Origin of the sequence: Mycobacterium paraffinicum (genome assembly GCF_025822865.1) — a bacterium.
Classification (GTDB): Bacteria; Actinomycetota; Actinomycetes; order Mycobacteriales; family Mycobacteriaceae; genus Mycobacterium; species Mycobacterium paraffinicum.
Window position 1 is genome coordinate 170,093 of record NZ_JACKUR010000016.1, and the last position, 55,765, is coordinate 225,857.

The 55,765-nt window shown below is 67.7% G+C and carries 59 protein-coding genes and 1 pseudogene (1 of these 60 only partly in view); 33 read left to right on the top strand and 27 right to left on the bottom strand.

Annotation, left to right across the window (positions count from 1 at the left end; all coding sequences use genetic code 11):
• The 3 genes from H7J89_RS05995 to H7J89_RS06005 form a co-directional block, all read left to right on the top strand.
• On the top strand, positions 1-981 hold the 3' portion of the coding sequence (locus tag H7J89_RS05995) for a glycosyltransferase family 4 protein (RefSeq protein ID WP_264040120.1). Its footprint begins 264 nt before the window's first position; the window shows 981 of its 1,245 coding nt (coding positions 265-1,245); its start codon lies off the left edge, out of view; the stop codon is at positions 979-981.
• An 8-nt stretch (positions 982-989) separates the two neighbouring features.
• Entirely contained in the window at positions 990-2,345 is a 1,356-nt protein-coding gene (locus H7J89_RS06000) for a TIGR01777 family oxidoreductase (protein WP_264037429.1), read from the top strand.
• A 118-nt stretch (positions 2,346-2,463) separates the two neighbouring features.
• On the top strand, positions 2,464-3,399 hold the full coding sequence (locus H7J89_RS06005; RefSeq protein ID WP_264037432.1) for a hypothetical protein: 936 nt from the start codon (positions 2,464-2,466) through the stop codon (positions 3,397-3,399).
• 105 nt (positions 3,400-3,504) lie between these two features.
• On the opposite strand, the gene H7J89_RS06010 is transcribed toward H7J89_RS06005, so the two are convergent.
• The 3 genes from H7J89_RS06010 to H7J89_RS06020 form a co-directional block, all read right to left on the bottom strand.
• Positions 3,505-4,182: a phosphodiesterase gene (locus H7J89_RS06010; RefSeq protein ID WP_264037436.1), complete on the bottom strand. Its 678-nt coding sequence runs from the start codon at positions 4,180-4,182 to the stop codon at positions 3,505-3,507.
• Positions 4,183-4,273: 91 nt separating this feature from the next.
• Complete coding sequence (locus H7J89_RS06015) at positions 4,274-4,999, bottom strand: Rv1815 family serine proteinase (RefSeq protein ID WP_264037440.1); 726 nt, start codon at positions 4,997-4,999, stop codon at positions 4,274-4,276.
• Positions 5,000-5,116: 117 nt separating this feature from the next.
• Positions 5,117-5,611 (bottom strand): MarR family winged helix-turn-helix transcriptional regulator, encoded by a 495-nt coding sequence (locus H7J89_RS06020; protein WP_264037443.1) that lies wholly within the window; start codon positions 5,609-5,611, stop codon positions 5,117-5,119.
• A gap of 335 nt (positions 5,612-5,946) precedes the next feature.
• Here H7J89_RS06020 and H7J89_RS06025 point away from each other — a divergent pair, with 335 nt between their 5' ends.
• The 15 genes from H7J89_RS06025 to H7J89_RS06095 all read left to right on the top strand — a co-directional run bounded on the left by H7J89_RS06025 (position 5,947) and on the right by H7J89_RS06095 (position 17,656).
• On the top strand, positions 5,947-7,068 hold the full coding sequence (locus H7J89_RS06025) for a polyprenyl synthetase family protein (RefSeq protein ID WP_264040128.1): 1,122 nt from the start codon (positions 5,947-5,949) through the stop codon (positions 7,066-7,068).
• Between the two features lie 27 nt (positions 7,069-7,095).
• Positions 7,096-8,628, top strand: a complete 1,533-nt coding sequence (crtI, locus tag H7J89_RS06030; RefSeq protein WP_264037449.1) for a phytoene desaturase family protein — start codon at positions 7,096-7,098, stop codon at positions 8,626-8,628.
• Positions 8,625-9,581 (top strand): phytoene/squalene synthase family protein, encoded by a 957-nt coding sequence (locus tag H7J89_RS06035; RefSeq protein ID WP_264037456.1) that lies wholly within the window; start codon positions 8,625-8,627, stop codon positions 9,579-9,581. The genes crtI and H7J89_RS06035 overlap by 4 nt, the downstream gene beginning before the upstream one ends.
• Positions 9,578-9,901, top strand: a complete 324-nt coding sequence (locus H7J89_RS06040) for a lycopene cyclase domain-containing protein (protein ID WP_264037465.1) — start codon at positions 9,578-9,580, stop codon at positions 9,899-9,901. Before H7J89_RS06035 ends, H7J89_RS06040 begins: the two co-directional genes overlap by 4 nt.
• A complete protein-coding gene (locus H7J89_RS06045; protein WP_264037474.1) occupies positions 9,898-10,209 on the top strand; it encodes a lycopene cyclase domain-containing protein in 312 nt (103 codons plus the stop codon). The genes H7J89_RS06040 and H7J89_RS06045 overlap by 4 nt, the downstream gene beginning before the upstream one ends.
• The gene (locus H7J89_RS06050) at positions 10,196-10,918 is read left to right on the top strand and encodes a class I SAM-dependent methyltransferase (RefSeq protein WP_264037482.1); all 723 of its coding nucleotides are present in this window, start codon (positions 10,196-10,198) and stop codon (positions 10,916-10,918) included. The genes H7J89_RS06045 and H7J89_RS06050 overlap by 14 nt, the downstream gene beginning before the upstream one ends.
• Entirely contained in the window at positions 10,915-12,450 is a 1,536-nt protein-coding gene (locus H7J89_RS06055) for an FAD-dependent oxidoreductase (RefSeq protein WP_264037491.1), read from the top strand. Before H7J89_RS06050 ends, H7J89_RS06055 begins: the two co-directional genes overlap by 4 nt.
• Entirely contained in the window at positions 12,447-13,457 is a 1,011-nt protein-coding gene (locus H7J89_RS06060; RefSeq protein WP_264037498.1) for a DUF5914 domain-containing protein, read from the top strand. The genes H7J89_RS06055 and H7J89_RS06060 overlap by 4 nt, the downstream gene beginning before the upstream one ends.
• A 10-nt stretch (positions 13,458-13,467) precedes the next feature.
• The gene (locus H7J89_RS06065) at positions 13,468-13,872 is read left to right on the top strand and encodes a DUF2784 domain-containing protein (RefSeq protein WP_264037506.1); all 405 of its coding nucleotides are present in this window, start codon (positions 13,468-13,470) and stop codon (positions 13,870-13,872) included.
• A gap of 308 nt (positions 13,873-14,180) precedes the next feature.
• Complete coding sequence (locus H7J89_RS06070) at positions 14,181-14,474, top strand: LapA family protein (RefSeq protein ID WP_264037513.1); 294 nt, start codon at positions 14,181-14,183, stop codon at positions 14,472-14,474.
• A 180-nt stretch (positions 14,475-14,654) separates the two neighbouring features.
• Positions 14,655-15,083 (top strand): hypothetical protein, encoded by a 429-nt coding sequence (locus tag H7J89_RS06075; protein WP_264037521.1) that lies wholly within the window; start codon positions 14,655-14,657, stop codon positions 15,081-15,083.
• Positions 15,083-16,567: a DUF2867 domain-containing protein gene (locus H7J89_RS06080; RefSeq protein ID WP_264037530.1), complete on the top strand. Its 1,485-nt coding sequence runs from the start codon at positions 15,083-15,085 to the stop codon at positions 16,565-16,567. Before H7J89_RS06075 ends, H7J89_RS06080 begins: the two co-directional genes overlap by 1 nt.
• A gap of 13 nt (positions 16,568-16,580) precedes the next feature.
• Complete coding sequence (locus H7J89_RS06085) at positions 16,581-16,796, top strand: hypervirulence associated TUDOR domain-containing protein (RefSeq protein ID WP_264037537.1); 216 nt, start codon at positions 16,581-16,583, stop codon at positions 16,794-16,796.
• Between the two features lie 8 nt (positions 16,797-16,804).
• Positions 16,805-16,945: a DUF3140 domain-containing protein gene (locus H7J89_RS06090; RefSeq protein WP_264037544.1), complete on the top strand. Its 141-nt coding sequence runs from the start codon at positions 16,805-16,807 to the stop codon at positions 16,943-16,945.
• A gap of 126 nt (positions 16,946-17,071) precedes the next feature.
• Positions 17,072-17,656, top strand: coding sequence for a MarR family winged helix-turn-helix transcriptional regulator (locus tag H7J89_RS06095; protein ID WP_264037565.1), 585 nt, complete (start codon positions 17,072-17,074; stop codon positions 17,654-17,656).
• On the opposite strand, the gene H7J89_RS06100 is transcribed toward H7J89_RS06095, so the two are convergent.
• Positions 17,653-18,903: a glycosyltransferase gene (locus tag H7J89_RS06100; RefSeq protein ID WP_264037571.1), complete on the bottom strand. Its 1,251-nt coding sequence runs from the start codon at positions 18,901-18,903 to the stop codon at positions 17,653-17,655. The two genes, H7J89_RS06095 and H7J89_RS06100, sit on opposite strands and share 4 nt — an antisense overlap.
• An 11-nt stretch (positions 18,904-18,914) precedes the next feature.
• On the bottom strand, positions 18,915-19,961 hold the full coding sequence (fni, locus tag H7J89_RS06105) for a type 2 isopentenyl-diphosphate Delta-isomerase (protein WP_264037578.1): 1,047 nt from the start codon (positions 19,959-19,961) through the stop codon (positions 18,915-18,917).
• A 145-nt stretch (positions 19,962-20,106) separates the two neighbouring features.
• On the opposite strand from fni, the gene H7J89_RS06110 reads away from it, so the two are divergent.
• The 4 genes from H7J89_RS06110 (at position 20,107) to H7J89_RS06125 (ending at position 24,705) form a co-directional block, all read left to right on the top strand.
• Positions 20,107-22,200, top strand: coding sequence for an MMPL family transporter (locus H7J89_RS06110; RefSeq protein WP_264037583.1), 2,094 nt, complete (start codon positions 20,107-20,109; stop codon positions 22,198-22,200).
• Positions 22,197-22,676, top strand: coding sequence for a TspO/MBR family protein (locus H7J89_RS06115; protein WP_264037590.1), 480 nt, complete (start codon positions 22,197-22,199; stop codon positions 22,674-22,676). The genes H7J89_RS06110 and H7J89_RS06115 overlap by 4 nt, the downstream gene beginning before the upstream one ends.
• 15 nt (positions 22,677-22,691) lie before the next feature.
• On the top strand, positions 22,692-24,020 hold the full coding sequence (locus H7J89_RS06120) for a cryptochrome/photolyase family protein (RefSeq protein ID WP_264037599.1): 1,329 nt from the start codon (positions 22,692-22,694) through the stop codon (positions 24,018-24,020).
• Between the two features lie 133 nt (positions 24,021-24,153).
• On the top strand, positions 24,154-24,705 hold the full coding sequence (locus H7J89_RS06125) for an anti-apoptotic protein (protein WP_264037605.1): 552 nt from the start codon (positions 24,154-24,156) through the stop codon (positions 24,703-24,705).
• Between the two features lie 118 nt (positions 24,706-24,823).
• On the opposite strand, the gene H7J89_RS06130 is transcribed toward H7J89_RS06125, so the two are convergent.
• Positions 24,824-25,561 (bottom strand): acyltransferase, encoded by a 738-nt coding sequence (locus tag H7J89_RS06130; RefSeq protein ID WP_264037611.1) that lies wholly within the window; start codon positions 25,559-25,561, stop codon positions 24,824-24,826.
• A 72-nt stretch (positions 25,562-25,633) separates the two neighbouring features.
• Between H7J89_RS06130 and H7J89_RS06135 the strand changes: the two genes are divergently transcribed.
• Both H7J89_RS06135 and H7J89_RS06140 read left to right on the top strand, forming a co-directional pair.
• Positions 25,634-26,992, top strand: a complete 1,359-nt coding sequence (locus H7J89_RS06135; RefSeq protein ID WP_264037620.1) for an outer membrane protein assembly factor BamB family protein — start codon at positions 25,634-25,636, stop codon at positions 26,990-26,992.
• An 18-nt stretch (positions 26,993-27,010) separates the two neighbouring features.
• The gene (locus tag H7J89_RS06140) at positions 27,011-27,400 is read left to right on the top strand and encodes a DUF6264 family protein (RefSeq protein WP_264037627.1); all 390 of its coding nucleotides are present in this window, start codon (positions 27,011-27,013) and stop codon (positions 27,398-27,400) included.
• Between the two features lie 3 nt (positions 27,401-27,403).
• Here the strand turns inward: H7J89_RS06140 and H7J89_RS06145 are convergent, their stop codons facing one another.
• The 8 genes from H7J89_RS06145 to ctaD all read right to left on the bottom strand — a co-directional run bounded on the left by H7J89_RS06145 (position 27,404) and on the right by ctaD (position 35,970).
• A complete protein-coding gene (locus H7J89_RS06145) occupies positions 27,404-28,087 on the bottom strand; it encodes an esterase (RefSeq protein ID WP_264037633.1) in 684 nt (227 codons plus the stop codon).
• A gap of 59 nt (positions 28,088-28,146) precedes the next feature.
• The gene (locus H7J89_RS06150) at positions 28,147-29,349 is read right to left on the bottom strand and encodes a class I SAM-dependent methyltransferase (protein ID WP_264040135.1); all 1,203 of its coding nucleotides are present in this window, start codon (positions 29,347-29,349) and stop codon (positions 28,147-28,149) included.
• Complete coding sequence (locus H7J89_RS06155; protein ID WP_264037640.1) at positions 29,346-30,320, bottom strand: class I SAM-dependent methyltransferase; 975 nt, start codon at positions 30,318-30,320, stop codon at positions 29,346-29,348. Before H7J89_RS06155 ends, H7J89_RS06150 begins: the two co-directional genes overlap by 4 nt.
• Before the next feature lie 10 nt (positions 30,321-30,330).
• Positions 30,331-31,095 (bottom strand): enoyl-CoA hydratase, encoded by a 765-nt coding sequence (locus tag H7J89_RS06160; protein WP_264037648.1) that lies wholly within the window; start codon positions 31,093-31,095, stop codon positions 30,331-30,333.
• Positions 31,092-31,913, bottom strand: coding sequence for an NUDIX hydrolase (locus H7J89_RS06165; protein WP_264037654.1), 822 nt, complete (start codon positions 31,911-31,913; stop codon positions 31,092-31,094). The genes H7J89_RS06160 and H7J89_RS06165 overlap by 4 nt, the downstream gene beginning before the upstream one ends.
• Entirely contained in the window at positions 31,910-32,770 is an 861-nt protein-coding gene (locus tag H7J89_RS06170) for an ABC transporter ATP-binding protein (protein WP_264040142.1), read from the bottom strand. The genes H7J89_RS06165 and H7J89_RS06170 overlap by 4 nt, the downstream gene beginning before the upstream one ends.
• A gap of 186 nt (positions 32,771-32,956) precedes the next feature.
• Positions 32,957-34,195 carry a phosphoserine phosphatase SerB gene (gene serB, locus H7J89_RS06175; protein WP_264037661.1) on the bottom strand — a complete coding sequence of 413 codons (1,239 nt, stop codon included), beginning with the start codon at positions 34,193-34,195 and terminating at the stop codon, positions 32,957-32,959.
• A 14-nt stretch (positions 34,196-34,209) separates the two neighbouring features.
• Positions 34,210-35,970, bottom strand: a complete 1,761-nt coding sequence (gene ctaD / locus H7J89_RS06180; RefSeq protein WP_264037663.1) for an aa3-type cytochrome oxidase subunit I — start codon at positions 35,968-35,970, stop codon at positions 34,210-34,212.
• A 207-nt stretch (positions 35,971-36,177) separates the two neighbouring features.
• Here ctaD and H7J89_RS06185 point away from each other — a divergent pair, with 207 nt between their 5' ends.
• Together H7J89_RS06185 and H7J89_RS06190 are read left to right on the top strand one after the other, a co-directional pair.
• On the top strand, positions 36,178-37,254 hold the full coding sequence (locus H7J89_RS06185) for an iron-siderophore ABC transporter substrate-binding protein (RefSeq protein WP_264040152.1): 1,077 nt from the start codon (positions 36,178-36,180) through the stop codon (positions 37,252-37,254).
• 117 nt (positions 37,255-37,371) lie between these two features.
• Positions 37,372-38,412: an NAD(P)-dependent alcohol dehydrogenase gene (locus H7J89_RS06190; RefSeq protein ID WP_264037664.1), complete on the top strand. Its 1,041-nt coding sequence runs from the start codon at positions 37,372-37,374 to the stop codon at positions 38,410-38,412.
• On the opposite strand, the gene H7J89_RS06195 is transcribed toward H7J89_RS06190, so the two are convergent.
• On the bottom strand, positions 38,407-38,844 hold the full coding sequence (locus H7J89_RS06195; protein WP_264037666.1) for a DUF3349 domain-containing protein: 438 nt from the start codon (positions 38,842-38,844) through the stop codon (positions 38,407-38,409). The genes H7J89_RS06190 and H7J89_RS06195 overlap by 6 nt on opposite strands.
• A gap of 118 nt (positions 38,845-38,962) precedes the next feature.
• On the opposite strand from H7J89_RS06195, the gene H7J89_RS06200 reads away from it, so the two are divergent.
• Positions 38,963-39,571, top strand: coding sequence for a restriction endonuclease (locus tag H7J89_RS06200; protein WP_264037673.1), 609 nt, complete (start codon positions 38,963-38,965; stop codon positions 39,569-39,571).
• Positions 39,572-39,642: 71 nt separating this feature from the next.
• On the opposite strand, the gene nrdF is transcribed toward H7J89_RS06200, so the two are convergent.
• Positions 39,643-40,617 (bottom strand): class 1b ribonucleoside-diphosphate reductase subunit beta, encoded by a 975-nt coding sequence (nrdF, locus tag H7J89_RS06205; protein ID WP_264037680.1) that lies wholly within the window; start codon positions 40,615-40,617, stop codon positions 39,643-39,645.
• A 184-nt stretch (positions 40,618-40,801) separates the two neighbouring features.
• Here nrdF and H7J89_RS06210 point away from each other — a divergent pair, with 184 nt between their 5' ends.
• Together H7J89_RS06210 and H7J89_RS06215 are read left to right on the top strand one after the other, a co-directional pair.
• The gene (locus H7J89_RS06210; protein WP_264037689.1) at positions 40,802-41,248 is read left to right on the top strand and encodes an SRPBCC family protein; all 447 of its coding nucleotides are present in this window, start codon (positions 40,802-40,804) and stop codon (positions 41,246-41,248) included.
• Positions 41,232-41,774, top strand: a complete 543-nt coding sequence (locus H7J89_RS06215; protein WP_264037696.1) for a TetR/AcrR family transcriptional regulator — start codon at positions 41,232-41,234, stop codon at positions 41,772-41,774. Before H7J89_RS06210 ends, H7J89_RS06215 begins: the two co-directional genes overlap by 17 nt.
• A gap of 6 nt (positions 41,775-41,780) precedes the next feature.
• On the opposite strand, the gene H7J89_RS06220 is transcribed toward H7J89_RS06215, so the two are convergent.
• Complete coding sequence (locus H7J89_RS06220; protein WP_264037703.1) at positions 41,781-42,356, bottom strand: TetR/AcrR family transcriptional regulator; 576 nt, start codon at positions 42,354-42,356, stop codon at positions 41,781-41,783.
• A 91-nt stretch (positions 42,357-42,447) separates the two neighbouring features.
• Here H7J89_RS06220 and H7J89_RS06225 point away from each other — a divergent pair, with 91 nt between their 5' ends.
• Positions 42,448-43,356, top strand: a complete 909-nt coding sequence (locus H7J89_RS06225; RefSeq protein ID WP_264037712.1) for an SDR family oxidoreductase — start codon at positions 42,448-42,450, stop codon at positions 43,354-43,356.
• 22 nt (positions 43,357-43,378) lie between these two features.
• On the opposite strand, the gene H7J89_RS06230 is transcribed toward H7J89_RS06225, so the two are convergent.
• The 7 genes from H7J89_RS06230 to H7J89_RS06260 form a co-directional block, all read right to left on the bottom strand.
• On the bottom strand, positions 43,379-43,837 hold the full coding sequence (locus H7J89_RS06230; RefSeq protein WP_264037721.1) for a universal stress protein: 459 nt from the start codon (positions 43,835-43,837) through the stop codon (positions 43,379-43,381).
• Between the two features lie 101 nt (positions 43,838-43,938).
• Positions 43,939-45,483, bottom strand: coding sequence for a flavin-containing monooxygenase (locus H7J89_RS06235; RefSeq protein WP_264037728.1), 1,545 nt, complete (start codon positions 45,481-45,483; stop codon positions 43,939-43,941).
• A gap of 104 nt (positions 45,484-45,587) precedes the next feature.
• A complete protein-coding gene (locus H7J89_RS06240; protein ID WP_264037737.1) occupies positions 45,588-46,322 on the bottom strand; it encodes a TetR/AcrR family transcriptional regulator in 735 nt (244 codons plus the stop codon).
• Positions 46,323-46,400: 78 nt separating this feature from the next.
• Positions 46,401-48,566: a class 1b ribonucleoside-diphosphate reductase subunit alpha gene (gene nrdE, locus H7J89_RS06245; RefSeq protein ID WP_264037745.1), complete on the bottom strand. Its 2,166-nt coding sequence runs from the start codon at positions 48,564-48,566 to the stop codon at positions 46,401-46,403.
• The gene (gene nrdI, locus H7J89_RS06250) at positions 48,536-48,982 is read right to left on the bottom strand and encodes a class Ib ribonucleoside-diphosphate reductase assembly flavoprotein NrdI (RefSeq protein ID WP_264037765.1); all 447 of its coding nucleotides are present in this window, start codon (positions 48,980-48,982) and stop codon (positions 48,536-48,538) included. Before nrdI ends, nrdE begins: the two co-directional genes overlap by 31 nt.
• Positions 48,983-49,017: 35 nt before the next feature.
• Complete coding sequence (gene nrdH / locus H7J89_RS06255) at positions 49,018-49,257, bottom strand: glutaredoxin-like protein NrdH (protein WP_067737242.1); 240 nt, start codon at positions 49,255-49,257, stop codon at positions 49,018-49,020.
• 517 nt (positions 49,258-49,774) lie between these two features.
• Positions 49,775-50,329, bottom strand: a complete 555-nt coding sequence (locus H7J89_RS06260) for an NAD(P)H-dependent oxidoreductase (RefSeq protein WP_067210891.1) — start codon at positions 50,327-50,329, stop codon at positions 49,775-49,777.
• Between the two features lie 91 nt (positions 50,330-50,420).
• On the opposite strand from H7J89_RS06260, the gene H7J89_RS06265 reads away from it, so the two are divergent.
• The gene (locus H7J89_RS06265) at positions 50,421-51,029 is read left to right on the top strand and encodes a TetR/AcrR family transcriptional regulator (protein WP_264037788.1); all 609 of its coding nucleotides are present in this window, start codon (positions 50,421-50,423) and stop codon (positions 51,027-51,029) included.
• A pseudogene (locus tag H7J89_RS06270) lies at positions 51,029-52,060 on the top strand (DNA polymerase IV); the annotation flags it as partial. The gene H7J89_RS06265 and the pseudogene H7J89_RS06270, both read left to right, overlap by 1 nt.
• Here H7J89_RS06270 and H7J89_RS06275 read toward each other — a convergent pair.
• Both H7J89_RS06275 and H7J89_RS06280 read right to left on the bottom strand, forming a co-directional pair.
• On the bottom strand, positions 52,007-52,930 hold the full coding sequence (locus H7J89_RS06275) for an SDR family oxidoreductase (protein ID WP_264037796.1): 924 nt from the start codon (positions 52,928-52,930) through the stop codon (positions 52,007-52,009). The pseudogene H7J89_RS06270 and the gene H7J89_RS06275 overlap by 54 nt on opposite strands.
• 27 nt (positions 52,931-52,957) lie before the next feature.
• Positions 52,958-53,593: a TetR/AcrR family transcriptional regulator gene (locus H7J89_RS06280; RefSeq protein ID WP_264037805.1), complete on the bottom strand. Its 636-nt coding sequence runs from the start codon at positions 53,591-53,593 to the stop codon at positions 52,958-52,960.
• 114 nt (positions 53,594-53,707) lie between these two features.
• Here H7J89_RS06280 and H7J89_RS06285 point away from each other — a divergent pair, with 114 nt between their 5' ends.
• Positions 53,708-55,186 (top strand): cytochrome P450, encoded by a 1,479-nt coding sequence (locus H7J89_RS06285; RefSeq protein ID WP_264037823.1) that lies wholly within the window; start codon positions 53,708-53,710, stop codon positions 55,184-55,186.
• 15 nt (positions 55,187-55,201) lie between these two features.
• Here H7J89_RS06285 and H7J89_RS06290 read toward each other — a convergent pair whose 3' ends face one another.
• On the bottom strand, positions 55,202-55,717 hold the full coding sequence (locus tag H7J89_RS06290) for a 2-isopropylmalate synthase (RefSeq protein ID WP_264037832.1): 516 nt from the start codon (positions 55,715-55,717) through the stop codon (positions 55,202-55,204).
• Between the last annotated feature and the right edge of the window lie 48 nt (positions 55,718-55,765).

Consider the following 55,765-nt stretch of genomic DNA (forward strand, 5'->3'; position numbering starts at 1 on the left):
TCCATGATCCGCGCCGGGCTGTCGCTGAAGAAGCGGGGCACCACCCGGTCGTGGCGTCCGGACGTCGTGCACGCGCACGATTGGCTGGTGGCCCATCCCGCGATCACACTCGCCCAGTTCTACGACGTGCCAATGGTTTCCACCATTCACGCCACCGAGGCCGGACGGCATTCCGGCTGGATATCCGGCGCCATCAGTCGTCAGGTGCACGCCCTGGAGTCGTGGCTGGTGCGCGAATCCGATTCGCTGATCACGTGTTCGGCGTCAATGGGCGACGAGATCACCGAACTGTTCGGTCCCGGCCTGGCCGGAATCACGGTCATCCGCAACGGTATCGACGCCGCGCGCTGGCCGTTCGCCGAGCGGCGAGCGCGCACCGGACCCGCCGAACTGCTCTACCTCGGGCGGCTGGAGTACGAGAAGGGCGTGCACGACGTCATCGCCGCCCTGCCGCGGATCAGGCGCACCCATCCCGGGACCACATTGACCATCGCCGGGGAGGGCACCCAGCAGGATTGGCTGGTCGAGCAGGCCCGAAAGCACCGCGTGCTCAAGGCAACTCGGTTCGCGGGGCACCTCGACCACGCCGAGCTGCTCGCGGTGCTGCATCGGGCCGACGTCGCGGTGCTGCCCAGCCACTACGAGCCGTTCGGGATCGTCGCGCTGGAGGCCGCCGCCGCGGGCACTCCGCTCGTGACGTCGAACATCGGCGGCCTGGGCGAGGCGGTGATCAACGGCCGGACCGGGGTGTCTTGTGCGCCCCGCGACATCACCGGGCTGGCCTCGGCCGTGCGGATCGTGCTCGACGATCCGGCTGCCGCTCAGCGCCGCGCCCGCGCCGCCCGGGAGCGACTCACCTCCGACTTCGACTGGAAGACGGTGGCCGGCGAGACCGCGCAGGTGTATCTGGCGGCCAAGCGCGCCGAACGGCAGCCGCTGGCGCGCATGCCCATCATCGAGAACCCCCTGCCGAACCGCTAACCTGCAGTATGGGGTTGGAATATTCGAGCGTGGTCGACGCGCCGATCGCCGACGTCTTCGCCTGGCACGCGCGCCCTGGCGCGTTCGCCCGGCTCTCGCCGCCGTGGCAGCCGATGCGACTGGTCACCGAGGCCTCGTCACTGAAGGACGGTCGGGCGACGCTGGCGCTACCGGGTGGCCTGCGCTGGGTGGCCGTCCACCAGGCGGGGGGCTACGACCCGCCGCGGCGCTTCGTCGACGCGATCGGTGGCGACGGCCTGGCCGCGCTGCCGGCACGAATGGCGGTGCGCTGGCAGCACACCCACGACTTCGAAGACGTCGGCGACGGCCGCACCAGGGTCATCGACCGGGTCGACACGCCGGTGCCCGGGTCGTTGCTGCGCCCCATGTTCGTCTACCGGCACCGTCAGCTGGCCGACGATCTGGCCGCGCACCGGCTGGCCGCCGAGAACGGGCTGGCACCTGCGACGGTCGCGATCACCGGTGCGTCGGGGTTGGTGGGGTCGGCGTTGACGGCGTTTCTGAGCACCGGCGGCCATCGTGTCGTCCGGTTGGTTCGCCACGCCCCGCGGACCGACGGCGAGCGGCAGTGGAATCCCGACCACCCCGACCCGGGACTGTTCGATCAGGTTGACGCGGTCATCCATCTGGCGGGCGCCTCGATCGCCGGCCGGTTCACCGAGAAGCATCGACAGGCCATCCGCGACAGCAGGATTGGCCCGACGCGCCGGCTGGCTGAAGCTGTGGGCCGCGGCCCAAGGCGGCCGGCCGTGTTCATCTCGGCGTCGGCGATCGGGTACTACGGATACGACCGCGGTGATGACATCCTGACCGAGGACAGCGACCGCGGCGAGGGCTTCCTGGCCGATGTCGTGGCGGATTGGGAGGCGGCGACCGCACCCGCGGCACAGGCCGGGATGCGGGTGGTGCAGGTGCGCACCGGCATCGTGCAATCCCCACGCGGCGGCACGCTGAAGCTGATGCGTCCATTGTTCAGCGCCGGACTGGGTGGCCGGCTCGGCGACGGCAGCCAATGGCTCTCGTGGATCGGGATCGACGACCTGGTCGACATCTACCACCGCGCCCTATGGGACGAAGCGCTGGCGGGACCCGTGAACGCGGTTGCCCCTCAACCGGTTCGCAACAGCGAATACACCGCCACCCTGGCTCACGTCGTGCACCGGCCCGCGGTGTTGCCGGTGCCGGCGCTAGGGCCTCGGTTGTTGCTCGGCGAGCAGGGCGCCCGCGAGCTCGCGTGCGCAAATCAGCGAGTGGCCCCGCAAAAGCTGACCGCCGCCGGGCACCGGTTTCGCCAGCCAGACCTCGACCAGGCCCTGCGTCACCTGCTCGGGCGCGGCGGCTGAGGACAAGACCTACCGCATCTGGGCCTGATCAAGCCCGATCCGCGCGACTAAATGATTCAATTTCTTAATGATCTCCGGTGCGCTGGTCCGGCGCGCCCTTCGCACCAGCGCGGCCGCAATGTGCATCGTCGCGGTGGCCGCCGTGCTGCTTGCCCCGCGCCAGGCCCGAGCCGAATCCACGGAAGCGGACAGCACGACCGACGTCGCATGCGCAACCGAGACCCGGCCGGTTCCGACCACATGGTATTTCCCGAGCACGCCGCCGCTGGGATTGGTCTGGCTGCAGCACGGCTTCGTCGAGGGCGCGAAGGTCTGGTCCGCCTTCGCCGCCGAGGTTGCCACCAGCGGCTACCTCGTGATGGCCACCAAGCTGTCCACCGTCAACCCCTTCGGCTGCACGGTGGAGCACCTCATTGACAACACCGGCTTCCTGAACAACATCGCCGATGTCCTTGCCCACAAAGACGATCCGAATGGCGCGTTGGCGTCGTCCTTCGCGATGGCGGCCGCCAAGGCCGGCCGATCTGTCACGCCGCTACCCGAGAAGTTGGTATTCGTGGGGCATTCGGCAGGGGCCGAGGCCGTCGAATACGTCGCCGAGCGCCTGCACACGGCCTACCCGGACACCTTCGCCCAGATGCGCGGCATCGTCAGCGAAGACGGCGTGAAGTCGTTCCTCGGTTCCAATACCGACCAAGCGCTGGCTGGTCTGGCAGGCACCACGCTGCCTATCTACGCCACGGCGTCGCCCCATCTGCTGTGCAACTTTTTCCAGCTCGGTACGAAGGCGATCGAACGGTTTCTGTCGGACCGGACATTTCATGGGGTGAAGATCGTCACCGGCGCGCACGGCGACGCGCTCGGCCCGTCGTCGCCGGCTTACGAAAACCTGGTGTGTGGCCGTCAGAAGCCGGGCAATGTCGCGGCGGTATGGGGCCTGACGCGGGGCTGGATCGCCGATATGTTCGCGGGCACACTGACACCCGATTTCTACCCGGGCGGAAGCTATTACACCGAACTCTTGACGGACGGCACCATCAGCACGCTGCAGTGACGGGTCCGGGCACGGGCCGGGCCGTAAGCCGCCCAGCGGATGCGTCACGCACGACCGCGTCGACGAACGGCCTCGAATCCGGGACCGCGCTCTGCGCGCCGGCCCCTAGTTCGCGTCTCGGCCGTGACGGCTCCGCCGATAAGCCCGGGCCCGCAGATCGGCGAGCCACCGCGGGTGCAGGCTCACGCCGGGTGGAGTGTTGATGACGGGGTCGAACGATACGTCCCCCGCCCGTTCGGGGTCGATGACGCCCGTCAGCGTGAGCCGGCCCAGCGGGGTGAAATCGCCTGTACCACAAGCCTGATCGAGTGACACCTCGATCTTGTCATGGCCGAGCCGCTTGCGGACGCTGTCCAGCGACAAGCCGGGGCCGTCGATCTCGCTCACGATCCGGGCCCTGAGCCACCAGTTGTCTCCCTGATAGTGCAGCGGCATCAGGGTGGTCAGAGTCTGACCGCTCCAGGAGAAGGCCGGCCGCAGTGTCAGCGCCCGGGAAAGCACCCCCGAGCCCGAGGAGACGACCAGTATGTCCCACAGCCCGGGAGCCTGCGACGGCGTTGACCGGAAGGCCAGGCCGATGAAGTCCGGCAGGGCGCCCGGGGTGCCGCTGGCTTTGGACAGCCGCGCGACGATCTCGGACGACGAAATGGGCAGCCCCTGGCCCGAGGGCGCGAGACGTTCGAGGAAACCTTCCGCCAGCACCCCGATGGGATGGAACAACCGTTTTCCCCGGATAGCGGAGCCCCACTGGAAGGGCGCCGCGACAAGATCGGAAACGTTCACCGGCGGCGGGTTCCCGTTTCCCGGCGAAGGAAACGCGGCGAGGTTCCGCTCGCGGCGTTGCCTCTGGCCCAGCCTCAATGGGCCAAGGCGGTCACGCGGCGAGCCGACGTCCGATCATGCGCGCTTCACCGGGCGGTTGTTGCTGCTGATTCTGTGAGCGGCCGTCGATGTAGACCTGCTGCATGACCGCCTGCCACGACTCCATCTCGGGCACCGATCCCCACACTCCCTCGAACAGGCCCACGATCACCGCCGAGTTGTCGTCCGTCAGCGCATAAACGGGACCGCCGAAGTCGCGGCTGTCCACGGTTACGTCGGCAATGATGAAGCGGCCGCCGCTGACGGAGCTGATCGATCCGCACCACTGGCCGCCCGCTCGGCGGTACTGGCACACCGGCAGCCCGGGTTGCGCGCGCAGGCCGGGCGATGACTTCAGTTGCCGGCCGGTCGGCAGCACGTCCGAGGGCGTCACGTACGCGCCAAGCGCAATGACTTCGTATTCGACGGGGAGCATCGCGCCGTTCGCCGCCGTGTCGTCGGCGGTCTGGCGGCGCGCGAGCGCCACCGTTCCCACCGGGTTTCCGTCCCGGTCGGTAACCTCCGACACTCCGCGCTCGCATTGGCCGCTGGTCACCGCGACCCGCAACCGGGGCTCCACCAGACCGACCATGCACACCGTGTCACCTTGCCGAATCTCCATACCGGGAAACACCGTGACGGCCGGATCGGCGCTCGCCGGGCTGGGGGATCCGGCGACCATCACCGCAAATACGAACGCGAACGCCAGGCGACCGCACCGGCAGCTGACCGCTTCCATTGGGCCGCACCACCCCTCACGCAAGTCCGAGCGATTTTGCCGGACACGCTAGTGAGCCCTGGGTACCCGCCGGCAAAGCCGTCAAACCGGCAAAAAGCCAGCTCGGACGTCCCCCGATCAAGGCCGAGGCCCGCTTGCGTCGGCCTGGAATCGCTGCATCGCGTGGATCATCGCGCCGAGCACCCGATGGGCGGCCATCAAGTCGGCATCGGGCAGCTCCGCCAGGGCGACACGGGTGAGGGCGCCCAGCGGACCGAAGAAGGACCTGGCGGTGGCCAGGCCGGTTTCGCCATGACGCAGGACGACCTTTCGACGATCGTCTGGGTGTGAATCGCGACGGATGTGACCCGAATCGATCAACCGATCGACGAGGTAGGTGATGGCCGAACCGGACAGTCCCATCCGCTGGCTGAGATCACCCGAGGTCATCGGGCGCCCGGCGCCTTCTGCCACCATGACATACATCAACGCACGGAAGTCATTGGGCCGCAGACGATGTGACATCGCGAACTGCCGACCGATCTGGTCGGATTCGGCTGATATCTGTCGCAGATCGGCAGAGATCAGCGACTCCAGCGCATCGCGGCTCCCGCGCTGCCCGTCAGCTTCCATAACAATGTGAGCATATCCCTGAACCGCCATACAGTTCAGTTCGTTAATGGTTAATTGACTGAAATGATCCTCGGTGACGACCTCGCCAGGGAGCGAGAACGGTTCACGACAACGCCGCTCCCGACTGGCGGTCGTACACGAGTTTCAGTAAGTTAATGTTTCAGTAATTGAACGTGATGGGTAGGATCGTCCGAGGTTGAGAAGGGGCCCATCGGAGCGTCCGCAGGGTTGACGTGAGGCCGGATTAACGCTCCGAGCAGCGGTGATGACCGTCTGTGTTTGGGCCTATCTAACCTGGGAATGCCAAGCCGTCCAGGAGGGAGCGTGTGGCCGAGATGGGTGCTTTGTCGCTATCACCCGCCACCGAGTCACCGGCAATCGAGTCGGAATGGCCGGGCACTGAGCACGTCAACGAATGGCGCTCGCACGTGCGGCACGGCGTTCTCGCCTGCCTCGCCGACTTCATCGCGCCCCGACGCTCTCAGTTGAACGACACGCGCATCGATGCCGCCGACGACATCCTGATGGCATTCGCCTCGGGCGGGAAGTGCGTGCGGTCGACCTTCGTGTACCTGGGATGGCTCTGCGGTGCCGCGCCGTGCGAGGCGGCGTTGCGGGCGGCCGCCAGTTTCGAGCTGCTCCACGTGTTTGCCCTGCTGCAGGACGATGTCATGGACGGTTCGACCGAACGGCGCGGGCGGCCCTCGGCACACGTTCAATTCGCCCAATGGCACCGCGAGCGTGGATTATCCGGCTCGGCGCGGCGCTTCGGTGAATCGGCCGCCATCCTGCTGGGTGACCTCTGCCTGATCTGGTCCGAGCAGATGCTGCGTGAAAGCGGTGTCGAACCCGGGCGTTTGCAGCGGGCGTGGCCCCGCTACGACACGATGCGCACCGAGCTGGCGGTTGGTCAGTTCGGTGACCTGGCGAGCGATGTCCGGCACATGCCTTCGCTGGAGGCCGTACTCGACGTGGCGCGGCGCAAGTCGGGCAACTACACCGTGCGACGGCCACTGGAGATCGGCGCGGCGATGTCCGGGTGCGACGATCGAACCATGACACGACTGGGCCGGTACGGCGCCGCCATCGGGGAAGCGTTCCAGCTTCGTGACGACGTCCTCGGCGTCTTCGGCTCGCCGGCGACCACGGGGAAGCCGTGTTCCGGAGATCTGCTGGAACGCAAGGCAACTAGCGTCGTGGTGACCGCACACCAGCTGGCCGATCCGGCGACCCGCGCCGAAATGAACGAATTGATGAACGGCCAGGCCCTCGACGACGACGCGCTCGACCGGTGGAAGGCGTTGATCGTCAAGACCGGGGCCGTCGCGATGATCGAGGAGATGATCAGCGACCGGGTCGCGTCGGCGCGCGAACACCTTGGCGACACGCCGATCGAGGAGCCCGTCCGTGCCGCGCTGGACGAAATGGCGGCCGCCTGTACGGATCGCGCCGAATGAGTTCCACAAGTTTGGGAGCATGCTGATATGCGGACCATCGAAGGACGCAGCGAGCACGTGGTGGTGATCGGCGCCGGCCTGGCGGGCCTGTCCGCCGCGTTGCACCTGGCCGGGCGGGGGCGGGCGGTCACGGTGGTCGAGCGCGAGCCGTGGCCGGGCGGCCGTGCCGGCCGGCTCGACATCGACGGCTACCGCATCGACACCGGGCCGACGGTGCTCACGATGCCGGACATCATCGATGAGACGTTGGCGGCCGTGGGCCGCAGCCGGTCGGGCCGGCTGGAGCTGCTGCCGCTTGATCCGGCCTACCGGGCGGTGTTCGCCGACGGCAGCGCGCTTGACGTGCACACCGATCCCGACCGGATGGCAACCGCCATCGAAGAGTTCGCTGGCTTCGGGCAGGCAGCGGGCTACCGGAGGCTGCGCGAGTGGCTGAAGCGGTTGTACCGGATCGAATTCGACGGGTTCATCGCCGCCAATTTCGATTCCCCGCTGTCGTTGCTCACGCCGCAGTTGGCGCGGCTGGCCGCGATCGGCGGGTTCCGCAAATGGGATCGCGTGGTCAGGCGCCACCTCAGCGACCCCCGGCTGCAGCGGGTCTTCACGTTTCAATCGCTGTACGCCGGCGTGGCGCCGCGCAACGCTCTGGCCGTCTACGCGGTCATCGCCTACATGGACACCGTCGCGGGCGTGTTCTTTCCGCGTGGCGGCGTTCGCGCGCTCCCCGACGCCCTGGCCGCGGCGGCCGCCGAGGCCGGGGTCGAGTTCCGTTACAACGCGACGGTGACCGGGCTCGACCGCGTCGGAGGACGGGTCAGCGCCGTGCGTACGGATCGCCTGGACCCCATCGCCTGCGACGCGGTGGTGCTGACCACCGAACTGCCGAAGACCTACGAATTGTTGGGCCGCACACCGCGTCGGCCCGTGCGGCTGCGGCACGCGCCCTCGGCGGTCGTGGCTCACCTGGGCTGCCGCCGCGTCGCGTCGGACACGGCGCATCACACCATCCTGTTCGGTGACTCCTGGGATCAGACGTTCACCGACATCATCCGCGACGGACGGCTGATGCAAGATCCGTCGCTCCTGGTCACCCGCCCCACCGCGACCGATCCGACGCTGGCCCCCGACGGGCGCGACCTGCTGTACGTGCTCGCCCCGGCACCGAACCTGGATCGCGGGAACATCGACTGGGGCAGCGTCGGCGATCTCTACGTCCACGACCTCATCGACGATGTGGCGGCGCGATTGTTGCCCGGGTTACCCGACGATGCAACGGTATTGGACGTCGTCACACCCGCCGACTGGGCACGGCAGGGCATGGCCGCGGGCAGCCCCTTCGCGCTGGCCCACACCTTCGGGCAGACCGGTCCGTTCCGGCCGGCCAACATGGTGCGCGGCGTCGAGAACGCGGTGCTCGCCGGGTCATCGACCGTGCCCGGTGTCGGTGTTCCCACCACACTGATCTCGGGCCGGCTCGCCGCCGACCGCATCACCGGCCCGAATGCCGGCCGGGCCGACCGGACGGCGACACACCACGACATGGGAGCCGGGCTGACATGATCCGCAGCGAATTGGACGCGGCCGGAATCGATGATCCGGGCCTGCGCGCAGGGTATCGGCGCTGCCGCGAGCTCAACGCCGCGCACGGGCGCACCTTCTTCTTGGCCACCCGGCTGCTGGCGCCCGACCAACGGCCGGCGGTGCACGCCCTTTACGGTTTCGCGCGCTACGCCGACGACATCCTCGACGACCTGGATCCCCAGCTGCGCACCGACATCCGCGCCCAACGACTCCAGCAACTGGCCGATCAGTTCTTTGCGGGCGGAGACCACTTGGACAATCCCGTACTCGCCGCGGTGACCCACACGGCGCGCCGGTACCGGATCGGCACCGAGTTGTTCGGCGACTTCCTGGCGTCGATGCGGATGGATCTCACGGTCACCGACTATCCGGACCGTGAGGCGCTCAACCTCTACATGCGCGGTTCCGCCGAAGCCATTGGGCTGCAAGTACTTCCCGTGCTGGGGACGGTGGTGCCGGTCGAAGAGGCCGCGCCCTATGCCGCCGCGCTGGGCCGGGCATTCCAGCTCACCAACTTCCTTCGCGACATCGACGAAGACCTGCTGCGGCAACGGGTCTACCTGCCGGCCGACGAACTCGCCGCCCATGGCGTCGACCGCGAGCTGTTGACCTGGTGTCACGAACACCGCCGCACCGATCCGCGGGTCAAGGAGGCGCTGGCGGCACAACACGAGATCACCCGGGAGACTTACCGTTTCGCCGCTCCCGGCATCGCCATGCTCAGCCCCCGCTCGCAACCGTGCGTCGCGGCCGCGGCAGCGCTGTACTCGGAAATCCTGGACCGTATCGAAGAAAGCGACTTTGCGGTGTTCAATCACCGGGCGACGGTCGGCAGGGCTCGACGCCTGCAGGTCGCCGGCATCGGGCTGATACGGTCGTGGCGGGCGCGCAATGGTTCGCCCGGTTTTTCGGATCGCCCGGGGGCCGCATGACCGATCGTTGGCAATATCTGTTGGTCCTGGCCGCATGCCTGGCGATCACCGCGCCCCTGGAGATGTTCGGTCCCGGCGTCTACCGGCAGTGGCGGCGGCTTGTGAGAGCGGTGTGGCCCGTGGCCGCGGTATTCCTGCTCTGGGACGAGATCGCCATCGCCGCGCACGTGTGGACCTACGACGGCGCCTACATCACCGGCCTGAACATCCCGTTCCATGTGCCGATCGAAGAGGTGCTGTTCTTCATCGTCATCCCGATTTGCGCGCTGCTCACGTACAACGCCGTCAGCACCATTCTGGAAAGGGTCAACCGCCGATGACGGCAGTGGGCTACACCGTTCCGGCCGTGGCGGCCGTATTGGCCGTGATCGCACTGGAATTGGCGGTGCTGCGCACGGGGCTCTTCCGGCGCCCGGCCTACTGGCTGTCGATGCTGATCATTCTCGGGTTCCAGGTCCCGGTCGACGGCTGGCTGACCAAGCTCAGCTCCCCCATCGTCAGCTACGACGCTCGACACATCACCGGCCTGCGTTTCCCGTTCGACATCCCGGTCGAGGATTTCTTGTTCGGCTTCGCGCTGGCCACCGCCGTGCTGCTGGGATGGGAACGCCAACGTGCGCGTCGATGAGGCGGGTCCCACCCCCGACCAGTTGTCGGCCGCCTTCGATGCGGGAGCCACTGCCTATGACCGACTGGTCGGCGCCAGCCCCGGTTACCACGACCAACTGCTGCTCTCTGCCCGCCGCATGCGAATCCGCGACCGCGGCAAGGGCTTACGGCTGCTCGACGTCGGGTGCGGCACCGGCGCCTCGACGGCCGCGCTGCTCGCCGTGGCACCTGAGGCAGATATCATCGCCGTCGATGCTTCGCGGGGCATGCTCCACGCGGCGGAAGCCAAGGACTGGCCCCCGTCGGTGCGGTTCGTGCACACCCCCGTCGAGCAGCTGGCAGAGCACGGCATCACCGGACCGTTCGACGGCATCCTGGCCGCCTACCTGATTCGCAACCTCGCCGACCGGGACGGCCAATTGCGCAAACTCCGGACGCTGCTGCGACCCGGCGCCACCCTGGCGGTGCACGAATACTCGGTGCGCGACTCCGCGGCGGCCACCCGAATCTGGCACGCCGTGTGCTGGGGCATCATCATTCCCGCCGGGTGGTGGCGCACCCGGGACACGGCGCTGTACCGCTACCTGTGGCGCAGCGTGCTGGAGTTCGACGGCGCAGCACGATTCCGTGCCCGCCTCGCCGATGCGGGCTTCACCGCGGTGCACAGCGAAACGATGCCCGGCTGGGAGGCCAACATCGTGCACACCTTCCTCGCGGATGCGCCATGACGGCCATCGGAACCGATCGACGACGCGAAACACTGCCCGCGACAACCGGATTGCCGGATGCGAGTGCGCTGGACTCACAACCCCGGGTGGTCGTCGTGGGCGGCGGCATCGCGGGCCTGACCGCCGCCACCGGGCTGGCCGAACGCGGCGTCGCCGTCGAGGTGATCGAGCGCGAACACTACCTCGGCGGCCGGGTGGGCGGCTGGACGGAGCAGCACGACGGCACCGGCCTCGCGATGAATCGCGGCTTCCATGCGTTCTTCCGGCAGTATTACAACCTGCGGTCCCTGCTTGGGCGCATCGATCCGCAGTTGCGGATGCTCACACCCGTCGCCGACTATCCGCTGATCGACGGGGCGGGCCGGCGCGACACCTTCCGGGGGCTGCCGCGGACCCCGCCGTGGAACGCGGTGGCCTTCGCGGCGCGCAGCCCGACCTTTCGCCTCCGCGACTTCCTGCAGATCGACGCTCGCGCGGCCGCGCCCCTGGCGGCGGTCTCGGTGCCGGGAATCTATGAGCGCCTCGACCACTTCGACGCCGCGACGTTCCTGAAAAGCATCCGATTCCCGGAGGCGGCAAGGCATCTGGCTTTCGAGGTGTTTTCCCGCAGCTTCTTCGCCGACCCCTCGAAGCTTTCCGCGGCCGAGTTGGCGACCATGTTCCACATCTACTTCCTCGGGTCGTCCGAGGGCCTGATCTTCGACGTCCCCACGTCGAACTACGACCGCGCGCTCTGGGAGCCGCTGCGACGCTACCTCGAGGCGCGGGGCGTGCGCTTCCGGTTCGGCAGTGGCGCCTCGCACATCGACACGGGGCCGTCGAAAACGTTCCGGGTGCACACCGATTCGGGCGACCACGTGGAGGCGGATGGCGTGGTGCTCGCCACCGACGTGGCCGGTCTGCAGCACATCGTCGCGGCATCGACCGGCCTGGCCACCGACGACTGGCGCGCACAGATCGCACAGCTGCGCACCGCACCGCCGTTCGCCGTGTATCGGTTGTGGCTCGATCGGCCCGTCACCGCCCGACGTCCGGCCTTCCTGGGCACGGCCGGCCACGAACCACTGGACAACATCAGCGTGTTGGAGCGCTACGAACTTCAGGCAGCCGAATGGTCACGCGCTCGCCATGGATCCGTCGTCGAATTGCACTCCTACGCCCTGGACGCCGAGCCGTCGCGCGCCGCCATGCTGCGCCAACTGCACAAGATCTATCCGGAAACCGCGGCGGCGCAAATCGTTTGCGAGCGGATGCTGCAGCGCGACGATTGCCCGCTGTTTTCGCCCGGATCCTATGCGCACCGTCCCCCTGTGGTCACGCCGCAGCCCGGTCTGCTGTTGGCCGGCGACGCCGTCCGGATCGACTTGCCCGTCGCACTCATGGAGCGCGCCGCGACCACGGGGTGGTGCGCTGCGAACCATTTGCTGGGAAGATGGGGGCTGGCCGGTCACCCGTTGGTCACGGTGCCTACCCGTGGCCGGTCACCCCTGTTGCGATGGCTCGCCAGCCGCGAAGGACCTGCCCAACGATGAATATTCGTGAACAGCTGCAACATCTTTTGCCGGCCACTCGAGCCAAAGACTGGCCGTTGCAGGTGATTCCGCGTACGCCGTGGGCCGAGCAACGCCCGACCTATCGGGACGCACAACCGGCCATCATCGACGGCGCACTGGAGCGCGCTATGAAAAGGCCCACCGGGAACTGGTTCGCGTTCGCGGGCAGCGCCGACGTGCGTCCGGGGCGGCCGTTCGGCGCCCGGGTCGCCGGAGTCGACGTCGTCGCCTGGCGCGACGAGGCACGTCGGCTTTGTGTCGGGCCGCGCAGTTGCCCGCATCTGGGGGCCGATCTGGCCACCGGGACCGTGCACGGCGGCACACTGATCTGCCGATGGCACGGCCTGGCCCTGGACGGCCGCGCGGGTGAATTCGGCTGGAGCCCCTTGCCCAGCCACGACGACGGCACCCTGGTTTGGGTGCGGCTCGACGGCGTGGGTGGGGAGACCCCGTTGGAGGAGCCGGTGATCCCGGCCCGGCCGGACGGTGACACCCTGGCCGCCGTCGCCCACATGGTGGGCGTGTGCGAGCCCGCCGACATCATCGCCAATCGGCTTGACCCCTGGCACGGCGCATGGTTCCACCCGTACTCGTTCGCCCGCCTCGAAGTGCTCACCACGCCAACCGAACACATCGATCGCTTCTTGGTGGCGGTGACATTCCGGATGGGACGGCTGGGCGTTCCCGTTGTCGCGGAGTTCAGCTGCCCCGAGGCGCGCACCATCGTGATGCGCATCGTCGACGGCGAGGGGACCGGCAGCACCGTGGAAACCCACGCCACACCGGTCGGTTCAGGCCCCGACGGGCGGCCACGAACCGCCGTGCTGGAAGCCACCATCGCGCATTCGGACCGCCCCGGGTTCAAGCGGGCGTCTCGGGGCGCGCCGCTGATCACACCGCTCATGCGCTTCGCGGCCGGCAGACTCTGGCGCGACGATCTGGCCTACGCCGAGCGCCGCTACCAGGTGCGTGCCGGCCTCGGCTGACGGCTCGGCCATGCGAAGAGGGTATGCCGCCGCGGTCGTGGTGACGGTCGGCGCGCACCTCGCCTACCTGGCTTATGTACCGGCAGGGGGATTCCTCGCGCTGCGCTGGCCGCGAACCATTGTGCTGCACCGGGCGGCCGTCGCCTGGGGCGCCGCCGTCGTTGCGCTCAGGCTGCCATGCCCGCTGACAGCCCTGGAGTCATGGGCCCGTCGCCGCGCCGACATGGATCCGTTGCCCAGCACGGGGTTCGTCGACCGTTATGTCGCAGGGCTTTTCGTTCCGTCCGGCCGCATCGGTGTCGCACAGGCATTCGCGTTCCTGTCGGCGGCCGTGTCCTGGAGGCTCTTCGCGAGACGCGTCAGCCGCCGACGCCGGCCCGCGGCGGCGGCGCGCCGGCCCATGAGGGATCCGTGACGGGCGGCACCGCGTCGGGTTGACTCCCACGAGAATTGCGTTGCCACTTTCGTTGCCACAACGCCCAAGTGAGCGCCGAAAGCAGAACGGCCGACACGATCAACGTCGGCCACAGGGCCAACTGCGCAAGCCACAGGTCTCTTTGCAACCGCATCACCTTGCGCCGGCCGCGCCAGACACGCTGCGGTACCTCTTTCACAGTCATTGCAGGCCAGATACCCCGGAACCGACGGATTAAACGGCGGGCCGCGAGACGATCGCGAGGCTCCAGCGTGTTTGGCCCACTGCGTGAGGGGCTAGTCACCAGCATGAGCACTGAGCCGCACGTTCCCGCCGAGCCGTCATCCCGATCGTTCACCCGGCTGGCGGCCGCCTGGTGGGCGCTCGTCGTCGGCCTGGTGATCTTGATCATTCTGCTTATCTTCGTCGCGCAGAACACCGAATCCATAACCGTCCATTTCCTTGGCTTCCACTGGAACCTGCCGGTCGGGGTGGGCTACCTATTGGCGGCGGTCGCCGGCGCGACCACGACGGTGCTCGTCGGCGCCGCGCGGATCATCCAGCTGCGCAGGGCGACCAAGAAGCATCTCAAGGCGCTTTGATCCCTGCCGGGCCGACGCCTAAACCCTTGCTCGGCAAGCCATCACGAGTGAACCACCATGGCGACCCCGGATTTATTCCAGTAACTTAAATATTAAGTGAATTAAGCTATGGATGCCGGGTTCGGGGATTCGGCCCCTTTCCCAGGGGGAATGCCTTAGCGACCGGTTGGGAAGGAAGCCATGGATCACGCAGACACGAGCGACGCCGTCGCCGAGGCGGTCGGCAAAGTCACCGAGGCTCTGGAAACCGTCGAGCGCGCCCGGGGCCACCTGTACTCCTTCCACCAGCTGACCGGGCGGGCCGACCTGCAACTCGACGCCGCGGTCGCCCAGCTGCACGAGCTTGGCCACTCCGATCTGGCGCACCACATCAGCCGCGAACTCATCGGGCGCAACGTGTTACCCGACCCGTGGACCTTTCAGGTCGTCGACGACTACGACGAGGGTTACTACCGATGCTTCCGAGAAGTCGAACGCCTGGTGCGTAGCCGGCTCACCGACGGTCGTCGCCACGCCCACGAATCGCGGCTGAAGGAGCGCCGGCGCACGTCGGGGCATCCTGCCCACACCGCCACCCCCAACGACCACTCGGCTGAAGGAGTGAATTGATGCACTGCGTCGTGTTCGGCGCCACGGGATACCTGGGCACGCGGCTCATCCCCGAGCTGCTCGAGGAGGGTCACACCGTGCGCGTGCTGGCCCGAGACCCCGCCAAGCTTGACGACGTCGCCTGGCGTGACCAGGTGGACGTCGTTCAAGGTGACGTCATCGACGCCACCGCCGTGCGCCGGGCGCTGGAAGGCCAACAAGTCTTGTACTACCTGGTGCATTCGCTGATGCGCCCCGACTTCGTGGACTTCGACGAACGCGCGGCCCGCAATGTGGCCGAGTGCGCGGCCCAGGCGAGGCTGTCGCGGATCGTCTACGTCGGCGGCATCACGCCCGACGGGCAGAAGCTCTCCGATCATCTGGCCTCGCGTGCGCAGGTAGGGCGCCTGCTGAGAATTTCGGGCGTGCCCTCCGTGGAGTTGCGCGCGGCCGCCATCATCGGGGCTGGATCGGCCAGCTTCGAGATGCTGCGGTACCTCACCGAGCGGCTTCCGCTGATCGTCGCACCGCGCTGGTTGCGCACCTGCGTCCAGCCCATCGCGGTGCGCGACGTGCTCTATTACCTGGTCCGCGCGGCGGAGCTGCCGGCGGAGGTGAACCGGCCATTCGACATCGGCGGGCCGGACCGCTTCACCTACACCGAAATGATCCGCAAGTACGCCATGATCGCCGGCCTGCCCCGGCGGCCCGCCGTGCCGGTGCCGTTGTTGAGCCCCCGGCTGTCGGCGCCGTGGGTCGATCTGCTCACCCCCATTCCTCGCCAACTCGCCTTCTCGCTGATGGAGTCGCTGGAAAACGACGTGGTGTGCGCCAACCACGACATCGCCCGCTACATACCCGATCCCGACGGCGGACTGATGCACTACGAGGAGGCCGTCGAACTCGCCCTCGCGCACGTGCGCGAAAAAGATCTGCGCACCCGGTGGTCGCGCGCCGACATGAACGGTGCGCCTTCCCAGCCGCTGCCCACCGATCCGCAGTGGGCCGGCGGATCGCGGTATGAGGATGTGCGTCAACGCCATAGCAGCACCGATCCCGAAACGCTTTGGCGGGCCATCCAAACGGCCGCCACCGAGCGCAACTGGTCGGCGTTTCCGTTCGAATGGCCCCTGCGCGGCTGGATCAACGGCGCGCTGGGCGCCGTCCGGTTTCTGCGCCGGCCGCTGGACGGGCAGCAGTTACACGAAGGCGAGGCCCTGGACTGGTGGCGGGTGGAGCACATCGACACGCCGCGGCTGGTCCGATTGCGCGCCGATATCCCGTTGCCAGGGCGGCTCTGGCTGGAGCTGTCCGCGACCCCCGACGGCAACGGTGGCTCCCGGTACCGCCAGCGGGCGTTGTTTCAGCCGTATGGCCTTGCCGGGCAACTTTTTTGGAACGCGTCGGCACCCTACCGCGACGTGGTGTTCGGCGGCATCGCCCGCGATGTCACCGCTACGGCGCGCGGTGGCCTAAGGCCGGCGGCGGCTCCGTCGCACTGTTGAAAGGAGAAGCGACATGGGTGACCAGAAATTTCACGAGGGCGACAAGGTCGAGTGGCGCAGCCACGGCAACACCGTCCGGGGAACGGTCGAGGGCGAAATCACCTCGGACACCGAGGCCGCCGGACGCACCGTGCGCGCCTCCGAAGACGAGCCACAGTACAAGGTCCGCAGTGACAAGACGGGCGCGGACGCGGTGCACAGGCCCGGCGCGCTGCGCCCCCGGGACTGAGGGAAACGATGGCCGACGATTACGCGCACATGCGCAAGGTCGTCAGTTACGCCAAGCGCCACCTGGCGCAACGCCCCCGGGGCGACATCGACGAGAGCGCTTGGCGCTACTCGCTGATGAACTGGGGTCACGATCCGAGCAAGTGCTGAACCCCCCTCGGTCGGTGTATTCACGGGCAATCGGGTGCAAATGCGAGACACTTGGCGGGGTAAGCGGGCCGCGCGCGGCGGTCGCCGATACGCTGAGCGGCGAATCTTGCAGAAGGACACAGGTAAGTGACCAAGCGCGGCGCCGCTGATCGGCGACTAGACCGAGCCGAACTCGAGAAGTTGATGTCGGCCGACATGCGCGCACTCACAGCGCAATCGGACCGCATCGGACGGCACTTCGCCCGTCAGCACGATGTCGGCGGCACCGACCTGCACGCCTTGCTGCACATCATGGTCGCCGAAACCGCCGGGACGCCGCTGACGCCGGCGCAGTTGCGACAGCGGCTGGACGTGTCCCCCGCCGCAATCACCTACCTGGTCGACCGCATGATCGACTCCGGCCACCTGCGTCGCGAGCCCGATCCCGTCGACCGGCGCAAGACGCTGCTCCGCTATGAAGAGCCGGGCATGGCGTTGGCCCGCTCGTTCTTCACCCCGCTGGGCGCGGAACTGCGCGCGGCCCTCGCCGACCTGTCCGACCGCGATCTGGCCGCCGCACACCGGGTTTTCCTGGCGATGATGGAGGCGATGTCCACCTTCGAATCGCAATTCGACGCGGTGACCCCCAAGCCGTCGGCGAGCGAAGCCAAACGCGCGCCGGTTAAGGGCCGGCGCCGGTCGGTCAGTAAGACCGGCGATCGCCCGACCTAGCGCACCGGCCGCCGGCACGCCGGGCCAAGCACCCGCTGCTCGATCAGGTCCGCCCCGCGCTGCACACCTCCGGTCGCGGCGAACCCGGCAGCCACGCGGCGCGCGCCGTCCGCCATCGTCATCGCCGCACGTACCTTCGCCCGCAGCCGTGCCACGGTGAGGTGTTTGGCCGCCAGGCGGGTACCGCAGCGAGCGACCTCGACGCGCCGGGCGACTTCGGCCTGGTCCCGCGCGAACGGCACGACGCAGACGGGTACGCCTCGGTCGAGGGCTTTCAGCGTCGTTCCCATCCCCCCGTGCGTGATGGCGCAGCTGGCGCGCTCCAGCACCGCCCCGTGGGGGACGAAGCGGCATATGGTCGCGTTCGGTGGCCGCGGAAGGTCGGGTGGTATGCCCGCGGGGAACGTCGCCACCACGTGGACGGGCTCATCGGCCAGCGCCCGCAGCGCGGTCCGCCCAAGGGCGGCGTCGGGCTGCTTGATCGAGGACGTGTTCACCAGCACCACCGGGCGCTCGATGGCGTCGACCCACTCCGGCGTGGCCCGCGGGGCGGGTTCGAATACACACGCGCCGATGTGGTGAACCAAACCGGCCCAGCCGGGGTGCCGATACTCGAAGGGCTCGCCGCCGACGGCCAGCAGCAGCGGCGCGCGCCGCACGAAGTCGTCGACCGAGGCGACCGGCGGCACCCCCAGCCCGGCGCGAATGGCGTTGACTCGCGGCAGCATTGGCCGATCGAACAGGTGCCGGACGATCGGTCGCACCGAGGCGTCCCGGAAGTCGCCGACAATGCCGGGAAGCGGTCGAAAGCCCGGGCCGAAGGGCGGAACGCCACGGGACCGCAGGTACGGCGTGAAGGGCGAGAACACCAGCCATGGGGTGCTTCCGGCATCCGCGGCCGACATCGCCCCCCAGCAGTTCGCGTCCACGATGATCGCATCCGGCCGGACCGCGTCCACCGCGCGCCGCAGGTCCTCGACTTCGAGCACCGCGCGCCGGCAGAGCACGTCGATGGTTGACTTCAATACTTCCAAGGCGTTTCGGGCCCGCCAATCCTCGCCGACGATCGCCTCGATGTTCGGGGCGACGGGCTCGGCGTGCACGCCGACCCCGCGCATCGTCGCGACGCCGGCCTCCATCGTGCGGGCGTGAACCTCATGACCGCGGGCGGCGAGCTCGGCCAGCAGCGCCCCGACCGGCAGCAGGTGCCCGAGGGCCGGCGAACCGTAGGCCAGTATCACCGCCATGTCACACGCCGCTACGAGACTGGCGTGAGCTCGACGGCGCGCAACCCGGAGAGGCTTGCGACACCGCAGCCGTGCAGGCAGACGCGAAGCTCGTCGATGAACGGCTGCAGCCAATCGACAACGGCCGCAGCGGAATCGATCGCGGCCGGCAGCAGCGGCCGAGCCACCGCCACGACGTCGGCGCCCAACGCGATCGCCTTGGCCGCGTCCATACCCGTACGGATACCGCCCGAAGCCACCAATGGGATCTCGGGCAGCACCTCCCGCACCTCCACGATCGCCGTGGCGGTCGGGATGCCCCAATCGGCCAGGTGCGGGTAGCGCAGCTCACCGTAACGGACGAACTGCTCGACCCGCGACCATGACGTGCCGCCGGCGCCCGCGACGTCTACCCCGGAAACCGGCAAGTCCCCCTCGGCCCCAACGAGTTCCGCGGCCGCCGCGCCGCCGATCCCGTGGCCGACCTCCTTGAGCAAAACGGGGCGATCTATCGCGTCGGCCACATCCCACAGCCTGGCCAACGACCCCGAGAAGTCCGTGTCACCGTTGCTCTGCATCGCTTCCTGCAACGGATTGGTGTGCACCGCAAGCGCATCGGCGCCCACTCGGTCGAGAGCCTTCGCGAGCTCGGGCACGGCGGCCTCGGTCAGCTGGGCCAGGCCGATGTTGCCGAACAGCAAGACATCCGGTGCCACATCACGAACGGTGAAGCTGGTCGCCGCCCGCTCACCGAGCGCGCTGTCGAGCATTATCCGCTGCGAGCCGAGCATCATCCCCACGCCAAGCTGTTGAGCGGCGGCGGCCAAATGCCGGTTGATGGCTCCCGACAACTCGGCGCCGCCAGTCATCGCACCGATCAGAATCGGGGACCGCAGGTTCGCACCGAAGAATTTGGTGGACAGGTCGATGTCGCCGAGGCTGGTCTGGGTGAGCGCGTTGTAGGGCAACTGGTAGCGCTCCAGCCCCGTACTGAGCTGCTCGTAGTTGACCTGCTCATCGAGGCACACGTCGATGTGCCGCCGTTTGCGAGTGGTCAGCGGCCCGCGGTCGGCCGTCACAGCGGGCACCCCGGCGCGACGAACCCCCGGCCCCTCACATCCATAATGTTCATAGTGCCCCTTGTTGCGTGCCGTCGGCGCCCTAATGCGTGACGATGCGTAATTTCAGTTGATTAATGTTTAACATACTGAAAGACTTTGACTCGTGGTGTGGGATGGCTTGGCCGCAGCCCTGACGGGACGGCGCTCCTGGCTGTTCGCGGTGGGTGCGCTGCTGCTCGGCATCGGTCTCATGGTGGTCGTCGGCGCAAACGGGGCGGCGGGCCAGGCGCCGTTGTCGGTGCCGACGGCGTCCGATTCGGCCAGGGTCGACGCCATGGCCCGCCAGTTTCCCGGCGGTGACCACGTTCCGTTGATCATGGTCGTCAGCCGCACCGACGGCGCCGCGCTCGCCCCCGCCGACATCACCGCCGCACAGGCGGCCCGCGGCCGCATGCAGGCCGCCATAGGGCCGGACGGAGCCGCCGTGCCGGCGCAGGTGTCGGCCGACGGCAAGGCGGCCATCGGGGTGGTGCCCGTCAGCGCCGATCTGTCGGGCCTCACCCTGAGCGACGCGGTCGCCAACCTGCGCAAAACCGCCTCCACCGGCCTACCGGTGGAACTGCAGGTCCACGTCACGGGCGGCCCGGCGTTCGGCGCCGACATCGCCGGCGCGTTCACCAATGCCAACGTCACCCTGCTCGCGGTGACAGCCTCGGTGGTGGCACTGCTGTTGATCGTCACCTACCGCTCCCCGGTGCTATGGCTGCTGCCCCTGGTGGTGGTCGGGTTCGCCGACCGGGTCGCCGCGGCGCTGGGTACCGCCGTGGCGTCGCTGACCGGGCTGAGCTTCGACGGCGCCACCTCCGGGATCACCAGTGTCCTGGTGTTCGGCGCGGGCACCAACTACGCACTGCTGTTGATATCGCGCTATCGGCAGGAGCTCCGGCACGCAAGCGAACATCGAGACGCCTTGCGCCGCGCGGTGCGGATGGCCGGCCCCGCGATCATCGCCAGCAATGCCACCGTGGTGCTGGCGTTGCTCACCCTGCTGTTCGCCTCGACGCCGAGCACACGCAGTCTGGGCGCGCTGGGGGCGTGCGGACTCGTGGTCGCCGCCGTGTCGGCCCTGGTGATACTGCCACCGCTGTTGGGACTGTGCGGCCGTCGATTGTTCTGGCCCTTCATTCCCCGCCCCGAGGACAACCCGACCACTGATTCCGGTGCCTGGCATCGCGTCGGGGAGTGGGTGAACCGGCGTCCGGCGCTGGTCGCGGCCGTCGCGGTCGCCGGTTTGGCGGCCCTTGCCACCGGCCTACTGGGCACGCGCATCGGTTTGTCGCAGACCGAGCAGTTCCGGGTCCACGCGGATTCGGTGGCCGGTTACGACATTGTGGCCGCGCATTTTCCGGCCGGTCTGGCCAACCCCACGCTCGTCGTCGCCCCCACCGACCCGCGGGTGCCGCAGGCCATCAAGGCGACCCCCGGCGTGATCTCGGCGAACGATTCCGGCCACTCGGCGGCCGGGCTGACGAAGTGGTCGGTGGTGATCGACGCGCCGCCATCATCCGACCAGGCGTTCAATACCATTGCCGCGCTGCGTGATACGGCCAAGTCCGCCAACCCGGCGGCGCTGGTGGGCGGAGCGGATGCGCAGGCACTCGACGTTCGCAACGCGGCCACGCATGACCGGCATCTGCTGATCCCGGCGATTCTTGCGGTCATCCTCGTCGTGCTCTATGTCCTGCTGCGCTCCGCGCTTGCGCCGCCCACGCTGCTCGCGGCGACGATCCTCGGGGCGCTGGCCGCGCTCGGCCTGGGCGGATGGGCCAGCAGTCACGTTTTCGACTTTCCGGCGCTGGACAACAGCACGCCGCTGTTCGCCTTCCTGTTCCTGGCCGCCCTCGGGGTGGACTACACCATCTTTCTGGTCACCCGCGCACGCGAGGAGTCCGCACAGCGCGGCGCACGCGCCGGGATGGTCGCGGCGGTGTCGGCCACCGGCGGCGTCATCACCAGCGCGGGAATCGTGTTGGCCGCCGTCTTCTGCGTGCTCGGCGTGCTGCCGCTGATAGTGCTGACGCAGCTGGGAATCATCGTCGGCCTGGGCATCCTGCTGGACACCTTCGTGGTCCGCACACTGGTCATCCCCGCGCTGTTCGCCGTCATCGGTGACCGTATCTGGTGGCCCGCCGCACCGAAACCCGCCAAAGCCGTTGCAGCACAAGTCGAATATCAACACGAACGGAGCACGCCGTGAACAAGTCAACTCTGGCCGCGACAAGCCTCGCCGTCGCCGTCGCCGGTGGATCCGGAAGCATCGCGAGCGCCAAGGCCGTTTCCACCTGGTACGCGCGGCTGCGTAAGCCGCCGTACCAGCCCCCCGCCGCCGCCTTCCCGGTGGCGTGGACCACCCTTTACGGCGACATCGCGGTTACGTCCGCCGTGGCCATCGACCGGTTTCGCGCGGCGGGACAACACGACAGGGCACGCCGCTACGCCGCGGCGCTCGGGCTCAACCTTGTTCTCAACGCCGCATGGAGCTGGCTCTTCTTCCGTTTCCACAGACTCGGCGCGTCCGCGGTCGGTGCCGCCGCCCTGACGGCCAGCAGCGTCGACCTCGCGCGTCGGACCGCGCAAGCCGACCCGCGGGCCGGGCTGGCCCTCTCGGCGTACCCGCTGTGGTGTTCCTTCGCGACCGTCCTGGCCACCCATGTTTGGCGGCTGAACCGCTGAGGAAACCATCGGATCATGCCGACCCTCTTATGGTTTCGCCGCGACCTGCGGCTGGCTGACCATCCGGCGCTGAATGCCGCGGCCGACGACGGCGAAGTGCTCGGCTGTTTCGTGCTCGATCCGAAGCTCGAGGCTTCCTCCGGCCGGCGCCGCCTCCAGTTCCTGGGTGACTCGCTGCGACAGCTGCGCGACGACCTGGATGGCCGGCTACTGGTGACCCGTGGCCGGCCCGACAAGGTGATCCCGCGCATCGCCGGGGAGATCGGTGCGTCGGCCGTGCACATCTCCGAGGATTTCGCGCCGTACGGCAAGCGCCGTGACGAAAAGGTGCGCGCCGCATTGGATTCCGTTCCCCTGGTGGCCACCGGGTCGCCGTACCTGGTCTCGCCGGGCCGGGTCACCAAGAAGGACGGTACCCCCTATCAGGTTTTCACCCCGTTTCTGCGCCAGTGGCGCGAGTCCGGCTGGCGGGCGCCGGCGAAATCGAGCGCCGGCTCCGCGCGCTGGCTCGATCCGGCGCAGCTGCCGTTCGAGCAAGCCGAAATCCCGGATCCCGGTGCCGGACTCGACATCGCCGCCGGCGAGGCAGCGGCCCGCAAACAGTGGAAGTCGTTCGTGGACAACGGATTGCAACGCTACGCCGAGGAACGTAATCGGCCCGATATGCACGGCACCAGCCGGATGTCGGCGTACCTGAAGTTTGGCAGCATCCATCCCCGCACCATGGTCACCGATCTCGACCTCTGTCACGACGGGGCCCAGGCTTATGTGCGCGAGTTGGCGTTCCGCGACTTCTACGCCGATGTGCTGCATCACTGGCCGGCCAGCGCCTGGCGCAATTGGAACAGCCAGTTCGACGGCATCCGTACCGACACGGGTTCCGACGCGAAACGCCGCTTCGAGTCCTGGAAGGCCGGCGAAACCGGCTTCCCGATGGTCGACGCCGGGATGCGTCAACTGCGCGAGACCGGCTTCATGCACAACCGGGTGCGGATGATCGTCGCATCGTTTCTGGTCAAAGACCTGCACCTGCCCTGGCAGTGGGGCGCCGAGTGGTTCCTGGATCAGCTGGTCGACGGGGATATGGCAAACAACCAGCATGGGTGGCAGTGGTGCGCGGGCTGCGGTACCGATGCCGCGCCGTACTTTCGGGTGTTCAATCCGACCACCCAGGGCGAGAAGTTCGACCCGTCCGGGGATTACATCCGGCGGTGGGTGACCGAGCTGCGCTCGGTCGAGGACGCACACCTGCGCAAGGGCGACCGGCCGGGCGACTATCCGGCGCCGATGGTCGACCACGGCGCCGAGCGCGCCGAAGCGCTGCGGCGCTACCAGAGCATCTGAGCCACGGGCCGGCGCCGGCCCGCTCGGCAACGAATTGCCGCGTGCGTGAATGTTTGCTCAATCGCCTACCCGAAGCTAGTTGGCATGCAATTATCAGCCGATTCACAGTTGTCAAGCCGCCCAGGAGGCATTAATGACACACTTCATCGTTCGGACGTTGCTGATGTCCGGTGCCGCCGCGGGGTTGCTGGCCGGCGTCGGCGCCTGTTCGTGTTCCGTGGGCTCGTCGCACACGGTCAGCAAGAGCGATGTAGCCGGCCAGATCACCTCGAAGCTCACCGATGCCGCGGGCAACAAGCCCGATTCGGTGACCTGCCCGAACGATCTACCGGCAAAGGTTGGGGCGCAACTCAATTGCGAGATGAAGGTCAAGAACCAGACGTTCAATGTCAACGTGACCGTGACGAGCGTGAACGGCAATGACGTCAAGTTCGACATGGCCGAGACGGTCGATAAGAACCAGGTCGCCAGCATCATCAGCGACAAGCTGACCCAGCAGGTGGGCAGGCGACCGGACGCGGTGACCTGCCCGGACAACTTGAAGGGCGCCCAGGGCGCGACGCTGCGGTGCCAGCTCGTGGACGGCAACGACAAATACGGCGTCGCGGTGACCGTCACCAACGTCGACGCCGGCGACGTCAACTTCGATTTCAAGGTCGACGACCACGCTGAGCCGGCTGCCTAGCGGTGATCGCGAGCGCGGCGAAGCCGGGCGCTGCGGGTCACCGCGATCGGCCTAGCGGTGATCGCGAGCGCGGCGAAGCCGGGCGCTGCGGGTCACCGCGATCGGCCTAGCCGACTTTCTAGCGCGCAGCCTTCTTGCGCTCGATGTCGGCCAGCGCCGCGGCCAGTTCCGCGCGCTGGGCGGCCGAGCTCTCCCAGGCGAGCTGGCGGTTCTTGACCACCTTGGCCGGCGCGCCGACCGCGATCGAGTAGTCGGGGATGACACCGCGGACCACGGCGTGTGACCCCAGCACGCAGCCGCGCCCGATGGCCGTGCCGCGCAGCACCGTCACCTTCACCCCCACCCAGGTGTCGGGCCCGATCCGCACCGGCGACTTCACGATGCCCTGGTCCTTGATCGGCAGGTTGATGTCGTCCATCCGGTGGTCGAAGTCGCAGACGTAGCACCAGTCGGCCATCAGGACCGAATCGCCGAGCTCGATGTCGAGATAGGCGTTGATGACGTTGTCGCGGCCCAGCACCACCTTGTCGCCGAACCGCAGCGAGCCCTCGTGGGCACGGATCGTGTTCTTGTCGCCGATGTGCACCCAGCGGCCGATCTCCAGCTGCGCGAGTTCGGGCGTCGCGTGAATCTCCACGTCCTTGCCCAGGAAAACCATCCCCCGGGTGATGATGTGCGGGTTGGCGAGCTTGAACTTCAGCAGCCGCCAATACCGCACCAGGTACCAGGGTGTGTAGGCGCGGTTGCGCAACACCCATCTCAGCGACGCCAGCGTGAGGAACTTGGCCTGGCGCGGGTCCCGCAGGTTCGATCCACGCCAGCGGCGATGGATCGGCGCGCCCCACATGCTCGTCATGGCCGGACAGCCTAGCGATCAACCGCGGCGAGATCTCGACGGGTTACCCTCACCTGTACTCGATCGCGGCCCATGCCGACGTCCGCGGAAAGGATCTGGGGAATCCAAGTGCGTGCCCGACATCTGCTGCGTGGGCTTCGGCGTTGGTCATCCGCGCTGCTGGCCGCCGCGATCACGATCGGGCTCGGCGGCTGCGCCAACACCGACTCATGGGTGGAGGCATCAGCGTCGGCCGGTTGGCCCGCGCAATACGGCGACGCCGCCAACAGCAGCTACACCGGCACCAACGGCGCCACCAAGCTGGCACTGGGGTGGACGCGCTCCGTCAAGGGCAGTTTGGGCGCGGGCCCGGCGCTCAGCGCGCGCGGCTACCTGGCCCTCAACGCGCAGACGCCGGCCGGATGTTCGCTGATGGAGTGGGAGAACGACCACAACGGCCGGCAGCGCTGGTGCGTGCGCCTGTTCCAGGGCGGCGGCTTTGCGGGCCCGCTCTTCGACGGGTTCGACAACCTCTACGTCGGCCAGCCCGGCGCGTTCCTGTCCTTCCCGGTCACGCAGTGGACGCGGTGGCGGCGGCCGGTGATCGGAATGCCCGCGACGCCGCGGTTTCTGGGACACGGGCAGCTGCTCGTGGCGACGCACCTGGGTCAGGTGCTGGTCTTCGAGGCGCACCGCGGCGCGGTGGCCGGCAGCCCGATGGATCTGGTCGACGGCGTCGATCCAACCGACGCGACGCGCGGGTTGGCAGATTGCGCGCCGGCGCGGCAGGGATGCCCGGTGGCCGCCGCACCCGCTTTTTCGGCGGCCAGCCAGATGGCGGTGCTGGGGGTCTGGCAGCCGGGCGCCCCGGCTGCGGGGCTGGTCGGGCTGAAGTATCACCCCGGGCAGACGCCGCTGCTGTCCCGCGAGTGGACCAGCGACGCCGTCGGGGACGGTGTCATCGCCAGCCCGGTGCTGTCCGCCGACGGGTCGACCGTCTACGTCAATGGCCGCGACCAGCGACTGTGGGCCCTGCACGCCGCCGACGGGAAAGTGAAATGGTCGGCGCCGCTGGGGTTCCTGGCACAGACACCGCCCGCGGTCACGCCCGGCGGCCTCATCGTGTCGGGCGGCGGGCCCGACACCCGGCTGGTGGCATTCAAGGACGCCGGCGATCACGCCGATCAGGCGTGGCGCCGCGACGACGTCGTCCCGCTGTCGTCGTCGAGCCTGGCCGGCGCCGGCGCCGGGTACACGGTCGTCAGCGCCCCGGCCTCAAACGGCGCGCCCGGTATGTCGCTGCTGGCCTTCGATCCGGGTAATGGCCACACGCAGGGCAGTTATCCCCTTCCGGCAGCCACCGGCTATCCGGTGGGGGTCGCGGTCGGCACCGATCGCCGCGTGGTGGCCGCGACCAGCGATGGCCAGGTGTACGGTTTCGCACCGGCTTGACCGGGCCATACTGAGCCCATGGCCACCGATGACGACGAGATGCAGGGCGCTGTCGACGCCTACTCCAGAAAAAGCGAGCGCAACCTGGCGGTGGACCGCACCGCGACCATTGTGCTGCTCGCCGTCCACGCTTTCCTGGTCGCCGTCACAATCGGCGTGCTGAGCCTGTTCGTCATGGGCACCGACCCGTGCGGCTCCCGAAAGTGCGGCGACCCGGCATGGATCGATCGCGCCATGTTCCTGGGTCTCGGCGGCGGCGCCGTCGTCTTCGTCATCGCCCTGGTGGTCGCCATCCGCCGCCTCACCCGGCGCCGCACCGCCTTCTTCGTTCCGCTGCTCGGTTGCCTCGCGCAGGTGGCGCTGGCCGTGGGCGCCGCGGCGATGGAGACACTGGCCGGGCCGGTCTAGTCGTCAGAGCGCCAGCGGCGGGATGGCGTTGCGGGGCACCTCGGCTTGGACCGGCCCGGCAAACGCCGGCAGCATCTCACCGGGCGCGAAGTAGAAGATCAGCTGGTCGTCGGTGATGGCAAAGTTCTGGTAGTGCGTCGGATCGTGACCGGTCGAAGGGAATATGGTTGCGCCCAAGGGGGTTTGGCGTGCCAGGTCGCGCTGCACGACCGGGAAGATGCTGTCCAGCGGCGTGGTGCCCGGCGCAAACAGGTTGTCGAAGATGATGGGCTGCTTCGTACCCAGGTTGTAGTTGAACGCCTTGTACCAGATGGAGGGGTGCGACCCGCCGAGGTCCTGGAAGAGCTTGAGCACCACGCTGCGGGTGTGGTGCGGCGGCTGACCGGAGCTGCGTTGCTCGGTGGTCGCCTCCAATTGGTAGGGCTGATCGCGCGACCCGGAGCTCTGCGCGACGTTGACGAAACCGTCCCGGTTTTGCGTGATGTAGTCGGTCAGCGCCTGCTCGTCGGGATAGTCGGCAGGAAACACCATGTTGAGCATGTAGGTGGGGCCGATGGCGCGCACGCGGCACATCTGGCCGTCCTCCACGGTGCCGCCGAGGCTGGCGCACGACGGTGGGGCGGCGGCGGCCGGCCAGCCCAACAGGGCCGCCGATGCGAGCACCACGGCCGCTATCAGATAACGCATCCTTCTATTGTCCTTGCAGATTAGGCGGGGCTGGCGCCTCCAAGAGCGATCCCACCAGCCTACCGCGAGGGCCTGCATACGAACGCCGCCGCGCGACCGGCGGCCCCCGACCCGATGCGCGTGATGACCACGGACAGGGGCCGGCTGCCGCGCAGCCGCATCCGTCGCCGCAGTGAGTCTGGGTCGACCCGTACGCCGCGAACCAGGACCTCCAGCGTCCCGCAGTCCAGCGCCGACAACGCCTGGCGGAGCCGTCGCTCGTCGAACGCCAGCCGCTCGAGCACCTCGAAGCCGCGGACCGCCGGCGGCAGCGCGTCCCCCGACAGGTAGGCGATGTCGGGGTCGAGTTGCCACAGCCCGTGCCGCGCCGCGTAATGGCGAACCAGCCCCGCCCGGACCACGGCGCCGTCGGGATCGACTATCCATCGCCCGGCCGGCCGCACCGGGCAGTCGTCCGGGTCGGTGTCGGTGATCTGTTCGCCGCGGTCGAGGACGCTGGCCCGACGGCGAACACCGCCCTGCGCCAGTGCGCGCGACCACAGGCACGCCTCCCGTACCGCGCCGCGATAGGACGTCACCTCGATCTCGCCATCGAAACCGAGCCGCCTCACCTCGTCGAAATCTATTCCGGGAGAGCATTCTACGACGAGATCACGGTTCTGATAGGTGTCGATCAAGGCACCGAGGCCCGGCCGGTAGTCATCGATGCGGAAGCGGCGGCGCCCGCCGCCACGTCGCGCCGGGTCCACGAGCACCGCGGCGTCGCGGGTCACCGGGAACAGCGCGTCGGCGCGGCAGAGGTGGGCCACCCCGCCCAGGTTGTGCCGGGCCATCGCCAGCCGCACCGCATCGATGTCGCTGCCCACCGCCGGGACGCCGAACCGGCGCAGCGCGGCCAACTCGGTGCCGATCGAACAGGTCGCGTCGTGCACGACGACTCCCGCCTCGGCGAGCCGCCTGGCGCGGTGCATAGCCACCGGGGCCGCGGTGGCCTGCTGCAGCGCCTCATCGGTGAAAAGCCATTCCGAAACCGGGATTTCGGAGCCCACCCCGCTCAACTTCTCGGCGGCGCGCCGGCGCAGCAACGTCGTTTCCACCAACACCGCCGCCCGGTCGCCGAACCGGGCGCGCGCCGCGGCGATATCGGCGACCCGGGTGGCGTCGGTCAGCTCGAGCTCGGCGACCTCCGCCAGCGCCGCGGCGCCCGATTCCGACCGCAGATATCGGACGTCGCCGGCGCCGAACGTGAGGCCGTCACTCAGGAGGGCTTGACCCCGGTGATCATCACGTTGTAGAACCAGCCCTTCGGCGCCAGGTGGCGCATGACGTTGGCGTCGAGCCAACTCAGCGTCTTCCAGCTGGTGAACGCGAACCTCGCCCAGCCCCAGCCGAGCCGCCCGGGCGGCACCGCGCATTCGAACGTGCGCAGGGGCCAGCCCAGCATCGCAGCGGTGAATTCGACGGTGGCCGTTTGAACTTCGGCCGCACCGGCGTCGACGGCCAGCCGCTCCAGGTCGCCCGGGGTGAAGGTGTGTAGGTCGACGACGGCCTCCAGCGCCGCGGCGCGGGAGGATTCGTCGAGTTCGGCCTGCGGTCGCCGCCAGCCGTCCAGACCGGGCAACTTGGTGACGTTGGTGGCGACGCGCCAGGTCAGCGTCGACAACGTGCGGGCGTAGGTGTCGCCGACGGTGGTCGGCTCGCCGGCGAACACGAACCGGCCGCCCGGCCGCAGTACCCGGACGACCTCCCGCAGCGCCAGCTCGACGTCGGGGATGTGGTGGAGCACGGCGTGCCCGACTACCAGGTCGAAGGTGTTGTCGTCGTACGGAATGCCCTCGGCGTCGGCGACCCGGCCGTCGATGTCCAGCCCCAGCGACTGCCCGTTTCGGGTGGCGACCTTGACCATCCCGGGAGACAGGTCGGTGACCGATCCGCGCCGGGCGACCCCGGACTGGATCAGGTTGAGCAAGAAAAACCCGGTGCCGCAGCCTAATTCGAGGGCCCGATCGTAGGGGAGCTCGCGCTGCACCTCGTCTGGCACGATGGCGTCGAAGCAGTCCCGCGCGTAGTCCACGCAACGCTGGTCGTAAGAGATCGACCACTTCTCGTCGTAGGACTCGGCTTCCCAGTCGTGGTAGAGGACCTGGGCCAGCTTGCTGTCATGCCGGGCGGCTTCCACCTCTTCGGCCGTGGCATGGGGGTTGGGAACGGCATCGGTCGAACTCGTCGTCATGCAGGGCAGCCTAACGGGCGCCGGATTCGGAGTCGTGTTCACCGCTGCCACCAGCGGCGAACACATCGACGTAGCGGCGCCGCTCGGCGGCGGCCCGGTCGGCCGGACTCAGCTCGAACACGTCGTTGATGCCGGCCTTGGCGGCGGCCAGCGCATGCCGGCGGCCGTCGAGGAAGCGGCGCGCCCACCCCGCGGCGGCGTCGTACACGTCGTCGGGGGCCACCATCTCGTCGATCAGGCCCAGCTCCAGCGCCTCCTCGGCGTCGAAAAACCGGCCGCTGAACACCAGTTCCTTGGCCTTGCTCGCCCCGGCCGCGCGGGTCAGCCGGGCCATGCCGTCACCGCCGGGGATGAGGCCGGCCAGGACCTCCGTCGCGCCGAACTTCACGTTGTCACCGCTGACGCGCCAATCGGCGGCCAGGGCCAGCGTCAGCCCGGCGCCCAGCGCGTACCCGGTGATCGCGGCAACGGTCGGCTTCGGGATCCGCGCGACGGCGTCGATGGCCTGCTGCCGCGCCCGGGCCGCCGTCTCGGCCTCCGGTCCGGTCAGCGTCCGCAGCTCGGGCATGTCGTCGCCGGCCGAGAAGATCTCGTGCCCGCCGAACAAGATGACCGCTGCCACGTCGTCGCGCTCCCCCAGTTCGGCGGCCGCGGAGACGATCTCCCGGTAGAGCTGGCGGGTCATCGCGTTTGTCGGCGGTCGCGACAGCAGCAGCATGGCCAGCCCGGCGTCTTGCGAGCCGTCGCTGACCACGGTGCTGACGAACTCGCTCAATGCCGCCACCCCATCCCGCCGGCTTCGCGTGCTTGGTTGTAGCGGTCCGAGTCGAAGAACTCGAAGACCCAGTTGTCGCCCTGGATCTCCAGGTGCGGCTGCACCGTGACGATCTGCCGTTCGACGGCCAGCACTTCCGCGACGGTCCGCCCCGCCAGCGAATCCAGCTGGGTCCACGTCGGCGGCAGCAGAAAACAGCGGCCGGCCGAGAAGTCGTCGATGGCGGCCTGCGGCGTGGTCCAGCCGGCGCGGTCGGATTCGGTGTTCTCGCCATCGGCCCGCTGCCCGTGCGGCAGGGCGCCCACAAAGAAGTAGGTGTCATAGCGGCGGGTGCGCTCGGCTTCGGGGGTGACCCAGTTGGCCCACGGCCGGAGCAGGTCGGAGCGCAGCTCGAGGTTCTCCCGGCGCAGGAAATCCGCGAACGACAACGTGCCGTCGGCGAGCGCGCGGCGGGCGTCGGCGTACACCGAGGCGTCGCCGACGATACCGTCCGGGTCGCCTGCGGGCCCGGCGAACAGCACCCCGGATTCCTCGAAGGTCTCCCGGGCTGCCGCGCAGACCAGCGCCTCGGCCAGATCGGGCTCGATGCCGAACCGCTGCGCCCACCACTGTGGCGGCGGGCCCGCCCACGCGATGTCGGCGTTGCGGTCGCGGTCATCGACGCCGCCGCCGGGAAACACCATCGTCCCGGCCGCGAATTCCATCTTGGCGTGCCGGCGCATCAGGAAGACGGCGATCCCGCCCGGGTCGTCGCGGACCAGCATCACGGTCGCCGCGGGCCGCGGCACCAGTGGGGCCTCTTCGTTCGGTGACGTCATAGCTGCCTCCGGTGGGCTGCGCGGGTGCGGACGCGGCGGGCGAAATAGCGCCCGTCGACGACGTCGAGGGCGATCGACTGGCCGAACGCGGTGGACAGGTTCTCTGCGGTCAGGACGTCGGTCAGCAGCCCCGCGGCGACCACCTTTCCTTCGGCCAGCAGCATGCAGTGGCTGAAGCCGGGCGGGATCTCCTCGACGTGGTGGGTGACCAACACCAGCGCGGGCGCGTCGGGGTCGGCCGCGAGGTCGGCCAGCCGTGCCACCAGCTCCTCGCGTCCCCCCAGGTCCAAACCGGCGGCCGGTTCGTCGAGCAGCAGCAGCTCCGGATCGGTCATCAACGCGCGAGCGATCAACACCCGCTTGCGCTCGCCTTCCGACAGCGTTCCGTAGCTCCGGTCCGCGAGGTGCTCGGCGCCCAGGCTCTCCAGCATGTCGACGGCCCGGCGGTAGTCGACGTCCTCGTAGCGCTCCCGCCAGCGGCCCAGCACCGCGTAACCGGCCGAGACCACCAGGTCGCGCACCACCTCGTCGGTGGGCACCCGCTGTGCCAGGGCTGACGAACTCAGACCGATCCGGGCGCGCAACTCCGACACGTCGACCCGGCCCAGCCGCTCGCCGAGCACGAAGGCCACCCCCGACGAGGGGTGCTCGGCGGCCGCGGCAATCCGCAGCAGCGACGTCTTGCCGGCCCCGTTGGGGCCGACGATCACCCAGCGCTCGTCGAGTTCGACCGCCCAATCCAACGGCCCGACGAGGGTGTGGCCGCCGCGCCGCAGCGACACTTTCCTGAAGTCGATCAGCAGATCGGGGTCGGCTGCCTCACTTCCGTTTTCGGGCACCCGCTCATCGTGCCGTATCCCCCGCAAGGGGACGCAGAAGCCCCCGTTTCCCGACATCCTGGGCTGCGGGCCCGAACGGGTGTGAAACCGCGGCGTTGAGTGTGACGCCATGGCGGCCCCGCCCGGCGTGTCGCCGCCTGAGCGCACACTCAACGCGCGCATGCGCTCGCGGCGACGGCCCTCGCCTGGCCGCGCTTGCGGCCGCTACTCGTCGGGGGGGATCTCCACCCTGCGGACCTCGCCGTCCACCGCGTCGGCGGCCTCGATCTCGCCGCGCGTCACGCCCAGCAAAAACAGCACCGTGTCCAGGTATGGGTGGCTCAGCGAGGCGTCGGCCACCTCACGCAACGCCGGCTTGGCGTTGAACGCCACCCCCAGCCCGGCCGCGGCCAGCATGTCGATGTCGTTGGCACCGTCGCCGACGGCGACGGTCTGCGCCATCGGGACCCCGACCCGCTCCGCGAAGTCCCGCAGGGCCGCCGCCTTGCCGGCGCGGTCGACGATGGGGCCGACGACCCGTCCGGTGAGTTTGCCGTCGACGATCTCCAGCTCATTGGCCGCGACGTAGTCCAGCATCAGCTCTTCGGCCAACGGCTCGATGATCCCCCGGAAGCCGCCGGACACTACACCGCAGTGAAAACCCAAGCGCCGCAACGTCCGCAGCGTGGTCCGGGCCCCGGGCATCAGCTCCAGCTGATCGGCGACCTCGGCGATCACGGTGGCCGGCAGACCCGCCAGCGTGGCCACCCGCTGTTCGAGCGACTGCGCGAAGTCCAGCTCGCCCCGCATGGCTGCATCGGTGATGGCGGCGACCTTCCCCTCGGCGCCCGCCCGGGCCGCCAGCATCTCGATCACCTCGCCCTGCACCAGCGTCGAATCCACGTCGAACACGATCAGCCGTTTGGCCCGCCGCTCCAGCGTGCAGTCCTCGACGGCCACGTCGACGCGCTTCTCGGCGGACACCTGGTTCAGCGCCGTCCGCAGCGCGGCGTCCGACCCCGGCGGCACCGAGACCCGCAGCTCCAGGCCGGTCACCGGGTAGTCGGAGACACCGCGGATGAGGTCGATGTTGACCCCCAGGCCGGCCACCGCCCGGGCCACCGCCCCGAACGCGCCGGCGGTGATGGGCCGGCCCAGCACGAAGATGGTGTGCGTCGAGGGCTCCCGGATGATCTCCACGTCGTGGCTGTGCTCGATGGTGACGTCGAGGCCCACCCCGCGGATGGCCGATTCGACGTCACGGCGCAACTCGGGGCCGTCGGCGACGTCCGCGGGACAACACACCAGCACGCCCAGGGTGAGGCGGTGCCGAATCACCACCTGTTCGACATTGAGCAGCTCGACGCCGTGCCCGGAGAGCGCCTCGAACAGGGCCGAGGTGACGCCCGGTTGGTCCACTCCGGTGACGGTGATCAGCACCGACACCTTCGGTGGTGTGCTCACCCCCGACTCAGCCGCTACTGCTCAGGGGTCGAGCGATCGGGCTCGGTCCGCGGACCGAATCCCTTCGGCGATTCGAGAGCCGTGGCGTGGCGCCCCACATGCGCCTCGGCGCGCAGCCGCTCCACCATGTGCGGGTAGTGCAGCTCGAAAGCCGGCCGCTCCGAACGGATCCGGGGCAGCTCGGTGAAGTTGTGCCGCGGCGGCGGGCAACTGGTCGCCCACTCCAGCGAGTTGCCGTAACCCCACGGGTCGTCGACGGTCACGACCTCGCCGTAGCGCCAGCTCTTGAAGACGTTCCAAACGAACGGGAACATCGACGCACCCAGGATGAAGGCGCCGACCGTCGAGGCGATGTTGTACGGCTGGAAGCCGTCCGAGGGCAGGTAGTCGGCGTAGCGGCGGGGCATGCCCATGTCGCCGAGCCAGTGCTGCACCAGGAAGGTGGTGTGGAAGCCGATGAAGGTCAGCCAGAAGTGCAGCTTGCCCAGCCGCTCGTCGAGCAGCCGGCCCGTCATCTTGGGGAACCAGAAGTAGACGCCGGCGAACGTCGCGAACACGATCGTGCCGAACAGCACGTAGTGGAAGTGCGCGACAACGAAGTAGGTGTCGGTGACGTGGAAGTCCAGCGGAGGGCTGGCCAGCATCACGCCGGTCAGACCGCCCAGCAGGAAGGTCACCAGGAAGCCCACCGAGAACAGCATCGGGGTCTCGAAGGTGAGTTGCCCCTTCCACATCGTGCCGATCCAGTTGAAGAACTTGATCCCGGTGGGCACCGCAATCAGATACGTCATGAACGAAAAGAACGGCAGCAGAACGGCTCCGGTGGCGAACATGTGGTGCGCCCACACCGCGACGGACAGCGCGGCGATCGACAGCGTCGCGTAAACCAGGGTGGTGTAACCGAATACCGGCTTGCGGGAGAACACCGGGATGATCTCGGTGATGATCCCGAAGAACGGCAAGGCGATGATGTACACCTCGGGATGGCCGAAGAACCAGAACAGGTGTTGCCACAGCAGCACCCCGCCGTTGGCCGCGTCGTAGACGTGGGCCCCCAGATGTCGATCGGCGGCCAGCCCGAACAGCGCGGCGGTCAGGATCGGGAACGCGATCAGGATCAGGATCGACGTCACGAGGATGTTCCAGGTGAAGATCGGCATCCGGAACATCGTCATGCCGGGTGCGCGCATGCACACCACGGTGGTGATCATGTTGACCGCACCCAGGATGGTGCCCAGACCGGCGACGATCAGGCCGGTGATCCACAGGTCTCCCCCGGCGCCGGGCGAGTGGACGGCGTCGGACAGCGGCGTGTAGGCCGTCCAGCCGAAGTCGGCGGCCCCACCCGGGACGATGAAGCCGGCCGACGCGGTCAGACCGCCGAACAGGAACAACCAGAACGAGAAGGCATTCAGCCGCGGGAAAGCCACGTCGGGCGCGCCGATCTGCAGCGGCAGCACCAGGTTGGCGAACCCGAACACGACCGGCGTCGCGTACAACAGAAGCATGATCGTGCCGTGCATGGTGAACAGCTGGTTGTACTGCTCATTGGACAGGAACTGCAGTCCCGGCGCGGCCAGCTCGGTGCGCATCAACAGGGCCATCAGTCCGCCGATGAAGAAGAAGACGAAGCAGGTGACCGTGTACATGATGCCGATCATCTTGTGATCGGTGGTGGTGATCAGTTTGTAGACGAGGTTCCCTTTGGGGCCGGTCCGGTCCGGGTACGGACGAACGGCCTCGAGTTCTCCCAAGGGGGGCGCTTCGGCTGTCAACAGCTTCTCCAAACATCCGGATAGGACAGGGGCCCAAAAACAGAGCTGACACGAATCTTAACCGTCGATCATGCCGACGTCAGGGCTGGTCCTACAAACTGTCGTAAACGGCTCGGCGGCGCGGCGTGTCGGCTCGGAGTGCCGGGCTGCGCGCGGGTGGGTGTTAGCGTCTGACGCGTGCTTTTCGGCGTGACCCGACCCGCGTCCCTGCGCGCGGCCGCCGCGCTGGCGGCGGCAATCGCCGTCGCATGCAGCGGCTGCGGATCCGGCCAGCCCGGGACCAAGGCGCCGACTCCCACGCTGGTCACCCCCACCACCCAGATCGCCGGGGCGGGCGTGCTCGGAAACGACCGCCGCCCCGACGAGTCATGCGCACGGGATGCCGCCGCGGCCGATCCGGGGCCGAAGACGCGGCAGGCCCACAACGCGGCCGGCGTCAACCCGGACGTGGTGCAGGTGCCCGCCGAGCCTCAGCGCATCGTGGTGCTCTCGGGCGACCAGCTCGACGCCCTGTGCGCGCTCGGCCTGCAATCGCGGGTGGTCGCCGCCGCGCTGCCGGACGGGTCCTCGAGCCAGCCCGCCTACCTGGGCAGCGCGGTGCGCGGCGTGCCCGGCGTCGGTACCCGCAGCAAACCGGACCTGGCCGGCATCGCGGCGACCCACCCCGACCTCATCCTGGGCTCGCAGGGGTTGACGCCCAAGCTCTACCCGCAGCTGGCCGCGATCGCCCCGACGGTGTTCACCGCGGCCCCCGGCTCCGCCTGGGAAGAGAACCTGCGCGGCGTGGGCGCCGCGACGGCGCGCGGTGCCGCGATGGACGCGCTGCTCAACGGCTTTTCGCAGCGGGCCGGCGACGTCGGCGCCCGGCATGACGCGTCCCACTTCCAAGCGTCCATCGTGCAGCTGACCACCGATACGATCCGGATCTACGGCACCAACAACTTCCCGGCCAGCGTGCTGGGCGCCGTCGGGGTGGACCGGCCGGCAGCCCAGCGGTTCACCGACAAGCCCTACATCGAGATCCGCGCCACCGACGACGACCTGGCCAAGAACCCGGACCTCTCCGCCGCCGATGCCGACGTCGTCTATGTGTCGTGTGCGTCACCGGCGGCCGCCCAGCGCGCCGCCACCGTGCTGGACAGCAACCCGTGGCGCAAGCTGTCCGCCAACCACGACAACCGCGTCTACGTCGTCAACGACGAGCTGTGGCAGACCGGCGAGGGCCTGGTCGCGGCCCGCGGCATCGTCGACGACCTACGCCTGGTCAACGCCCCCATCAATTAGCGCGCGGGCGTGCGGGTACTTCCGGCCCTAAGGTGATAACGAGCGGCGCCCGGTGGCCCGGGACCATTACCTTAGCTAAACTTTTTGCAGACGCGACCACATCGAAGAGGGATATTTATGAGCACTGTTTCGGCCTACGCCGCGACCTCGGCGACCGAACCGTTGACCAAGACCACCATCGAGCGGCGTGACCCCGGCCCACACGACGTGGCGATCGACATCAAGTTCGCCGGGATCTGCCACTCCGACATCCACACCGTCAAGGCCGAGTGGGGTACGCCGAACTACCCCGTGGTGCCCGGCCATGAGATCGCCGGCGTCGTCTCCGCGGTCGGCTCCGAGGTCAGCAAGTACCAGGTCGGCGACCACGTCGGCGTGGGCTGCATGGTGAACTCCTGCGGCCAGTGCAGCAGCTGCAAGGCCGGGCTCGAGCAGTACTGCAAGCCGGGCGCGACCTTCACCTACAACTCCATCGACAAAGACGGCACGCCGACGCAGGGCGGCTACAGCCAGGGCGTCGTCGTCGACGAGAACTTCGTGGTGCGCATCCCCGACTCGCTGCCGCTGGACAAGGCGGCGCCGCTGCTGTGCGCGGGCGTCACGCTGTTCTCGCCGCTGCGGCACTGGAAGGCCGGCGAGGGGACGCGGCTGGCGATCATCGGCCTCGGTGGCCTGGGACACATGGGCGTCAAGCTCGGCGCGGCGATGGGCGCCGAGGTGACGGTGCTGTCGCAGTCGCTGAAGAAGATGGAGGACGGCCTGCGGCTGGGCGCCAAGCACTACTACGCCACCGCCGACCGCGACACCTTCACGAAGTTGCGGAACAGCTTCGACCTGATCCTGAACACCGTTTCGGCGAACCTGAAACTCAACGACTACCTCAGCCTGCTCGACGTCGACGGCACCCTCGTCGAATTGGGTATTCCCGAGCACCCCATGGAGGTGGGGGCGTTCCCGTTGGCGTTGGCGCGGCGCAGCCTCTCCGGGTCGAACATCGGCGGGATCGCCGAAACCCAGGAAATGCTGGACTTCTGCGCCGAACACGACGTGACGCCCGAAATCGAGCTGATCGAGCCGGGTTACATCAATGAGGCCTACGAGCGCGTCCTGGCGAGCGACGTTCGCTACCGCTTCGTCATCGACATCTCGAAGCTATGAGGCGACCTCGGACGGTTCATCGGGCGCGCAGTCGCGGGCGATGACTTCGGCCGCCTCCGCGTGCTCGTCGTCGGGAACGACCTCGCTGACGTCGATGCCGGCCAGCGGCCATCCGGCCGCGGCCAACGTGGCAGCCACCCGGATGATGTTTTCCTTGCCGGCGTCGAATTGCGTCATGTCGGAGATAAATTCGGCGATTTCGTCGCGATCGATCGGGTGATCGATGGTCTCCGGAGACCCTTCCTGCGCGGTGATGTGGCGCACCACCTCGCGGATCTGGTCTTCGGTCAGCGGTGTGCTGCGCAGCAATGCCATCAGCGGCACGCGGTCCGGGCCGGGGACGCCGTTCGGGTAGCCGACCTGCAGCCACTGGATCACTGAACGGCAGAAATGGTGGCGGTGATCCTTCTCGGAGGATGCGGTTTGCGTCACCAGAACAGTGTCAGGGCAGTGGCATCACCGGCGCTAGCGAGCGGTCACTCCGTGCCCACAATTCACATGCCGTTCATTGCCCGAACATGTCCGGGTCGGGCGCGGCGCCTGAGGTTAAATGGCCCGTCTTGTCGTCGGCCATCCCTACGATCGAGGCGTGCTCAAGGCGCTCGTCATGCTCCCGTTGGCCTGCGGCGCGGTCGTCGGCGTCGTCGACCGCAGCCCCGGGATGGCTTTCGTGGCGTTCTACCTGATGCTGCTGCTCGAGGTGCTGGCCGGGTGGTCAACCAACCGTCAATGGCCGCGCGGGGGACGGGCCGCATTCGCGGCCGTTGACGCGATGGACGGGGTGGAGTTCGAGGGCTACGTGGCCGCCCGCCTGCGCCGCGCGGGCTGGCGGGTCACGTTCACGCCTCCGGTCGGCGACTATGGAGTCGACCTGATCGCGGAAAAGGACGGCCACTCGGTGGCGGTCCAGTGCAAGCGCTACGGCAAATCGGTGGGCGTCGCCGCCGTCCAGCAGGTGGTCTCCGGCGCCCGCCACCATGGGTGCGCCAGGAGCATCGTGGTGAGCAATCAGGAATTCACCAGGGCCGCAAAGCAATTGGCGCATACCCACGGCTGCCAGTTGATCGGCCGCAAAGTATTGCAGGCCTGGGTGCCGGCGCCGGCGTCGAACACCAAGAATCCTGCGGGAAGAAAATCGGCCCAGCCGGTGTCTGAATAAAAGATCGGGCCGGCCCCAGTCCCTCCCCCCCGACGTGTGCGGCCGGCCCGATTCTCAACCAACCTGCAGTTTTAGAAGTCCCAGTCCTCGTCCTCGGTGACGACGGCCTTGCCGATCACGTAGGACGACCCGGAACCCGAGAAGAAGTCGTGGTTCTCGTCGGCGTTGGGTGAGAGCGCCGACAGGATTGCCGGGTTCACGTCGGTCTCGTCCCGCGGGAACAGCGCCTCGTAGCCGAGGTTCATCAGCGCCTTGTTGGCGTTGTAACGCAGGAACTTCTTGACGTCCTCGGTCAGCCCGACCGCGTCGTAGAGGTCCTGGGTGTACTCCACCTCGTTGTCGTAGAGCTCGAAGAGCAGCTCGTAGGTGTAGTCCTTGAGCTCGGCGCGCTTGACCTCGTCGACCAGCGCCAGCCCGCGCTGGTACTTGTAGCCGATGTAGTAGCCGTGCACGGCCTCGTCGCGGATGATCAACCGGATCATGTCGGCGGTGTTGGTCAGCTTGGCCCGGCTCGACCAGTACATCGGCAGGTAGAAGCCGGAGTAGAACAGGAAACTCTCCAGCAGCGTGGAGGCCACCTTGCGCTTGAGCGGCTCGTCGCCCTTGTAGTACTGCATGACGATCTCGGCCTTGCGCTGCAGGTTGGGGTTCTCCTCCGACCAGCGGAAGGCGTCGTCGATCTCGGCGGTCGAGCACAGTGTGGAGAAGATGTTGCTGTAGCTGCGCGCATGCACCGACTCCATGAACGCGATGTTGGTGTAGACGGCTTCCTCGTGCGGCGTCAGCGCGTCCGGGATGAGGCTGACCGCGCCGACGGTGCCCTGGATGGTGTCCAGCAGCGTCAGCCCGGTGAACACCCGCATCGTCAGCTGCTTCTCACCGGCGGTCAGCGTGGCCCAGGACGGGAGGTCGTTGGACACCGGCACCTTCTCGGGCAGCCAGAAGTTTCCGGTCAGCCGGTCCCAGACCTCGGCGTCCTTCTCGTCCTGCAGCCGGTTCCAGTTGATCGCCGAAACGCGGTCAATCAGCTTCATGTTTTCGGTCACCAGAACCCCACTTCACCCGCCGTTTTGCCTGAGGGACGTCAGGCTCCAAACACTACCCCTGGGGTACGACAACGGAGCGGAACACAAGAACTTGTGTTTGCGTGTCGCGGACCCACCCCGCATTCAGTTGCACTCCCCTCCCAGTATCTACCCAAAACCACACGCAGGATGTACCATTTGGTACATGTTTACCGAAGACAGTGTCGAGATCGATGCGTCGCCGCAGCTGGTGTGGGATGTCTTCAGCGACGTGGAGCGCTGGCCCGAGTGGACCGCCTCGGTGACGTCGCTGGTCGGACGGGACGGCCCCACGCTCGGGGCCGGCAAGCGGTTCACCATCAAGCAGCCCGGCATGTCGAAGCTGGTCTGGAAGGTCACCGACATCGATCCGGGAGCGTCATGGACCTGGGTGCAACGCTCCCCCGGCGTGCGGGTGAGCGCCCGGCACGACGTGCTCCCGCAACCCGGCGGCCGGACCCTGGTGCGCCAGCAGTTGGATCAGCGCGGTCTGCTCGGCGCGTTGGTCGGGCGCCTGATGCTCAACAAGACCAAGCGATTCCTGGAACTCGAGGCGCAAGGACTCAAGGCCCGGTCTGAGCAGCTCAGCCGCGCCGATGACGCGCACTCCTGACTCCGAACGGCGGCGGCAGCTGCTCGACGCGCTGGTCGCCGAGTTCGCGGCGGGCGGCGTCGGCGACCGGTCGTTGCGCGACGTGGCCGCCGCGGTGGGCACCAGCCATCGAATGTTGTTGCATCACTTCGGGTCTCGAGAGGATTTGTTGCTGGCCGTCGTCGAGGAGGTGGAGCGCCGCCAGATGGGCGTGCTGGCCGGCCTGCCAACGACGCCGGCCGAGGGTTTCGCCGCCATGTGGGCCGACGTCCGCCGTCCCGAGCTGCGCCAAGCCGAACGCCTCTTCTTCGAGTGCTATGCCCGCGCGGCCCAGGGTGAAAAGCCGTTCACGCGAATGGTTCCCGGGGCGGTCGACGGCTGGCTCGCGGAGATAGGGAGGCTGGACGGCGATTCGGATCCCGCGCTGGCCCGACTCGGACTCGCCGTCATCCGCGGCCTGCTGCTGGATCTCGCCGCCACCGACGACCAGGCCGGTGTCGACGCCGCTGCGCATGCCTTCACCGAACTCCTCAGGCGCGGAGCCTGATCCGCCTCACTTCTCCTTGGGCAACAGGGCGATGATCGTGTCCACGAGTTCCTCGGCGTCGGTGTGCCACTTGTCCAAATCGAGGTGGCCGCTGAGGTCCAAGCCGGTGATGCCGTGGGCGGTGGTGAGAAGCAGCGCGCCGTAAAGCCGTGCCCGCCGGGGACCGGTGATGCGGCCCACGATGCCCAGGAACAGGTCCTGCGTCCGTTCGGCGGCCCGGACCGCCGCCTCAGGGGGATCGCCCGGGGGTGGGGTGAACATCAGGCGATAAAGGTGCGGCCGGTCGCGGCCGAGGGCGATCAGCGAAAGCAAACCGGAGCGCAATGTCATCTCGGGCGGGTCGTCGCTGGCGGCCAATACCTCGAGAGCATCGCCCAATTCGCTCAGCGCGCTCGTGGCGAGGACGGTGAGCAGCGATTGCTTGTCGGCGAAGTGGCGGTATGCGGCCGAGCGCGACACGCCGCTGCGAGCGCCCACCTCTCGCAGCGTTACTGCCTCGACTCCGCCGAGGTCGAGCAGAACCTCCGCGGCCTCGAGTAGCGAACGACGAGTGGCCGCCGCGCTCTCCGCACGTGTCGTCACCCGCCGAGCATATGACGGCACTCCAGTTGACAACGTCAACCAGGCTGTTAGTTTGAGATGACAGCGTCAACTCAAACGTTTGGAGACCGCCGTGACTTCCCCGCATTCCACCGACCGCAACCAGCTGATCGTCGTGACCGGTGCATCCACAGGCATGGGCGCCGCTACCGCACGGCTATTGGTCCGCAATGGTTTTCACGTGCTCGCCGGCGTGCGTCGCGACGTCGACGCCGACGCGCTGCGGGCCGATCGCATCGAACCGCACATCCTGGACATCACGGTCGAATCGGACGTGGCCGCCATCGCCGGGCGCGTCGCGAACGATCCACTGCATCGCCCCCTTCGCGCGCTGGTCAACAACGCCGGGATCGCGATCAATGCGCCAGTGGAAACGTTGCCGATGGAGCAGTGGCGCAAGCAGTTTGAGGTCAACCTGTTCGGACACATCGCGATGACTCAGGCGCTGCTGCCGGCCCTCTTAGAAAGCAAAGGCACCGTCGTGAACATAAGTTCCGTCGGCGGGAAGGTCGTCTTGCCGACCTACGGCGCATACGCCGGTTCGAAGTTCGCGCTCGAGGCGGTCAGCGATGCCCTGCGCCGGGAGATCGGCGATCTCGGGGTCAAGGTCGCCGTGGTGGAACCCGGCGCGGTCAAAACCGAAATGGCTGAACGCGGAATCGCCACTGCGGAGGCGTTGATGGCCAACATGACCGCTGCCCAGCTCGCGCGCTATGACGCGCTCGCGGCGGCCGTCACCGCCCAAGCCCGATCGTTCGGCGAGGATGGCGTCTCGGCTGAACACGCCGCCAAGGTGATCGTCAAGGCGGCGACCGCGCCTCGTCCCCGGACCCGCTACGCCATCGGGCGCGATGCCGCGATCCTCACGCGGGTCAGCCGTGTCGTATCTGACCGGATTCTGGATCGCATTGTGCGCCTGAGCCTTCGCTCGTTCATGAAAGGATCAAAGTCACGCGAATGGCCCAGCGCGCAACACGCCTAGGCGGTCGACCGCTGGCCGCCGATCAGCCGGTGGTGTAGACGATCAGCACGTCGGTTCTGGCCCTGCGGGAGACTTCGGATGGGACCGAACCCAGCAGCCGGCCGGCGACGCTGCTGAGCCCGACGTTGCCGACGACGAGCAGGTCGGCCTCGATCTCCTCGGCGAGCTGCACCAGCGCATTGATGGGAGCACCGACGATCGGCTTTTCCTCCACGTTCTTGGCCCCGGCTTGGTGCGCCCGCTCCCTGGCGTTCTGCAGGATCGCGAAGAAAGGGGCCTCGCCCACCGTGCGGTAGTCCTGACCGTGGTCGCTTCCCGGTGGGATCGCGTAGCGGCCTTTTTCCACGGGAACGGGAAGATGCGCGGTCGCAACGATCAATTTCGCGCCGTGATGCGCAGCGATCGCGGCTGCGCGGTCCACCGCAAGCAGCGACGAATCCGAGCCATCGGTGCCGACCACAACGGTCTGGTAGGCGGTCATTTCCCTCCCAGTGTAGAACCAGACGGCGGCTCAACACCCGCTCATAGACGAATTCATGGATAGCACCGAGAGCCCGACTCGGGCCATACCTACCCGCCGGCTCAGCCCTGCGCGGTCGCCGCCAAGCGCTTGGCGCCTGACCCGTTGCCGAAGAACTCGTACTCGTCCGGCTTGACCGAGCGGGTGTCCCGCCAGTACTCCCAGGTGTAGCCGCCCCACAGCACTGTGTTCTTGCCGTGCTCGTCGAGATACCAGCTGGCGCAACCACCGCTGTTCCACACCGACGGCCCCAGCCTGCGCTGCAACTCGTCGTTGAAGGCGTCCTGCGCGGCGCGCGTCGGTGCCAGCGCCTGCACGCCCAGCTTGTCGCAGGTCTTGATCGCGCTGGCCACATAGCGAATCTGCGACTCGATCATGAACACCACCGAGTTGTGCCCCAGGCCGGTGTTCGGTCCCAGCAGGAAGAACAGGTTGGGCATGTCGGCGACGGTGATGCCGCGGTGGGCGGCGATGCCCTCCCTGTTCCAGCGGTCCACCAGGTCCTCACCGTTGTGGCCCTTGATCTGGACGTAGGTGTAGGAGTCGGTGACGTGAAATCCGGTGCCGTACACGATGACGTCGACCTCGCGCTCTTTACCGTCGGCGGTGACGATCCCGTCCGGCGTGATCCGCGCGATGTGATCGGTGATCAGCTCGGTCTTCGGGTCCGCGACCGCCCGGTAATAGGTGGAGGAGTTCAGAATTCGCTTGCAGCCGATGCGATAGTGCGGCGTCAACTTGCGACGCAGTTCGCGGTCCTTGACCGACCGGCGGATGTTGTATTTCACGTACGCTTCGATGAACTTCAGCGCGTTGGGTCGCTTGGTCATCCCGACGGCCAGCGCCTCTTGACCCCAATAGATCGCCACCCGCAGCAGCGCCCGCAGGCCGGGGACGTTCGCCATGGCCCGCCGCAGCGCGGCGGGGATCTCGGGGTTGGAGCGCGGCACCACCCACGGCGGAGTGCGTTGGTAGAGCTGAAGTTCGGCGACCTGCCCGACGATCTCCGGCACGATCTGGATCGCGCTGGCGCCGGTCCCGATCATCGCCACCCGCTTGCCGGTCAAATCGACGCTGTGGTCCCATTCCGCGGAATGGAAAGCGGGACCGCGGAATTCGTCGCGGCCCTCGATGTCGGGCAGGGACGGGATGTGCAGCGCCCCCGCGCCGGAGATCAGGAACTGTCCGACGAATTCGCGGCCGTCTTCGGTGAAGACGTGCCAGCGCTGCTCGTCGTCATCCCAGTGGGCCCGATCGACGTGCGAGTTGAACTCGATGTAGCGGCGCAGGCCGTATTTCTCGGTGACACCCTTGAGGTAGTCCCAGATCTCGGGCTGATACGAGAACGGGTTCTTCCAGTCAGGCTTGGGCTCGAAGGAGAACGAATACAGGTGCGACGGGATGTCGCAGGCGCAGCCCGGGTAACTGTTGTCGCGCCAGGTGCCGCCGACGTCGTTGAACTTCTCCAGGATCACGAAGTCCACGCCTTGCTGCTGCAGCTTGATCGCCATGCCCAGGCCGGAGAACCCGGTCCCGATGATGATGGCGCGCGCGTGCACAGGCTGGTGTGCGGATGTCGGTTCGGCGTGTGTCACGACGTCGGTCACGGTGGATCGATCTTCCTGTTAGAAATACCCAGTACCCAGGGTATCGAATGGCACGAGTGTTGACGATCGCCGCAACGATGTCAACGTGCCAAAGGTCCTCAGCCTCAGCTCGCCGCGGGGTTGCTGGGCACCACGCTGTGAACCGGCTGGTCGGGGTCCATCGTGATGCCGAGCACCTCGGCGGTGCCGACGATGACCCCCACCATGATGGTCGTCAGGTGGGCGACGAACTGCTCGCGCGGCATGCGGCGAGCGCTTTGCGGGTCCGGGCCCAGCCACCACTCGGTGGCCGATGCGGCCGAGCCGAAGGCCGCGTGCGCGGCCAGCTCGAACGCCGCATGGTCGAGCTCCATCTCGCGCAGCTCGTCGTCGAACAGGTCGGCCATCGCCAACGTGATCCCGCGACCCTCGTTGAGGATCTGGGGGCTGGCCGCCGAGCGGCCCTGGATGAACACCCGCAACACGTTGGGGTGCTGGTCGACGAGGCCGACGTACTCGTCGACGGCCCGCCGGATCACCGCGCGGGCCGAGTCGATCTTGAGGTCGACCGACGGGAAGATCGCCGTCCAGAGCATGTCGCGCAGGCGTTCCCCGATGGCCTGGAACAGATCGGACTTGTCGTGGAAATGCCGGTAGATCTTCGGCTTGGCGGTGCCGGCCTCCTCGGCGATCTCCCGCACGCTCAGCTCGGGTCCGAGGCGGTCGATGGCGCGAAACGCCGCATCCACGATCTCGCCGCGCACCTTCTTACGGTGTTCGCGCCACCGCTCGCTGCGCGCGTCGACCTTGGCCCCCGGCAGCTTGACGCTGGGGTGGGGTGGTCGCGGAATTCTCACCACGTCAAGCACCATACCCCTCTGGGACCGCCCCGAGCCGCTGACCTGGGCAGACTGGACGCCAGGCAACGGACGCGGCGATCAGAGCATGCAGGACACGCAGCCCTCGACCTCGGTGCCCTCCAAAGCCATCTGCCGCAGCCGGATGTAGTAGAGCGTCTTAATGCCCTTGCGCCAGGCGTAGATCTGCGCCTTGTTCACGTCGCGGGTGGTCGCGGTGTCCTTGAAGAACAGCGTCAGCGACAGCCCCTGATCGACGTGCTGGGTGGCCGCGGCGTAGGTGTCGATGACCTTCTCGTACCCGATCTCGTAGGCGTCCTGGAAGTACTCCAGGTTCTCGTTGGTCATGTAGGGCGCCGGGTAGTAGACGCGGCCGATCTTGCCTTCCTTGCGGATCTCCACCTTGCTGGCGATCGGGTGGATCGAGCTGGTGGAGTGGTTGATGTAGGAGATCGATCCGGTCGGCGGGACGGCCTGCAGGTTCTGGTTGTAGATGCCGTACTGCTGCACCGACTCCTTCAGCCGCTTCCAGTCGTCCTGGGTCGGGATCCGGATGTCCGCGTCGGCGAAGAGCTGACGCACCTTCTCGGTCTGCGGCTCCCACACCTGCTCGGTGTACTTGTCGAAGAACTCCCCCGACTTGTACTTCGACCGCTCGAAACCGCCGAACGCCCTGCCCCGCTCGATGGCGATGCGGTTCGACGCCCGCAGCGCGTGGTAGAGCACCGTATAGAAGTAGATGTTGGTGAAGTCGATGCCTTCCTCGGACCCGTAGAAGATGCGCTCCCGGGCGAGATAGCCGTGCAGGTTCATCTGCCCCAGCCCGATCGCGTGGGATTCGTTGTTGCCCTGCTCGATCGAGGGCACCGACGTGATCGACGTCTGGTCACTCACCGCGGTCAGCGCGCGGATCGCCACCTCGATGGTCTGCGCGAAGTCGGGCGAGTCCATCGCCTTGGCGATGTTCAGCGACCCGAGGTTGCACGAAATGTCTTTGCCCACTTTGGAGTACGACAGATCGTCGTTGAACTCCGACGGCGTGGACACCTGCAGGATCTCCGAGCACAGGTTCGAGTGCGTGATCTTGCCCTCGATCGGGTTGGCCCGGTTCACCGTGTCCTCGAACATGATGTAGGGGTAACCCGACTCGAACTGCAGCTCGGCCAGCGTCTGGAAGAACTCCCGCGCCTTGATCTTCGTCTTGCGGATGCGCGCGTCGTCGACCATCTCGTAGTACTTCTCGGTCACCGAGATGTCGGCGAACGGCATCCCGTAGACCCGCTCGACGTCGTACGGCGAGAACAGGTACATGTCCTCGTTCTTCTTGGCCAGCTCGAAGGTGATGTCGGGGATCACCACGCCCAGGCTCAGCGTCTTGATCCGGATCTTCTCGTCGGCGTTCTCACGCTTGGTGTCCAGGAAGCGGTAGATGTCGGGGTGATGCGCGTGCAGGTACACCGCGCCGGCCCCCTGGCGCGCGCCCAGCTGGTTGGCGTAGGAGAACGAGTCCTCGAGCAGCTTCATGATGGGGATGACGCCCGAGGACTGGTTCTCGATGTTCTTGATCGGCGCGCCGTGCTCACGAATGTTGGTCAGCAGCAACGCGACTCCCCCGCCGCGCTTGGACAGCTGCAGGGCGGAGTTGATCGATCGCCCGATCGACTCCATGTTGTCCTCGATGCGCAACAGGAAGCAGCTCACCGGCTCGCCGCGCTGCTTCTTGCCCGAGTTCAAGAACGTCGGGGTGGCCGGCTGGAAACGGCCGTCGATGATCTCGTCGACCAGCTTCTCGGCCAGTCCGGTGTCGCCGGCGGCCAGGGTGAGCGCCACCATGACGACGCGGTCCTCGAAGCGCTCCAGGTAGCGCTTACCGTCGAACGTCTTCAGCGTGTAGGAGGTGTAGTACTTGAACGCGCCGAGGAACGTCGGGAACCGGAACTTCTTGGCGTACGCGCGGTCCAGCAGCTCCTTGACGAAGTTGCGTGAGTACTGGTCGAGAACCTCACGCTCGTAATAGTTTTCACGAATCAGGTAGTCGAGCTTCTCGTCCTGATTGTGGAAGAAGACCGTGTTCTGGTTGACGTGCTGCAGGAAGTACTCGCGGGCCGCCAGCACGTCCTTGTCGAACTGAATCCTGCCGTCGGCGTCGTACAGGTTCAGCATCGCATTCAGGGCGTGGTAGTCCGTCTCCCCGGGCAACGTGTGCGCGCCGGACGTTACAGGCTCTGCAGTGACGGTTGGTGGCACGTCTGTTCCTTCCAGAATTCTTCCAGACCCGCGCGGACGGCTTCCACGTCGTCCGGGGTTCCCATCAGTTCGAAGCGGTAGAGGTAGGGAACGCCGCATTTGCGCGAGATCACGTTGCCCGCATAGGCGAATTCGGCGCCGAAGTTGTTGTTGCCCGCGGCGATGACGCCGCGGATCAACGACCGGTTGTGCTCGTTGTTCAGGAATGCGATGACTTGCTTGGGGACATAGCCACCTGCATTCATGTCCGGGGTGGCCCGGCCGCCGCCGTACGTGGGCAGTATCAGCACGTACGGCTCGTCGACCTCGATGCGGCCATGCAGCGGTATCCGCGTGGCGGGAACACCCAGCTTCTCCACGAAGCGGTGGGTGTTCTCCGACACGGAGGAGAAATAGACCAGGTTGCGCGACTGCACCGCAACCTCCTTACCTAACGTCCGCCGCTAACTGCTCAGGCGCTGAGCGCCGATTCCGCGATTGCCTTGATGCGGTCCGGCCGGAACCCCGACCAGTGGTCGCTTCCCGCCACCACGACGGGGGCCTGCAGGTAACCCAGCGCCATCACGTAGTCGCGCGCCTCGTTGTCCAGCGTGATGTCGACCTTCTCGTAGCCGATGCCCTGCTTGTCCAGGGCCTTGAACGTGGCGCTGCACTGCACGCACGCCGGCTTGGTGTACACGGTGATGGTCATAGAAGCCGCTCCTTTGCGGAAGGTGGGACTTGTACGGACTGGCAACTACTCGGGTACTGCAACGAACTCTGTCCTCGCTGTGTTACAGCGGCCCGTCAAGTCCCCCGATTCCCGTCCTGCGGCCGTCGGGGTCGAATGACCTATCGAGCCGATTTCGGGTGGTCAACCAGGCCCCGGTCGGGCTGGTGAACCTGGGATCTGCCGGTGCTCGAAACACTACACCTAGTGGCTGACAAGATGTCGAGATACAAGATGTTCGGAATAACATTTCTGAAATTCGCTGGTCGTAAGCCCTCACGACGACACACGCCCGGCGTGTCGCAGGTCACATTCCTCGCCTAAGTCATCCATGCGAATGGGTATATCACCGGCCACCGACAACTCCCCGTCGGCGCCGGCCTGATCCCCCGACACGCCCCGCCGCCAGCAAAGCCGCCAGCCGGGGCTGGCGGCTTCTGCTATCCGGTTACAACAACCTCGCTGGTCGTCCGGCGGCCGGCTTGTTGACTTCCGCCAATCAGTCGACTTCGGCGACCAGTTTCCCGACGACATCGCGTACGTTCCCCGAGAGCTCGGCGTGCTCCGCGGGCGCCTTGCCCTCCAGGGTTTTGAACGGCACCGAGAGCTTGATCGACTCGACCACGCGGGCGCCGGCAATCCCGAACGACTTGCGGGTTTCGTCGTGCGCCCAGACCCCGCCGTATTGGCCGAAAGAGCCCCCGATGACCGCCAGCGGCTTGCCCTTCAGCGCGCCGTCACCGAACGGGCGGGACAGCCAGTCGATCGCGTTCTTGATGACGGCCGGAATGCTGCCGTTGTATTCCGGGGTGACCACGAGCGCGGCGTCGGCCTCGGCCGCCGCGGTGCGCAGGGCTGTCACCGGACCCAGCGGCGGGGCGTCGGCAGTCATCGCTTCGTCGATCTCCTCGTTGTAGAACGGCAGCTCGCCGAGCCCTTCGAAGATCGTGATGGTGACGTCGCCCGGCGCGACGTCGGCTGCGAGCTGGGCGATCTGTCGGTTCACCGAGGCCGCCCGAAGGCTCCCCACCAACGCCAAGATTTTGGTTGCCACTGTTGCAGTTCCCTTCGGTTGTCGGTTTCCATCCTCGCACGCCCTAACCGGACTATGGTCCGATTTATTCCGCCGGCGCTAAAGTGCAGTCATGATCGAGCGGCTGGACTCGTTGCCGTTGTCCGCCCCGCAGGTGGTGCACCAGGAGCGGGGCGACGCGGCGCGCAACCGGGCGCTCTTGCTCCAGGCTGCCCGAGACCTGATCGCCGAGCGCGGCGCCGACGCGGTCACCATGGACGACGTTGCCGCCGCCGCCGGCGTCGGCAAAGGCACGGTGTTCCGCCGCTTCGGCAGCCGCGCCGGCTTGATGATGGTGCTGCTCGACGAGGACGAGCGAGCCAGCCAGCAGGCTTTTCTATTCGGGCCGCCCCCGTTGGGGCCCGACGCTCCGCCCATCGACCGGCTGGTGGCGTTCGGTCGGGAGCGGATCTGCTTCGTCCATGCCCATCACGAACTGCTCTCGGAAGCCCACCGCGATCCCCAGACTCGCAACAGCGCGCCGGTCTTGGTGCACCACACCCACATCCGGGTGTTACTCCAGGCGGCGCATACCACCGGCGATCTCGACGTCCAGACCGATGCGCTGCTCGCTCTGCTCAATGTGAACTACGTCGAGCATCAGCTCAACGATCGCGGCCATACCCTCCGGACCCTCGGCGATGCCTGGGAAAGCTTGGCGCGCAAGCTCTGCGGCCGCTGATGAGCCCGGCCTGGGTCCTGCACGTCGACCTCGACCAGTTTCTGGCGTCGGTGGAGTTGCGCCGCCACCCCGAACTGGCCGGGCTGCCGGTCATCGTCGGCGGCAACGGTGACCCGACCGAGCCCCGCAAGGTCGTCACCTGCGCCTCCTACGAGGCCCGCGAGTTCGGCGTGCACGCCGGGATGCCGTTGCGGGCCGCCGCGCGCCGCTGCCCCGATGCGACGTTTCTGCCCTCGGATGCGGCCGCTTACGACGCGGCATCCGAACAGGTGATGGGGCTGTTGCGAGATTTGGGACATCCGGTCGAAGTGTGGGGCTGGGACGAGGCGTATGTCGGGCTGAACGGCGACGCGGCGGCCGATCCGGCCGCCGTGGCCGAGGAGATTCGCACGATCATCTCGTCGGAAACCGGGCTGTCCTGTTCGGTCGGAATCAGCGACAACAAGCAGCGCGCCAAGATCGCGACCGGCTTCGCCAAACCGGCGGGCATCTTCACGCTCACCGATGCGAACTGGATGACCCTGATGGCGCATCGCCCGGTCCACGCACTGTGGGGCGTCGGCCCCAAGACGGCGAAAAAGCTTGCCACACTGGGAATCACGACGGTGTGGCAGCTCGCGCACAGTGATGCCGAGCTGCTCACTTCCGTGTTCGGCTCGCGCACCGGCCTGTGGTTGCTGCTACTGGCCAAGGGCGGCGGTGATACCGGCGTCAGCGCCGAGCCGTGGATTCCGCGCTCCCGCAGCCACGTCGTCACCTTCCCGCGCGACCTCACCGATCGTACCGAAATGGATTCGGCCATAACGCAACTCGCCGAACACGCGTTGTCGGACGTGCTCGCGTCGGGCCGGATCGTGACGCGGGTGGCGGTTACCCTACGAACCGCGACGTTCTACACCCGAACCAAAATCCGCAAGCTGGAGGCGCCCACCACCGACCGTGACACCATCGTCGCCGCGGCGCTGCGCGTGCTGGGCCTATTCGAGCTCGACCGCCCGGTCCGGCTGCTCGGGGTGCGCCTCGAACTGGCCATGCCGGACCAGCGGCGCCGGCGCCGGCCGCAGGGCGCGGGTGAAGATGACGTTGACCTGACGCATCGCCACGCTGTAGGGCCACCAGGCCAGCCGCTTGAAGGCGTACAGCGCCCGGATGTCCGGTGAGGTGTAGATCAGGTAGCGGTTCTTGGCCACCCCGGCCAGGATCTTCTCGGCCGCCTTGTCCGGCGAGACGGCGTGGCCGCTGAACCGGTTCACCCAGCGCGCGACCTTGGGGTCTTCGCGGTCCACCCCGGCTATCTCGACGGTTTGGACCAGTGGGGTGTTCACCGCTCCCGGCACCACAACCGACACCCCGATGCGGTGGCGGGCCAGGTCGAAGCGCAGCACCTCCGACAGGCCGCGCAGACCGTACTTGCTGGCGCTGTAGGCGGCATGCCATGGAAGCGCGACCAACCCGGCCGCCGACGACACGTTGGCCAGGTGCCCGCCGTTGCGGGCGGCCACCATCGGCGGCACGAACGATTCGATGACGTGGATCGGACCCATCAGGTTGATCGCGATCATCTTGCTCCACTGATCGTGCGTCAGCCGGTCGACGGTGCCCCAGGCGGACACGCCGGCGATGTTGAGCACGACGTCCATGCTCGGATGGTCGCGGTGGACGTCGGCGGCGAACGCCGCCACCTGGTCGTAGTCGGCGATATCGAGGGCCCGGTGTGCGGGCACCCGAGCGCCCAGCGCGCGGGCGTCGGCCACGGTGAGCTCGAGGCCGTCGGAGTCGCGGTCGGTCAGATAGAGTTCGGCGCCCTGTGCGGCCAGCCGCAACGCGGTGGCCCGCCCGATGCCGCTGGCCGCGCCGGTGACCAGACACCGCTTGCCTGCGTAATACCCCTGCTGCCCCATTGCCGTGACGATACCGGCGGTAACGCGCTACGGACGCCCGCCCCACAGCGCGTGGAGCCACAACCGCTCGAGCACGCGCACGCGGCGATCGCGATCGCTGTCACGGCCGGCCAGGATGGGATCGCCGGTCAGCATCAACGCGGTGGTACCGGCCAGGGTGCGGATCAGTGTCGGCAGGTCGTCGCTGATCGGGCTGGCGGTCCCGGCCTTCATCTCGGCCTCGACGATCGCGACGATCTGACCCAGCACCACCTCGAATTGTTGATCCATCAGGTTGCGGATCTCGACGTCGGTGTTGCGGGCGTCGTTGCAGGCGGTCATCACCGGGTCGTTGTGCGCATAGACGGCCGCCGCGCTGCCGACCATGCGCTCGGCGAACTGCTCCGGTGACTCGCCCGGCTGGCGGGGGGCGAAATCCTGGGTCAGCTCTTCGAGTTCCTCGGCGGCCTCGGCCATCAGCTGGGCGAGTACGGCGTACTTGGAGTCGAAGTAGAAGTAGAAGCCCGACCGGGCCACCCCGGCCCGGAGGCTGATGGTGCTGACCGACAGCTCCGCGAATGGCTTCTCCTGCAGCAGTTCCCGCACCGCCTGCAGGATCGCCTGGCGCTGCTTGTCGCCGCGCCGTTGCCCGCCCGGCTCCGGACTGGCGGGATGGCTGCTCATTCCCTGACCTTGCACCACGCCGGTCAAAAAGCAAACTTGACAGCCGTCAAGTTTTTTCCGAAGGTTATAAGACAGTGACGGCTGTCACCTCGGAGGGAACGCAAAGGAGCGTCTATGACCGCCACGATCAGCACCCCGCAGTACCTGCTGGACCAGGCGCGGCGCCGGTTCACCCCGACGCTGAACACCATCCCGGGGATGGGTGCGGTCGAAAAGCGTCTGCTCAGCCGCGACTGGGAAACCAAGGTGCTGGCCGAACCGCCCGCCGGCAGCGGCCTCAAACCCGTGCTGGGTGACGCCGGCCTTCCGATCCTCGGGCACATCATCGAGATGTTTCGGGGCGGACCCGACTACGCGTTGCATCTGTATCGCACCCGCGGCCCCCTGCACTTCCTCGACTCGCCGATCATGCCGGCGGTGACCGCGCTGGGCCCGGACGCCACCCAGGCCGTGTTCTCGAACAAGAACAAGGACTTCTCGCAGAAGGGCTGGCACCCGGTGATCGGGCCGTTCTTCAACCGCGGCCTGATGATGCTGGATTTCGACGAGCACATGTATCACCGGCGCATCATGCAGGAGGCCTTCACCCGCACCCGGCTGACCGGCTACGTCGAGCACATCGACCGGGTGGCCAGCGGCATCGTCGCCGACTGGCCGACCAACGACGCGCGGTTCCTGTTCCACCCGGCGATGAAGGAACTCACCCTGGATGTCGCGTCCCTGGTGTTCATGGGGCACGAGCCGGGCACGGACCACGACCTGGTGACCAAGGTCAATCAGGCGTTCACGATCACGACGCGCGCGGGCGGCGCGATCATCCGGCAGCCCGTTCCGCCGTTCAAGTGGTGGCGCGGGCTGCGGGCCCGCAAGCTCCTCGAGGACTACTTCGTCGAGCGGGTGAAGGAGCGCCGCAACGCAACCGGCAATGACATGCTCACGGTGTTGTGCCACACCGAGGACGACGACGGCAACAGCTTCACCGACGAAGACATCGTCAACCACATGATCTTCTTGATGATGGCCGCCCACGACACGTCTACGTCGACGACCACCACCATGGTGTACAACATGGCCGCGAACCCGGAGTGGCAGGAGCGGGCCCGTGAGGAGTCGGCGCGGCTCGGCGACGGCCCGCTGGACATCGAGGCGCTGGAGAAGCTGGAGACGCTCGAACTGATCATGAACGAGTCGCTGCGCATGGTGACGCCGCTGCCGTTCAACATGCGGCAGGCCGTGCGCGACACCGAGCTGCTCGGCCACTACATCCCGGCCGGGACCAACATCACCATCTGGCCCGGCATGAACCACCGGCTGCCCGAATTGTGGACCGACCCAGACAAATTCGATCCCGAACGCTTCGCCGAGCCCCGCTCCGAGCACAAGAAGCACCGCTACGCCTTCGCGCCGTTCGGCGGCGGCGCGCACAAGTGCATCGGCATGGTGTTCGGTCAGCTGGAGGTCAAGACCGTCGTGCACCGGCTGCTGCGCCGCTACCGGCTGGAGCTGGCCCGGCCGGGCTATCAGCCGCACTTGGACTACGGCGGTATGCCGATACCGATGGACGGCATGCCGATCGTGCTGCGCCCGCTGTAGGCGAGGCCGAAGGCGTCAGGCGATCAACCGGTTGGCGCAGGCGATCACCGCGCGCAGTGCCGATTGCGTCGAATCGTCCGACCAGCCCATCGCCCACTCGTCGCGGGCGCCGTTGCTGCCGCAGACGAAGGTGGCGGTGTACCCGCCTGATCGCAGCTGGTGAAATCTGAGGATTTCCACCGGGATTGCGCGCTCGTGCAGCATCGCGCTGAGCGCGGCGATCGGGCCGCCGGCTGCGGCGGTCGAGGTTCTGATGTGGTCGCCGACGGCGATCGTGGCCCGGTAGTGGCGGGGCTGCGGCCCTGGCCGTCGGTGGGTGTCCGTGCACGTCCAGTTGCCGAGGCGGATCGGGCCGGCCGTGTGACCGTAGCTCGCGACGAAACGCCCCCAGGACATCGCGTCGGCCTGTTCCCGCAACCCGCGGGGTAACGGCGCGCCGAACTGCTGGGCGAACCACACCGTCGCGGCGCACTGGCTGGCCTGGTTACTGGACGGGTTGAGCCGCTCGGAAAGAGTCTCGGAAAGAATCATTGTGCCGGTCTTCGGTCGAAGGAGTGACCGACGGCAGTAGCTTCCGAC

What these genes read in the sequence shown, in the direction of transcription:
- H7J89_RS06120 (WP_264037599.1), top strand. Translation starts at nt 22,692, where the DNA reads ATGCCGACCCTCTTATGGTTTCGCCGCGACCTGCGGCTGGCTGACCAT.
- H7J89_RS06130 (WP_264037611.1), bottom strand. Translation starts at nt 25,561, where the DNA reads ATGACGAGCATGTGGGGCGCGCCGATCCATCGCCGCTGGCGTGGATCG.
- H7J89_RS06045 (WP_264037474.1), top strand. Translation starts at nt 9,898, where the DNA reads ATGACGGCAGTGGGCTACACCGTTCCGGCCGTGGCGGCCGTATTGGCC.
- H7J89_RS06135 (WP_264037620.1), top strand. Translation starts at nt 25,634, where the DNA reads ATGCCGACGTCCGCGGAAAGGATCTGGGGAATCCAAGTGCGTGCCCGA.
- H7J89_RS06075 (WP_264037521.1), top strand. Translation starts at nt 14,655, where the DNA reads ATGGATCACGCAGACACGAGCGACGCCGTCGCCGAGGCGGTCGGCAAA.
- H7J89_RS06000 (WP_264037429.1), top strand. Translation starts at nt 990, where the DNA reads ATGGGGTTGGAATATTCGAGCGTGGTCGACGCGCCGATCGCCGACGTC.
- H7J89_RS06065 (WP_264037506.1), top strand. Translation starts at nt 13,468, where the DNA reads ATGCGAAGAGGGTATGCCGCCGCGGTCGTGGTGACGGTCGGCGCGCAC.
- H7J89_RS06015 (WP_264037440.1), bottom strand. Translation starts at nt 4,999, where the DNA reads ATGGAAGCGGTCAGCTGCCGGTGCGGTCGCCTGGCGTTCGCGTTCGTA.
- H7J89_RS06230 (WP_264037721.1), bottom strand. Translation starts at nt 43,837, where the DNA reads ATGACCGCCTACCAGACCGTTGTGGTCGGCACCGATGGCTCGGATTCG.
- H7J89_RS06125 (WP_264037605.1), top strand. Translation starts at nt 24,154, where the DNA reads ATGACACACTTCATCGTTCGGACGTTGCTGATGTCCGGTGCCGCCGCG.
- H7J89_RS06215 (WP_264037696.1), top strand. Translation starts at nt 41,232, where the DNA reads ATGACGCGCACTCCTGACTCCGAACGGCGGCGGCAGCTGCTCGACGCG.
- H7J89_RS06140 (WP_264037627.1), top strand. Translation starts at nt 27,011, where the DNA reads ATGGCCACCGATGACGACGAGATGCAGGGCGCTGTCGACGCCTACTCC.
- H7J89_RS06060 (WP_264037498.1), top strand. Translation starts at nt 12,447, where the DNA reads ATGAATATTCGTGAACAGCTGCAACATCTTTTGCCGGCCACTCGAGCC.
- H7J89_RS06165 (WP_264037654.1), bottom strand. Translation starts at nt 31,913, where the DNA reads ATGACGTCACCGAACGAAGAGGCCCCACTGGTGCCGCGGCCCGCGGCG.
- crtI (WP_264037449.1), top strand. Translation starts at nt 7,096, where the DNA reads ATGCGGACCATCGAAGGACGCAGCGAGCACGTGGTGGTGATCGGCGCC.
- H7J89_RS06145 (WP_264037633.1), bottom strand. Translation starts at nt 28,087, where the DNA reads ATGCGTTATCTGATAGCGGCCGTGGTGCTCGCATCGGCGGCCCTGTTG.
- H7J89_RS06005 (WP_264037432.1), top strand. Translation starts at nt 2,464, where the DNA reads ATGTGCATCGTCGCGGTGGCCGCCGTGCTGCTTGCCCCGCGCCAGGCC.
- H7J89_RS06290 (WP_264037832.1), bottom strand. Translation starts at nt 55,717, where the DNA reads ATGATTCTTTCCGAGACTCTTTCCGAGCGGCTCAACCCGTCCAGTAAC.
- H7J89_RS06085 (WP_264037537.1), top strand. Translation starts at nt 16,581, where the DNA reads ATGGGTGACCAGAAATTTCACGAGGGCGACAAGGTCGAGTGGCGCAGC.
- H7J89_RS06155 (WP_264037640.1), bottom strand. Translation starts at nt 30,320, where the DNA reads ATGACGACGAGTTCGACCGATGCCGTTCCCAACCCCCATGCCACGGCC.
- H7J89_RS06025 (WP_264040128.1), top strand. Translation starts at nt 5,947, where the DNA reads ATGGGTGCTTTGTCGCTATCACCCGCCACCGAGTCACCGGCAATCGAG.
- nrdH (WP_067737242.1), bottom strand. Translation starts at nt 49,257, where the DNA reads ATGACCATCACCGTGTACACCAAGCCGGCGTGCGTGCAGTGCAGCGCC.
- H7J89_RS06210 (WP_264037689.1), top strand. Translation starts at nt 40,802, where the DNA reads ATGTTTACCGAAGACAGTGTCGAGATCGATGCGTCGCCGCAGCTGGTG.
- H7J89_RS06070 (WP_264037513.1), top strand. Translation starts at nt 14,181, where the DNA reads ATGAGCACTGAGCCGCACGTTCCCGCCGAGCCGTCATCCCGATCGTTC.
- H7J89_RS06035 (WP_264037456.1), top strand. Translation starts at nt 8,625, where the DNA reads ATGATCCGCAGCGAATTGGACGCGGCCGGAATCGATGATCCGGGCCTG.
- H7J89_RS06275 (WP_264037796.1), bottom strand. Translation starts at nt 52,930, where the DNA reads ATGGGGCAGCAGGGGTATTACGCAGGCAAGCGGTGTCTGGTCACCGGC.
- H7J89_RS06285 (WP_264037823.1), top strand. Translation starts at nt 53,708, where the DNA reads ATGACCGCCACGATCAGCACCCCGCAGTACCTGCTGGACCAGGCGCGG.
- H7J89_RS06200 (WP_264037673.1), top strand. Translation starts at nt 38,963, where the DNA reads ATGGCCCGTCTTGTCGTCGGCCATCCCTACGATCGAGGCGTGCTCAAG.
- H7J89_RS06020 (WP_264037443.1), bottom strand. Translation starts at nt 5,611, where the DNA reads ATGGAAGCTGACGGGCAGCGCGGGAGCCGCGATGCGCTGGAGTCGCTG.
- H7J89_RS06080 (WP_264037530.1), top strand. Translation starts at nt 15,083, where the DNA reads ATGCACTGCGTCGTGTTCGGCGCCACGGGATACCTGGGCACGCGGCTC.
- H7J89_RS06265 (WP_264037788.1), top strand. Translation starts at nt 50,421, where the DNA reads ATGATCGAGCGGCTGGACTCGTTGCCGTTGTCCGCCCCGCAGGTGGTG.
- H7J89_RS06280 (WP_264037805.1), bottom strand. Translation starts at nt 53,593, where the DNA reads ATGAGCAGCCATCCCGCCAGTCCGGAGCCGGGCGGGCAACGGCGCGGC.
- H7J89_RS06090 (WP_264037544.1), top strand. Translation starts at nt 16,805, where the DNA reads ATGGCCGACGATTACGCGCACATGCGCAAGGTCGTCAGTTACGCCAAG.
- H7J89_RS06100 (WP_264037571.1), bottom strand. Translation starts at nt 18,903, where the DNA reads ATGGCGGTGATACTGGCCTACGGTTCGCCGGCCCTCGGGCACCTGCTG.
- H7J89_RS06040 (WP_264037465.1), top strand. Translation starts at nt 9,578, where the DNA reads ATGACCGATCGTTGGCAATATCTGTTGGTCCTGGCCGCATGCCTGGCG.
- H7J89_RS06055 (WP_264037491.1), top strand. Translation starts at nt 10,915, where the DNA reads ATGACGGCCATCGGAACCGATCGACGACGCGAAACACTGCCCGCGACA.
- H7J89_RS06190 (WP_264037664.1), top strand. Translation starts at nt 37,372, where the DNA reads ATGAGCACTGTTTCGGCCTACGCCGCGACCTCGGCGACCGAACCGTTG.